A 57671-nucleotide genomic window follows, 5' to 3' on the forward strand; every position below is an offset into this window, starting at 1 on the left:
ACGCCAGGGTTGGGCGCGGCCGCTTTCATGGCGGTCGGTGAGGGCGGTGACGACCTTGAGCAAGCGCTCGGCGTCACTGAACACCTCAGGCGTGCCATAGGCGTGCACAGCGATGTAGTTCCAGGTTGGCACTACTTTGCCGTGCTCGGCCTTGGCGGGGTAAAACGCCGGGCTGATATAGGCGTCGGCACCGGCGAAGATCACCAGCGCCTCACCGCCATCTTGCAGCTCGCGCCATTGTGGGTTGGCCTTGGCCAAGTGACCGTACAGCGTGCCGTTGGGGCCTTCGTCGGGGTTGAGCAGCAGGGGCAAATGGCTGGCTTGCAGGCCGTTTTCACCCAGGGTGATCAATTGCGCCAAACGAGTGTGCTGGATCAGTTGGTGGATTTCGGGCAAGTCATCGAGAGCAAAGGCGCGGGGTGTGTACATGGAGATTTTCCTTGGCGAATGCCTGCATCCTAGGCAGGCTATTGGTTCGTTGTAAGAGCCATCTAGCGCTATTTTCATAGGTCCAATATGCCGCCCCTTTCGCCGCCGTTGTCCTTCAACCCTGCCGGTATCGAGTTGGACCGCCGCCAGGGCCTCACGCGCCAACTCTATGAGGCCCTGCGCCAGCGGGTGCTGGATGGGCGACTGGTCAGTGGCACGCGGTTGCCCGCAACCCGAGATCTGGCGGCGGCCTTATCGATTTCCCGCAACAGCGTGGTGCGCGCCTACGATCAGCTGTATGCGGAAGGGTTTATCGAGAGCCGGGTAGGTGATGGCACCTACGTTGCCCAATTGCCGATGGCCAAAAAACTATCCACAAAAGTATCCACAGGGTTGTCAACAGGCTTATCCCCAGGGTTATCCACAAAATGGGCCAATTTACCCGAAGATTTGGACGATGAAGTTATCCACAGTGCCGGGTTGGCGCGGGTAAAAGACCATCACTTGCCCCAGCCGCCTGTGGGGCCGCCTCGGGCCTTTCGCGTGGGTGTACCGGCCTTTGATCTGTTCCCGTTTGAGGTTTGGGCCAAGCTGAATGGGGCGTTCTGGCGCAAACCCGACCTGGAACAGTTGTGCTATGGCGACCCGGCAGGTGACGGCCGTCTGCGTGGTTTGATCGCCGCGTACCTGCGCAGCTCGCGCGGCATGCAATGCACGGCTGAACAAATTGTGATCACCAGTGGCGCACAGCAGGCCATCAGCCTTTGTGCACAGTTGCTGGTAGAGCCTGGGGACGGCGTGGCGGTGGAAAACCCCGGTTACCGCGCGGCCGGCCATGCATTCGCGTTGGCCGGCGGGCGACTGCATGGCGTGCCGGTCGACGGCGAGGGCATGGATTGCCAGGTGCTCAGTACCCTCAATGATTGCCGCGTGGCGTATGTCACGCCTTCCCATCAGTACCCGTTGGGCGTGGTGATGAGCCTGGCACGGCGTCTGGAATTGCTGGCCTGGGCCGAACGTTCGGGCGGTTGGATCGTGGAGGACGATTACGACGGCGAGTACCGCTATAGCGGCGCGCCGCTGTCACCGTTGGCTGCACTGGACCGCAATGGCCGCGTGCTGTACGTCGGCACCTTCGGCAAGGTGGCGTTCCCGGCGTTACGCCTGGGTTACCTGGTGTTGCCACCGGGCCTGGTGCAAGCCTTCACCCGGCGCCGCGCCGTGGACGTGCGCCATTCCGAAGTCAGCACCCAGGCGGTGATGGCCGAGTTCATGGCGGCGGGGCATTTCCAGCGCCACATTCGCCGCATGCGCCGCGCTGCATTAAGCCGACGCAATGCCTTGCTGGCCGGTTGGCCCGACGGGTTGCCCGGCGTCGGGTCCTTGCCCAGCGTTGCGGCCGGGCTGCACATGACGGTGCGCGTGGACAGCCTGGCACGTGAACAGGTACTGCTCGCCCAGGCCCATGCCGCAGGTGTCGAAATCAACGGCCTGAGCAGCTATTGGTTGGCAGGCGCCAGCCCACCTGCGGACCAGCGTGCCGGCCTGGTGATGGGGTTTGCCGCCGTGCCCGAAGCCGACATCGCACAGGCGCTGGCACGTTTGCGTCAGGCGTGGTTGCCGTAAAGGCGTTCAGGTGTTGAAGAACAGCGACTTGGCCAGTGGCTTGCCGATCTTGCGGCGGTGAATCTCGATGATGTCCCAGTCATTGGGGCCAGTGCGTTGATGGGACCCCCCGAGCCCTTGTTGTTCGCGAGTCTTGAGGTGGTCTGCGGTGAAATCCTCAAGGGCGGCATCCTTCGTCCCATAGTGAAAGTGGGCGTACCACAACACCCTGCCGCTCTCTTTATCGCGAATCTCGTACTCATCCAGATAGCCCTTGTTGGGCCCCTTGAGTGCGCGGCGGCTCACGACCTTGACGATGCGGATCAAGCCTTGGCTATGCAGCCACTCCACGCGCTCGGCAGTGGGTGCTTGATGTTTGACCATCTCCAGGTAGGTTTTTTTGCCGAGCCGATAAAACCGTTGTGCCGCTTCGTTGAGCTTGCGGTTGGTCGAGGCGGCGGAAGCGTGATCGCTCTCGGTAAGGTTGCGGCGAGTCAGGGCCTCTTCAATGTCGTTGGATGCGCTCTCAAGCCTCCTGGCATAGGCATTGAACATGTCTTGAATGTCCTGCGGTGGGTGCCAGGACTTCTTGGAGAACCCCTGGTTTTTGCGGATTTCAGTCTGTTCTCCATCCAATAGCGTTTGCCCGGCGTTGATGCTGGTGTCCAGGTCAACGGAAACAGGCGCAGGTGGCTGTGACGAAGTTTTCTGCCGTTTGACCCACACGCCGGGCGCCTTTTCATGGAACGTGGCGATCACTTTGCCGGTGACGCCGGCCTTGATGTCCACCAGGCTGCTGTCGGTTTCACGCGGTTCGCCCATCACTAGGCCGTGATGGCGTGTCTTGATGACTTTACGCCGTGGCGGGGGCTCCGCCTTTGAGCTGCCGGGCTTGGGTTCCAGCGCTTTTTTCTCGCGCAGAAGGTAAGCCAGGTCGCGCACGGCCCGCTGGCTGAATTCGCCAATCTGCTGGCGAAAGCTTTCCAAGCGAGGCTTGAGCAGGAACCGCGGGTAATCGGCGTGCAGGTCCAGCAGGCGCTGATCGGCGCTGGAAAATTGCTCAACCAGGCTGTCCAGGACGTCAATACGTTCATCCAGCGACGTACCGTTACCGCGCTCTACGATCTCAACGAAACTTTCGACGTTGAGTTCGGCGGTATCGACGACCTGGCCCATTCGCTCGCGCAGTGTGGCTGGGATCTGGCTTTGCGCTTCGTCGATACACAGGTAGCGGCCCAAGCTGATATCCAGCGCCTTGAGTTCGATAAGCGTGAACGAGGGCAATGATTCCATGGTTTTACGAATGACGATTGCGCCCTCATCTCCCAGGGCTTTGAGATCGCCGAAACGCTCGTTGATGAACTCCAGGCGCTCGATGATCCCCCTGTTCAGAGTGGACAGGTTCTGTGCGCTTTGTGCCTGGTCCTGATAGTTAATATCTGCCTCGGCTTCAAGGACGGGCGACGAAGACAGCAGCGCCTCTTTGTAGCTCACCAGTTGCTGTTCCAAGGCAATCTGAGTCAATTGCACTTGTTGCTTCAGGTAGCCGCTCATGTTGCTCTGGTAGGTAGGCACCGTGTCGATGATGCTCAAGGACTTCAACTGGCTGATCGCTTCGTCGTATTCGACCAGCCGGCCATCGACTTTACCGAGGAATGCACTGCGCTGTTGGTCGGTGGAAGGGCCGGCAGCGGCGTCCAGCGCGGGCTTGGATTCAAGCACGTCCAGTTGTTTGCTGGCGGCGACCGCATCGAAAGCGTTGAGCGACGTTTTGAGCGCCGAAATGCGCGCAGGCTGATCGACCTTGACTGCCCGTCGACGGTTTCGAAGGCCACCGCCGCGCAGTCGCAGCCGAACATCCACAAACCACTGGCCCGCCAAGTTGCCGATCAGCGGTGGGCCGGTACGCGATGGGGTGTTCGGGTCGATGATGACGACGCTGTCATTGTCGTCGACCATCACCTCGAACCAACGCTTGCCCACCGGTGCATACCACTTATCTGCAAGCGCATAGAGATTCAGGTGGCGACCGGGGGTTTTGTTCTGTTCGCCCAATGCCTCAGGTTTGATGACGCTGAAGCTGTCGAGTGTGCTGGCCAGGCCCAGGCGGCTATGACTCAGGGCGCCGCTGATGTGCACCGGGCCTTGATGCTTGGCGGGTATTTGGCTGTCGGGAATAGTGGCTTGCTGATCTGCGTTGAATGCTGCCTCGGGCACTGCAGGCTTATCTATCGTTTGGAGGGCGGTTGATTCGGATTCGGTCTCGACCTTGGGAGTCTCGAAATGCTCCAGTGCGCGAGGGTGGCGCAGGGCGATGTGCAGGGTCAGCGCCATGCCCAGGTTGAGGAATACGTCCACCAACGCTGTCCAGGACGCGGGCGAGTCGTCCTTGCTCACCGCTTCCTCGGCGGATTGCAGGTCGTCCATGATTTGCCAGATCCAGGCGGCGACGCCAAGGGTGCGGCCCATGAAAGGCAATGCGGCATTGAATATCTGCCAGCCGGCATGCCGAAAGGTCGCCCAGCGTTTTTGCACGTTGGACACCGATTGGCGGGTTGCCAATTCGACCAGGGCATTGGCATTGGCCTTGAACAGCGTGGCCAGTGTGTCATTGCCCACTTCTTCATCGGTCAGCGTGATCGGGCCGCTCATGTACAGCACGGTCAGGGGCTCGACCAGCGCACGCACCACCGTCCACGGCGACGGCAAGGTGTCGGGGAACACGTATTGGGCGTAATTGAACCGTTGTGCCTCGGGCAGCCAGGCCAAAACCGATTCGCGCAACGATCGTTCATGTTTGATGGCGTACAGCAGGTTTTGCCGCGACGCGAATTGCAGCAGCGCCGGTTCAAGCAGGGGCCGATAGAGCACGCAGGGGCCAGCGCCGGACTGTCGTGGGCCGATCACGAACATATTGGCGACCCCATCTTGTTCATGCCCAGGGCGCAGGGTGGGCACGAACGCCAGGCAGCGGATGACGATAGGCTGCCCGTCCACCTGGCGCTCATGTTCCTCGGTACGCATCACCGCGGCGACATAGCGGTAACCGCGTTCATCGATACCGCCCTGTTGGCGAATCTTCATCTGCAGGGCCAGCAGCGGCAATTGCACCTGCAAGTGGCTGGTGTAGAGCTGCTGTCGTCGGCTGGATTGCTGCGGGTCCTCGAGGAGTTTCTGTTTGACCAGGGCAGGGTAGTACTGGCCAATATCGATGTCTTCGATTACGTCTTTCAGGTAGCCGTAGGTCAGCCAGTCGGGTACGCCGTTGTCCTTGCCGTTGTAGTGCACCGTGGTATTGCCGGTGGGCAGGCCGGTGAGGTTCTCCAGGGCCAGGTCGATCAGGCTGCGACGGGTAATGTCCACGGCACCGGGGATGATAAAGGTGCCCCACAGGACCGGGCTCTCGATGACGATCTCGATCTTGTCCAGGTTCAGGTGCGCGTTCTTTTTCGGGGCGCGGATGCGGCTTTGCAACTGGGTTCGCGCATAGTCACGAATGGCTGGAATGCCGTCCTGGAAGGTCTCGCCATGGTAGTGGGTGTGCAGGTGGGCCAGGTCGATCAGGTAGCGGCTGTAGGCGGCGGTATCGGAGTCTGATGCCGACGCCAGCCAGTCGGGAAGTTGTAGGTGAATGTCGCGGATACTCGACAGTTGATGATCGCTCATCTCTTCAATGCTGGGCACGATGCTCACCACGCCGGGGGCACGGGGCTGTTCCCGCACATCCGTCTCGCCGAAACTGCCAATCACCTGTATTTGCAGCGAAATCAGGATGCAGGCCAGGGCATCGAAGAAGTTGCCGTCGGGTTCATACAGGCGCCATTGCAAGGTGGTGTCTCGTTCTGGAGCACTCAGCCGGGCGGGCAACGAGGCACCGAACGCGGCCAATGATTCGAACGCTTCATACCCACTGACCAATGAGTAGGTGAGGACCATCTGGCGCTTCTGGTATTGGCCCACTAACACGGTGATGTCCAGAAAGCTCACGTGGGTGGATTGGCCATCTGCCAGGATATCCACATCAACCAGGTAGGCATGACTGTTGTAAGGGTCTTTGCGAGAACGCTTGGCCCGGTCGGGTTCCTGAAACACCGTGCGCGCCATGGCGCATTCGTGTTCATCCAAGCCTTGCTCTTCGGTGAGGTTCCATACTTTGCGCAGGGCGTTGGAGAAGGACTGCCAACGAGGGCCGGTGCCGCCGTTGGACGCGTTCCAGAAGTCCAATTGCTGTTCTTGGAACGCAGTGAACAACAGGCCGGACAGCTCGTTGATCAGACGTGCGATGGCGTCGATCTTCACGGCCAGGTGGACAGGTGCCGCAGCATTGGGCTGCAGCGTCAGGAAGTGTTGGCCGTCAATGTAGGTGACGCTGCCGCTGGACAGCGCCTGACGCGCGAGCACCGACGTGAGCGATTCGACAAGCGCTGGGGCGCGTTCGACAGCCTCGCCGATCACCTCCCATTGAGGGCTGACCACCACCGCCAGGTCGGGGTCGATATTCAGCGTGGGATACAGCTCTTTGAGCGCCGAGCGCAGTGTGTTGGCGGCCACTTCACGGGTGGTGGGGCCAGTGGTCAGTTGGGTGAGCAGTTCATAGGTCGTCGGTGGGCGGTGGTTATTGGCGATGTCATTGGGCATGCGCAGCTCCTCTGCATTCGATGGCCCGGACGGGCTTCAGGAATGGGCAAGGTAGCGAGCGCCATGGCGGTGAGGGCGGTAGATACGTCGAGGCGCAACTGCTCAGTGCTGCAAGGGTGGCGAGGGCGCAAGCGGCCCTCGTATTTAAAGAAAAATGACCAACCAGAGAACCGGTGCGTTACTTCCCGGATTTGATCTTGGTCCAGGCCCGCGTCCTGGCGCGTTCGGCTTTGCTGTCCAGGGGTTTAAGGGTGTAGAGCGTGGCCATGGCCGCGTCGGTCGGGTACAGGTTGGGGTTGTTGCGAATGGCCGGGTCGACCAAACCGCTGGCGTCCTTGTTGGGGTTGGGGTAACCGACAAAGTCGCTGATCGGCGCGATCACGTTGGGTTGCAGCAGGTAGTTGATAAAGGTGTAGGCATCGCCCGGGTTTTTAGCGCCTTTGGGAATGGCGAGCATGTCGAACCAGATCGGCGCGCCTTCCTTGGGCAGGCGCATGTCCACGGTCACGCCATTCTTGGCTTCCTTGGCGCGGTTGGCGGCCTGGGAAAAACTGCCGGAGTAGCCCACCGCCACGCAGATATCGCCGTTGGCGATGTCGGCCATGTATTTGGAGGAATGAAAGTAGGTGACGTACGGGCGGATCTTCATCAACAGCGCTTCGGCCTTGTCGTAGTCCTTGGGGTTGCTGCTGTTGGGGTCCAGGCCCAGGTGCTGCAAGGCCAGGGGCAGGATCTCCGAGGGCGAGTCCAGCAGGGCGACGCCGCATTGCTTGAGCTTGCTGATGTTCTCTTCCTTGAAGATCAGGTCCCAGCTGTCCACGGGCGCGTTGTCGCCCAGGGCCGCTTTGACCTTGGCGGGGTTGAAGCCGATCAGGATGGTGCCGTACATGTAGGGCACGGCGTATTGGTTGCCGGGGTCGTTGGCCTCGATCAGCTTCATCAGCTTGGGATCGAGGTGGTTCCAGTTAGGCAGTTGGCTGCGGTCCAGGGGCTGGAACACGCCGGCCTCGATCTGCTTGGCCAGGAACACATTGGACGGCACCACCACGTCATAACCGGAGTTGCCGGTGAGCAATTTGGCTTCCAGCGCTTCGTTAGTGTCGAAGATGTCGTACACCAGCTTGATCGACGAGTGCTGGGCCTTGAAGTCTTCCAGTGCCTTGGGCGTGATGTAGTCGAACCAGTTGTAGACCTTCAGGGTTTTTTCTTCAGCCTGGGCTGCGCCGCTGACAACCACGGCGCACAGGGCGAGCGACTTGAGCATGTTCATTGGGCTGCTTCCTCGAAACCTTCCAGCACGTTGACGGCATTGATGCCGATTTCTTCCACCGCGTAGCCGCCTTCCATCACGAACAGCGTGGGTTTGCCCAGGCGGGCAATGCGTGCGCCCATGGCCAGGTAGTCCGGGCTGTCGAGCTTGAATTGTGAGATAGGGTCGTCCTTGAACGTGTCCACGCCCAGGGACACCACGATGATGTCGGCGGCGTAGCGCTCGATCTCGGCGCAGGCCTGTTCCAGTGCGGCGCTCCAGGCCTGCCAGCCGGAGCCGGCCGGCAACGGATAGTTGAAGTTGAAACCAACGCCTGCGCCCTCGCCATGCTCATCGGCATAGCCGAGAAAGAACGGAAACTCCGCCTCCGGATGGCCGTGGATCGAGGTGAACAGCACGTCGCTGCGCGCGTAAAAAATCGACTGCGTGCCGTTACCGTGGTGGTAATCCACGTCGAGGATCGCAACCTTCTTGCAGCCCTGATCAAGGAACGCCTGGGCCGCGATGGCCGCGTTGTTGAGGTAGCAATAACCGCCCATCAAATCGCTGGCGGCATGATGCCCCGGTGGGCGGCACAGGGCGAAGGCACTGTGAGCGCCTTGCGCGATGGCGGCCTGCGCCGTGAGGGCCACTTGCGCTGCGCTGTAGGCCGCTTGCCAGGTGCCGGCGGTGATCGGCGCGCCACCGTCGAAACTGTAATAGCCCAACTGGCCGTGCAGGCTGGTGGGCAACACGCGGCGCAACGTGCGCGCCGGCCAGGTGTAGGGCAGCAAGTCGCCGTCCTGGCCGTATTCGGTCCAGCGCTGCCAGGCGCCTTTGAAGAAGTCGAGGTAGTCGCGGCTGTGGATACGTTGCAGCGGCGCCAGGCCGAAATCCTGCGGCGCCTGCACCGGCCCCAGCTCCCGCTCTTTGACTCGTTGCAGCACATGGTCGGCGCGCGAGGGCATTTCGAAGCAGGGCATCAGTTGCCCGTCCATCAGCTCACAGCGGCCATGGTGCAAATGATGATCGTCCGAGTAGATCGTCAGCATGTTGTTGTTCTCCAAAGGCTCAGGGGTATGCCATGCAGTGTTGCCAGACGCCGGGGTTTGGAGAACGGCAGGAGCGGCCAAAAGGGGATCGATATGGCCAATGTGTTTGTCCGCTATTCGCCCCCTGCTAGGGCCTGAACTGACTCGGCGCCACACCGCTCCAGCGCACGAACGCATGCCTGAAGCTGGCGGTCTCGCTGAAGCCCAGTTGTTCGGCGATGCGGTAGATCGGCAGTTCATCCTCCCCCAGTAACTGCTTGGCGCGTTCGAAGCGTAGCTCGTCGAGCAGTTCCTGATAGCTGCACCCCAGATCGTGCAAATGCCGGCGCAATGTGCGTGCCGAACAGTTCATTTGCCCTGCCAGTCCATCCAGGCCCGGAGCGGCATTTAATTGGGCGGCCAGTAACAGGCGCACGCGCCCCAGCCAGGCCTGGCGACCGGTGAACTCGGCGTTCTGCCGACGGCAGCGTTCCACCATGGCGCAGTGGGTGACGGCATCGGCCAGCGGCAGGGGCTGGTCGAGCCAGTCACGGTCGAAGGCAAAAGCATTAATCGCGGCGCCAAATTGCAGCGGGCAGTCGAAGCGTTCGGCGTAGCGTGCTCGATAGTCGGGCGCTGGGTATTCAAAGCGTGCACCGAGCAATGGCAGCGGCTGGCCGAGCAGGTCGTCGCAGATGACTTTCAGCGAGAGCAGGCAGAACTCGACATTGAAGGCGCCCAGGGCTGGGTCTTCGCGATAGTCGCTGGCGCGGAACCAGACACGCTGGTCGTCCTCCTCCAGGCTCAGTTCGAAAAGTGTTCCCAACAGCGCCGGGTAGCGCAGGGCCAGGCGCAAAGCGTCACCGAAGGTGGCACCGGTGAGCAGTGCATAACCGAGCATGCCGTAGGACGACACATGCATGCGCCGGCCCAGTTCCAGGCCGATGTCCCGACGCAATTCCACGGCGTTGGCGCATACGCGCATTTCCTGATGGGTGGTAATACGCGTGTCGGCGCGGCTCAGGTCGGCACTGGCGATGCCACTGCCAGCCAGCAGGGTCTGGCTGGGTATGCCGTCGGGCTTGAACGTCTCCAGGATCAGCGAGACCGCATTGAGGGTGGTCAGGTGTGAATGCAGCATGATGGAGTCCAGCCTGGGTTTGTCAGGCTGGAGCAAGTTATGTGCCGTTGCGCGGGAAGGCGGTCAATCGAGCGTGTCGGGAAAAAACAATTGCTGTGCCTGGGTGAGGCTGATGCCGCTGCGATAGAAGGCTATCCGTTGTTCGGTGGTGAGCCCGCTCGCATGGTCTGCCGCGCTGCCCAGTTCGCGTTCTTGTGGGGTTTTCAGACGTGCTGAAAGAAACCGCCCAAATGAAGATTCTGGCGTCGGGTAATGGAAATGGGCATACCAGAGCACCGTTTTAGTGGCCTTGTCGGTAAGGGTGTACTCATCCAGGTAATCCTTGGTGCTGCTTTTGAGCCGGCGCCGTTTTACGGTCCTTTTGATTTTGATCAGGTCATGGTTTTTGAGCCACTCAACCCCCTCGATGGTCGGTGCCTGTTGCTTGATCATTTTTTGCAAATGCTGGTTGGCCTGTTCGTACAGGGCGGTCGCGGCTTCCTCAAGTTGTTTGCGCACGGCGACTGCGGGGTGCTCGGTGCTTTCCGTCGCATTGATGCTGGTCAAGGCCTCGTCGATGTCATCGACGGCCTGCTCCAGTAACTTGGCATGCTGGTGCAGCACATATTCGACGCCGATAGGCGTACGCGAGGTATCGTTCGATTGCTCGGTGATCCGCGTCTTGAATGCCGGTAACGCGTCCAGCAGGGTCTGGGCCTGGCTCAGGCTGGTATCGACAGTAACTGCCGGGCGTGAGGGTTGTGGTGTGTCGGGGTCGATATGCTGAACCCAAATGCCTTTGGGTTTCTCGTGGAAGGTGGCGATGATGCTGCCCGTCAGCGGCGAGCGGATATCCACCAGGTCGGTTTCAAGCCCTGCGGTGGTGAGGCGCGGTTCGCCGATCAGGGTACCGTTGAAGCGCGTATGGATGAACCTCTTCACGGGCCTTCGCGGCATCGGCGGCCCCAATGGACGGGCCCGAAGTTGTTCCAGCTCCAGATGCAGGGGTGCCAATTGAGCGCTGGCCCGGCGCGAGAAATCGCGCAGCGATTCACGCAGTTGGGCGAGGGGGGCGGCGAGTGTCTGCTCGGGAAACTCCTGGGCAACATCCTGCAGGCGCTCGTCGATGAACTTGAACTGCTCGACCAGGCTGCTCATCGTTTGAACACGTTCGTCCAAATTGGACTCGCTGCGTTGCTCCAGCGTGTCGCGCAGGGTCTGTACGGCGATGTCGGCGGAGTCGACCGTCTCGACGATCATCTTCCAGGCACCTGGCGCGGTGGTGAGCGATTGCGGCGTCAGGCACAAGTTGCGCGCCATCGTCACTTGCAGCGCTTTGAGGTCATCGCTGGTGTAGCCAGGCAGCGCCTCCTTGAAGCTGCGGGTCAGTTCGATGCCAGCCCGGCCCAATTGCCTGGATTCGGTAAAGCGTAATTGGGTGTACTCCAGCCGATCAATCATTTGCCGGTTCATCTCGGCCAGTTGTTTGAAGTCCTCAATGTGGCTTGCCTGGGGCGACGAGGCATGGGCTTGGAGTTGATCCAGGACTTTTTTGAGTTGGGGCGCGAAGGTGGTTTGTTCTTCGGCGATGGCGGCCTGGTTGAGCTCCAGTTGAGCTTTCAGGTAGCCGAGCGCTCTTTGCTGGAAGTCAGTGACCGGGCTGAAGATATTCAGAGTCATCAGATGCTGGCGTGCCTCTTCGTAACTTGAACTCTGGTGGCTGAGTTTTTCCAGGTACGCCTGGCGTTTGGCTTGTGCTGAGGTGCTGGGCGCCTCGCTCATTTGCGTGCGGGCTTGTTGCAGCTCGCGCTGGGCGTCTTTTTTCGTCTTTTCGAACGCGACCAGTTTTTCGCGCAGTTGGATCGACTTGGTTTTTGCCAGGTCTTTGGCTTCCTGGGTCAGGGTTTCGGTACTGGTCCCGCCCAAACGCGCTCGCCGTTCGACGAACCACTCGCCTTTGGCGTTGTGAACCAGTGCCAGGTCAGTGCTGGCCGACTGTTCGGGGTCGATGATCACCACGGTCCGCTCACCTTCCACCGCCACCTTGAACCAGCGCTGACCTACCGATGCGTAATAGTCTTGCCCGTGCTGGTAGAGATGCTGGTGAGCGCCCGCTTCCGTAATCGGGCCTTGCAGGTCGGAGGGTTTGTCGATTTTGTAACTGTCCAGCGCCGCTGCCTGGCTGGCTGTTGTCCGCTTGGTCGCGCCGGTAGTGTTCAAAAGGCCCGAGTGGCCGGGAGGTGGTGCGTGGGACTCCAGTTCAGGCAGTTGTTCCACGATGAAGTGCAGGGTGGTCTCGGCAGGGTCGGGGGGAGTGAGAGGCGCTTGGGTCTCAATCCTGGCAGGGTCGGCGTGAGCATGGCTGCGTTGAGCCGCGTGCAAGGCGAGCGCCATGCCCAGGTTGAGCAGTACATCAGTCAGGGCCGACCATTTTGCCGGTTGATCGCCATGTTCCTGGGCTTCGACAAAGGTTTGCAGTTGATCGACGACCTGCCAGATCCAGGCACCGGTGTTTGCCAAACGCCCCATGAACGGCATGGCCGCATTGAAGAGCAACCAGCCGGCCTTCTTGAGCGTGGCCCAGCGGCTTTCAGCGTTCGACACCGATTGGCGATCAGCCAGTTCAGCCAGCGCCTTGGCATTACTGTTGAACAGCGTGGTGAACAGATCGCCATTGAGCATGTCTTCGCCAAGGGCCATGGGGCCGGTATAGGCCCAGATCTTGTCTGGCTCCACCAAAAAATTCGCCACAGCCCACGGCGAAGGTAGTGAGCCGGGGAATACATAGTTGTTGTAATCGCCGCGCACCGCGTCCGGTAGCCAGGCGAGCACCGAATCGCGCAAGGTGGGGGATTGCGTGATGGAGTACAACAGGTTGGCCGGCGAGGGGAATTGCAGCAGTACCGGTTCGAACAAAGGGCGATACAACAGGCAGGGGCCGGCTTCTATACGCTGCGGGCCGATCACATACATGTTGCTAACTACATCGTGACCGTTGCTGGTGCGGCGTTTTGGGTTGAAGCTCAAGCGCCGCATGACAATGGCCTGGCCGTCGACCATACGGTCGGTGCTCTCTGGCTGCATCACGGCCGCGACATAGCGGTAGCCGCGTTCGTCGAGCCCGTGCTCCCGCCGAATCTTGTGCTGCAACGCCAGCATCGGCAGTTGGATGCGCAGGTGTTGGCTGTACAGGGCCTTGCGGCGTGTCGATTCGGTAGCGTTATCCAGCAGTTTGCTGCGGATCAGGGCGGGGTAGGTGGTGCCGATGTCGATGCGGGTAACAAGGGTTTGGATGTAGTCGACGGTCAGCCACGACGGGATGGATTGGCGCGAATCCATGCGCAGTGATTTGTTGCCCAGGGGCACCGCGATCAGGTTTTGCAGCGCCAGTTCGGCGAGGCTGAAGGTGGTGGTTGTGCTCTGGAAGGGGACGGTAAACGTTCCCCACACCACTGGGCTTTCGACCTGTACGCTCAGTTTTTCCAGCGCCAGGTGTTGCGCCTGGGGGTGGTCTTTGTTGATCTCGGCTTTAAACCGGTCCAGCGCGTACTGCTTGATGTCAGGGATATCGTCCTGATAGGTCTTGCCTGCGTTGCGGCTGTGCAACGCGGCCAGATCTTTCAGGTGCCTTGAATAGAGGCTCTGGTCGGTACTGGAAGCGCTGGCCAGCCAGTCTGGTAGCGCCGTCTGGAACCAGTCCAGGCCGGGCCCCTCGGCCTCAGGCTGCAGCGTACTGGCCGGGAGTGTACTTATCGGTATGGCAAGCGTGCCATGGGCCTCGATCACGTCCCGGTTACCTTGAACCTGCAGGGCAATCAGTTTGAAGGCCAGGTGATCAAAGTAATTGTCATCCGGTTCATAGAGGCGCCACTCCAGGCGATCATAGGCCTCGACATCCTTCAATTGGACTGACAAGGACGCTCCCAACTGCTCCATGGAGGTGAATTTTTCGTACCCGCCGTCCATTGAATAGCTGAGGATCAGGGTCTGCTCCCCCGATGTCCCTACGAGCACTGCGTTGAAGACCAGGTCCGTGTGCTCGGTTTTCGTGCCCCTGACCAGGTCGACATCTATCAGATAGGCGTGGCTCTTGAATCGGTCATTGGCCTGGCGAACTGCCCTGTCCGGCGCATGAAACAGGCTGCGTGCCAAGGCGCACTCTTCTTCTGTCCAGCCATCCACCTGTTGGACATTCCAGATATCGCGCAATGTGCTGGAGAGCGTGTGCCAGCGAGGGCCGTCGCCGTTGCTCTCGTTCCAAAAATCAACCAACTGCTCTTCGTAGGCGCGAGGAATGACTGTCGCCAGGATATTGATCGTATTGGCGATTTCCCCCATACGCACAGGCAGGTGAACGGCCGGCTCTATCAGCGGCTCTTGGGCCAGGAAATGTTCGCCCTCTATGCACAGGGTCGGTATTGCGGTGAAGGCCTGCCTGGCAAGGAGGGTACTGAGGGATTGATAGTAAGGCTGCCCGGCAACGATCTGATCATCAATGAGTTCCCAGGTCGGGGTGCCCATCAGCGTGTTGTCCGGGTCGATATGAAGGTCGGGGTACTGCTCTTGCAAGGACTGGCGCAGCAGCGCTCGGGCAGTCTCGGTGAAAGACGGTGCAACGTTGAGCAGGAGGGCGATCAGTTTGTCCTGATGATTGTCGTCCTGCGCGGTGGAGCCTGAAGTGGTCATTATGCAGCCCTGCTTTGTCGATGGATGGGTCACCCCGAGGCGGATGCTCGGGGAGGGTCCATGCTAGGAAGGCGCAGGTCAGGGCTGGGGGTGCTTATGTAGGGGTTACTCGGGCTCAGCTTGGCTCTAAGAGCAAGTCCAACTCGACCAGGCGCCGCACTTCCTCCACGGCAAGACCGGCACCGATCAAGGCGTGCAACTTGCCGAACGCTGCTTCGCGAGTCATCCCACCGCCGGACAACACGCCGGCGCCCCGCAAGCGGCTGCCGGCCTCGTAGACATCCAGCTCCACACCGCCTTCATGGCACTGAGTGATGGCGACCACCACCACCCCTTGATCCTGCGCACGCTGCAAGCTGGCGAGGAACTGCGGGTTATCGCTCGGCCCGGTGCCGCTGCCGAAGCACTCCAGCACCAAGCCCTGGATGCCGCTGCCGATGATTGCGTCCAGCTGTGCAGCGTCGAAACCGGGTATCAGCGGCAATACGCCGACGTTCGCCAAGGCTTTGGGCTGACGGTAATCCAGCGCTGCTGGCAGGGTTTTGGCACGGGCGAAGTCGTCCTGGCGTTGCAAGGCTGCGAACGGGTTGCGCCCAAAGCTGCGAATCTTCGCGCAGCGGGTCGGCGCCATCAGCGCGCCGTGGAAGTACAGGTGCACACCCGGCTTCAACCCTTCGCCCAAGGCCGTCAACGCACCGCTGACGTTTTCCCAGGCATCGCTGTCGGGCACACCGGCTGGCAGCATCGAGCCGGTGAACACCACCGGCACCGGCAGGCCCAGCAGTTGGAAGCTCATGGCCGCCGCGCTGTAGGCCAGGGTGTCGGTGCCGTGCAGGATCAGCACGGCGTCGCAGCCGGCGTCCACTGCCTCGACCACCGCGCTGCGCAGGCGTTGCCAGTAGGCAGGGTTCATGTTGGCGCTGTCGATCAGTGGCGACATTTCCTGGAAGCGCCACGCGGGCAGGTCTGCGCCGGCAAACTCTTCACGCATACGCAGTTCAAAACCAGACGCGGGCGCCAGGCCGTTGGCGCTGGCCTGCATGCCAATGGTGCCGCCGGTATAGAGCACCATCACGTTATTAGCTGATTGCATCGAAAATCTCCTGAACGAAAAACGCCGCCGGGCCCAGAGCATGCCCAAGGCCGGGCGGCGTGTCATCTGGCTGTGATTAACGTTGCGCTTGAGCGCTCAGTTCCGCTGCCGGGGCCGTTTCGGCTTTCACCGGGTTGGCCGGCCAGGCTTTGCGGTCCAGGTCCAGGTCGGGGAACTGGCTGGAATCGAACACCGGGGTCTTGATACCCGCCGCGCGCTGGTTGTCGTAGTCGTTGAGGATGCGCATGGCAATCTTGAACAGGAACGCCAGGGCGAACAGGTTGACGAACGCGAGCATGGTCATGGTGATGTCGGCGAAGGCGAACACCGTGCTCAGGTTCTCGATGGAGCCCCAAAAAATCAGCACCAGCACCAAGGCGCGATAACCCATCAGCACCTTGCGGTTGTTGCCCACCAGAAAGCGCAGGTTGCTCTCGCCCAGGTAGTAGTTGTACATGATCGAGGTGAACACGAACAACGCCAGGGCCACCGAGATGAACATGCGGCCCCAGTCACCCACTACCGCCGCCAGGGAGTTCTGGGTCAGGGCAATGCCGTCGCCTTCAAAGCCTGGGGTGTAGAAACCGGACAGCAAAATCAGCAACGCCGTGCAGGTGCAGATCACGAAAGTATCGAGGAACACACTGAACGCTTGCACCACGCCTTGGGCGATCGGGTGTTCTACCGAGGCCACTGCCGCCACGTTAGGCGCACTGCCCAGGCCTGCTTCGTTGGCGAACACGCCGCGCTTTACACCCATGATGATCGCGCTGCCCACCAGGCCACCGAAGGCTTGGTCGAGGCCGAAGGCGCTCTTGACGATGGTCGCGAGCATGGCCGGTACGTGGTCGAATTGCAGCACGATCACGTACAGGGTCACGGCGATGTAGACCAGGGTCTTGACCGGCACCAGCAGGTCGGCAATCGAGGCGATACGCTTGATCCCGCCGATGAACACCAGGCCCAGCAACACCGCCAGCGCAAGGCCGGTGTAGGTGGTGTGGAGGCCAAAGGCGTTGTTCAGCGAGTGGGTCACAGCGTGGGCTTGTAGGCCGTTGAAGGCAAAGCCGAAGGTCACCAGCAGCAGGAACGCCATGACCATCCCCAGCCAGCGCTTGTGCAGGCCGTGCTGGATGTAATAGGCCGGGCCGCCACGGTAGGTGCCTTCAGCGTCGGTGCGCTTGTACAACTGGCCGAGGGAGCACTCGATAAAGCTCGAAGACATGCCCACCAGTGCGGTGACCCACATCCAGAACACGGCACCCGGGCCACCCAGGGTCACGGCAATGCCGACACCGGCGATGTTACCGGCCCCCACGCGGCCCGCCAGGCTGAGCATCAGCGCCTGGAACGAGCTGAGTTGGCCGGCGCTGCTCTTGAGGCTGTCTTTAAACACCGAGAACATGTGGAAAAAGTGACGCAATTGAACGAAACGCGAGCGGATCGTGAAATAACCGCCGAGCCCGACTATGAGCACGATCAGTACTTTCCCTGAGAGGAAGTCGTTGATGACTTCGAGCATGGAGTGTTCCTCGCTGATTTTTCTGATGGCAAACGCAGGACGGTCCGACGCATCGCTCGGCACCAGGCAGTGCACGACGCTCGATCCCCATCCTTTTGCGGGTGTTGTTATTCATGCGCTTTCGCGGTGTACCCGGGCCTCGTTACCGACGGCCGCAGACGCGAAGAGGGGCGGCACTATACCTAGGCAAGCGTGATCCGTCTGCACGGGGCGATTAAAGGTTTCAGCGCGGTCGCGGAAGGGGAGGAAGGTTTGCGGTGCGATATTAGATTTTTTATGGGCGTCATGGAGCAACCTCAAGGCAAAAAAAAGGGCCTGAAGAACGAGCCTTCAAGCCCTCAAAAGGTGAGAGGTGTCTAGTCCCTCAGCCTGGTGAGCGGTGCAACAAACGCTTAGGCCTTCAGCGGGACCAAGCGTGGGGCAATCATGTTTTCCGGGCGCAGGATGTCGTCGAGCATGGCATCGTCGAGCAAGCCTTCTTCGCGTACCAGTTCCAGCACGCCGCGCCCGCTTTCAAGCGCGATACGCGCGATGCGGGTGGCGTTTTCATAGCCGATGTATGGGTTCAGCGCGGTGACCAGGCCGATGGAGTGTTCTACCAGTTCGCGGCAGCGGGCTTCGTTGGCGGTGATGCCGACGATGCAGTGCTCGCGCAGCATGTCCATGGCGCGTTGCAGCAGGCGGATCGAGTCGAAGATCTTGAAGGCGATCAGCGGTTCCATCACGTTCAACTGCAGTTGGCCGCCTTCGGCTGCCATGGTCAGGGCCAGGTCGTTACCGATGACCTGGAACGCTACTTGGTTGACCGCTTCCGGGATGACCGGGTTGACCTTGCCGGGCATGATCGAGCTGCCTGGCTGGCGAGCCGGCAGGTTGATCTCGTTGATGCCGGTGCGTGGGCCGCTGGACAGCAAGCGCAGGTCGTTGCAGATCTTCGACAGCTTCACGGCAGTACGCTTGAGCATGCCGGAGAACAGTACGAAAGCGCCCATGTCGGAGGTGGCTTCGATCAGGTCGGCCGCCGGTACCAGCGGCTGGCCGCTGATGGTAGCCAGGCGTTGTACGGCCAGGGCCTGGTAGCGCGGGTCGGCGTTGATGCCGGTACCGATCGCGGTGCCGCCCAGGTTCACTTCGGTCAGCAGCTCTGGCGCCAGGGTTTTCAGGCGGGCCAGGTCTTCACCCAGGGTGGTGGCGAACGCGCGGAATTCCTGGCCGAGGGTCATCGGCACGGCGTCTTGCAATTGGGTGCGGCCCATTTTCAGCACATGGCTGAACTCGGCGCCTTTGGCGGCGAACGCCTGGATCAGGCTGTCGAGGCTGGCCAGCAGCGCGTCATGGCCCAGCAGCAGACCCAGGCGGATCGCGGTCGGGTAGGCGTCGTTGGTCGACTGCGCCATGTTCACGTCGTTGTTGGGGTGCAGGTACTGGTATTCGCCCTTCTGGTGACCCATGGCCTCCAGCGCGATGTTGGCGATGACTTCGTTGGCATTCATGTTGGTTGAAGTGCCAGCGCCGCCTTGAATCATGTCCACCACGAACTCTTCGTGGAAGTCGCCGCGGATCAGACGAGCACAGGCTTCGCTGATGGCAGCGTGCTTGGCTTCGCTGAGCTGGCCCAACTCGCGGTTGGCGTCCGCCGCTGCTTGCTTGACCATTGCCAGACCGACCACCAATTTCGGGTAATGCGAAATCGGAACGCCCGAGAGACGGAAGTTATTCACCGCTCGCAGGGTCTGGATGCCGTAATACGCTTGAGCCGGTACTTCGAGTACGCCAAGCAGGTCTTTTTCGGTACGGAAAGATGCAGCAGAGGACATGACGGAAATCATCTCAATATGGACCCGGAACTGGCCGGAACGCTGCGAATGCTAGGCTTGTAGAACTTTTTGGGCCAATGCTGTTAAACACTGGCCTATGCACAAACGGCATAATGTGGATGTGACCCGGTTATCTTGGCGGGCGTGTGTGCCAAAATGGTGCATTCCGTGGGAGGCAGTGATGAACCTTGAGAGCAAGTGGTTGGAAGACTTCAGCGCCTTGGCAGCGACGCGTAGTTTTTCCCAGGCGGCTGAGCGGCGCTTTGTCACCCAGCCGGCGTTCAGTCGGCGTATCCGCAGCCTGGAAGCCGCGTTGGGGCTTACGCTGGTCAACCGTTCCCGTACGCCGGTAGAACTGACGGCGGCCGGGCAGTTGTTTCTGGTGACGGCGCGCACCGTGGTCGAACAGTTGGGCGAAGTGCTGCGCCATTTGCATCACCTGGAAGGCGGGCAGGGCGAAGTCATGCAAGTGGCGGCCGCCCACTCCCTGGCCTTGGGGTTCTTCCCACGCTGGATCGCACAGTTGCGCAACGAAGGGCTGAACATCGCCACGCGGCTGGTCGCCACTAACGTCGGCGACGCGGTACATGCCCTGCGCGAAGGCGGTTGCGACCTGATGCTGGCGTTCTACGACCCGGACGCGGCGATGCAAATGGACGCCGAAATCTTCCCTTCGCTGCACCTGGGTAACACCGAAATGCTCCCGGTGTGCGCCGCCGATGCCGATGGCAAGCCGCTGTTCGACCTGGAAGGCGAGGGCAGTGTGCCGCTGCTGGCCTACAGCGCCGGCGCGTTCCTGGGCCGCTCGGTGAATTTGCTGCTGCGCCAGCGGGCCCTGCGCTTTACGACCATTTACGAAACCGCCATGGCCGACAGCCTCAAGAGCATGGCGCTCGAAGGCTTGGGTATCGCCTGGGTGCCGCAGTTGAGCGTACGTGCAGAGTTGGCGCGCGGCGAACTGGTGGTATGCGGCGGGCCGCAATGGCATGTGCCCCTGGAGATTCGCTTGTATCGCTGCGCGCTGGTGCGCAAGGCGAATGTGCGGTTGTTGTGGCGCAAGCTGGAAGGTGGGGCCGCGCAAGGAGATCGAGGTCTCGCCTGAGTGAAATTGAGTGGTTTACTGCTCAATAGATCGCTTTTTATCATATTTCGATCATTTTTCTGCCCAAAAAGTATTGTTCAATACGTGATCACTTGCCGGATAAATATTGGCTAGAATACTGATCAAAGGTTTGTGTAAATCCATCTTTTGATCAGGAAACTGCACAAAATGCGAATGACGACGATGAGTGAGCAAGCTATCGCACAAGCGATTGGCTCGCGCGTTGAAGCCTTGAGGGTGAAGAAGAACATCAATCAGGAAACGGTTGCCGAGGAGGCGGGTATTTCCCGCACGACGTTACGGCAGTTGATGGCGGGCAAGGGCACCTTGCTCAATCTGATTGCGGTATTGCGGGTGATCGGGGAACTGGATCGGTTGAGTTCTCTGGTCGAGGAGGTGCGTTCAAGCCCCATCCAGATGGCGAAAATGGCTGGGAAAAAACGTCAGCGCGCCTATACCACCCGCAAAGACTCATCCGAAACCACCTCTGTACCGGGCCAGAAAAAACGCCTTGTGCCCGACGCAGTCAAGAAGGACACCCGTTGGTGATTGCACAGATCTATTTATGGGGTTTATACGTCGGAGCGCTCAATTGGGACGAGACAACCCAGGTGGGCGAGTTCGAGTTTTCACCCGAGTTTGTCTCCACGGGGCTTGAGATCTCGCCCATTCACATGCCCGCCCGCGCCGGGTACACCTACGCATTCACTAACCTGAACCGGGAAACCTATAAGGCGCTTCCGGCGATTTTTGCCGACTCGCTTCCGGATGACTTCGGTAATGCCTTGATCAACGCATGGTTGGCGCAGCAGGGTCGCGACAAGCTTTCGTTCACGCCGGTGGATCGACTCCTCTACCAAGGTAATCGCGGCATGGGCGCGCTGGAATATCGGCCGGCCATGAATACTGAGGCCAATGAGGCCCAAACCATCGAGATCGCGGCGTTGGCCCAGTTGGCAGGGGAGGTACTCTCGGGGCGCCAAAGCCTGGAGGACCGGCTGACATCCAATGACCCTAGCGTCGACGACGCCGCGTTGCAGCGCTTGATCCAGGTGGGCACAAGTGCCGGTGGCGCTCGCCCAAAGGCGATCATTGCCATCAATCGCGAAGGGCATATCAGGTCAGGGCAGGTTCCAGCGCCCAAAGGCTATAGCTACTGGTTGCTCAAGTTCGATGTCGCAAAAAACACCGACGTGCTTGCCGATAGCCAGGGGTTTGGTCGCATTGAATATGCCTACCACCTGATGGCCAGGCAAGCCGGTGTGGTAATGACTGAGTGCCGTCTGCTTGAAGAGGGTGGGCGTGCTCATTTCATGACCAAGCGATTCGACCGCACCGATGACGGCGACAAGATTCACACCGCGACCTTGTGCGCACTGGATCATGCCGACTACAAAAAACCAGGTGAATACTCCTACGCCGAGGCCCTGAACGTGTTCAGGGCGCTGAAACTGGGGCGTCGGGAGGCGGAGCAGTTTTTCAGGCGCATGGTGTTCAACGTGATCGCCCGAAACCAGGACGACCACACCAAGAACATCAGCTTTTTGCTGGACACTGACGGTACCTGGTATTTGTCGCCTGCCTATGACGTTACCTGGTCCTACATGCCTGGAAACTTCTGGGTCGACAGCCATCAGATGAGTATCAACGGTAAGCGCGATAATTTTGTGGTGGCTGACCTGCTCAGTGTGGGCAGCCAGATCAAAGGGCTGAAGGCCAAGCAGATCATCCGCGAGGTGCATGAGGCGGTGATGCAATGGCCTGTGATCGCTGCAAAAGTGGGGGTCTCGTCGGTCATGATCGATGCCATTGCCAAGACCCATCGACTGGACCTTTCGCCTGACTCTTAAGTCAATAAAACCGCCACTTTGCGCCGCTAGACAGATGGTCATCCGAGGGGCTGTTTATCTGGATTATTACGGTATACTGCGCGGCCTTCGGCCGGTCCAACCGGCCGCGTTTCGAGGTCAGAACTCGCCGAGCGAAGATCAGGCAAGGCAAAAACAAGCGAGGAAGCGGAGTTGGCTTTAGCCAATGAGCATTCCGAGTTTGTTTTTAACGCAGCCTGATTGAGCGCAGGCAGTTCTGGCCCGAAACTAATTCGTACAACAAGCCACGCCGGTCTCCCGCGTGGCTTGTTGTTTTTTGACGCGCCTGCGGGCGCCCAGAGAGAAGAGGCACGACGATGAGTGCATTGGTTGGCGTGATCATGGGCTCCAAGTCCGATTGGTCCACCCTTAGCCACACCGCCGATATGCTGGAAAAACTCGGCATTCCGTACGAAGTGAAGGTGGTCTCCGCCCACCGCACCCCGGATTTGCTGTTCCAGTATGCCGATGAAGCAGAATCCCGTGGCATCGAGGTGATCATCGCCGGTGCCGGCGGCGCGGCGCACTTGCCTGGCATGTGTGCGGCCAAGACTCACCTGCCCGTGCTTGGCGTGCCGGTGCAGTCGTCGATGCTCTCGGGCGTGGATTCGCTGTTGTCCATCGTGCAGATGCCCGCCGGCATCCCGGTGGCCACCCTGGCGATCGGCAAGGCCGGCGCGATCAACGCAGCCTTGCTGTCGGCCAGCATCCTGGGCGCCAAGCACCCGCAGTTTCATGCGGTGCTGAAAAAATTCCGTGCTGAGCAGACAGACAGCGTGCTGGACAATCCAGACCCACGCATCGCCTGAGGTTGTTATTGATGAAGATCGGTGTAATCGGTGGCGGCCAACTGGGCCGCATGCTGGCTTTGGCGGGTACGCCGCTGGGGATGAACTTCGCTTTCCTGGACCCGGCGCCGGACGCCTGCGCTGCGGCCCTGGGTGAACACCTGCGCGCTGACTACAGCGACCCGGACCACCTGCGCCAACTGGCCGATGAAGTCGACCTGGTGACCTTCGAATTCGAAAGCGTCCCGGCTGAAACCGTGGCCTTCCTGTCGCAGTTCGTGCCGGTGTACCCAAGCGCCGAAGCCTTGCGCATCGCTCGCGACCGCTGGTTCGAAAAGAGCATGTTCAAGGACCTGGGCATTCCGACACCCGCTTTCGCCGATATCCAGTCCCAGGCCGACCTGGACGCCGCAGTCGCCAGCATCGGCCTGCCGGCGGTGTTGAAAACCCGCACCCTGGGTTACGACGGCAAGGGCCAGAAAGTTCTGCGCACCGCCGCCGATGTGGTCGGTACCTTTGCCGAGCTGGGCAGCGTCGCCTGCCTGCTGGAAGGCTTTGTGCCGTTCACCGGTGAAGTCTCGCTGATTGCCGTACGCGCCCGTGATGGCGAAACACGCTTTTACCCGTTGGTGCACAACACCCACGTCAACGGCATCCTGAAAGTGTCGGTAGCCAGCACTGACCACCCGCTGCAGGCCCTGGCCGAAGATTATTCCAGCCGCGTCCTTAAGCAACTGGATTATGTCGGCGTGATGACGTTCGAGTTCTTTGAAGTCGACGGTGGCCTGAAGGCCAACGAAATCGCCCCGCGTGTGCACAACTCCGGGCACTGGACCACCGAGGGCGCCGAGTGCAGCCAGTTCGAAAACCACCTGCGGGCGGTGGCGGGCTTGCCGTTGGGCTCCACGGCCAAGATCGGCGAGAGCGCCATGCTCAACTTCATCGGTTCTGTGCCGCCGGTAGAGCGCGTGATGGCGATCGACGATTGCCACGTGCATCACTACGGCAAGGCCTTCAAGGCCGGGCGCAAGGTCGGCCACGCCAACCTGCGTTGCAAGGACCGTGCGACGTTGCAGGCGCAGATCCTCAAGGTTGAAGCGCTGATCGCCGAACAATAAGCCTGGCCCTGGCGGGAACCATTGGGGTTCTGCGTCTCTCTGATTGCAGGATGCCAAAGCCTGACTAGGCTTTGGCATGACTCATACCAATCAGAGGGAAATGCCATGGGTATCATCGGAACCATCTTTATCGGCTTGATCGTCGGCCTCCTGGCGCGCTTCCTCAAGCCTGGCGACGACAGCATGGGCTGGATCATGACCATCCTGCTGGGTATCGCCGGTTCCCTGGCCGCGACCTACGGCGGTCAGGCCCTGGGGATCTACCAGGCAGGCCAGGGCGCAGGCTTCATCGGCGCGCTGGTAGGTGCCATCGTGTTGCTGGTGATCTACGGCCTGGTCAAAAAGAAGTAATCAGCCGACAAAGTCCTCTGCGCTGCGCAGGCGCAGAGGGCTAGAATGCTCGGCACTTGTATTTGCCGAGCCTCTCCATGCGCCGTCTTCTGTTAACGCTCCTTCTGCTGGGCTCTGGCCTGGCGCACGCTGGCGAACTGCCGGAAACCGACTGGCTCGACCTGATGCCGCTGTCGGATCAGAAAGCCCTCGAGGCTATGCCCGAGATCGACCACAACTCCCCCGAAGCCCAAGGCACCTTCACCGAGAAGGGTGGCTTGAAGCAGAGCAAGGGCCTGCCTGCGGTGATGTATTCCACCAAGACCGTAGCGGCCATGAACGGCAAAAATATCCGCATTGGTGGCTATCCGGTTCCGCTTGAAACGGACGCCAAGGGCCGCAGCACGTTGTTCTTCCTGGTGCCTTACCCGGGCGCCTGCATACACGTGCCACCACCGCCGCCTAATCAACTGGTGCTGGTGCGCTATCCCAAGGGGTTGAAGCTGGATGATATCTACACGCCGCTATGGGTCACGGGCACGTTGAAGGTGGAGAAGGTCAATAACGACTTGGCGGATGCCGCGTATGCGCTGGAGGCGGGGAAGGTGCGGGTAGTAAAGGAATCTGATCTCTAACTGGCGCTACCAATCTCTGTGGGAGCTGGCTTGCCTGCGATGCAGACGACTCGGTGTGTCAGTTGCACTGAGGCGATGCTATCGCAGGCAAGCCAGCTCCCACATTTTGACCGGGTTTACAAAGTGATATTGGTGATACGAACGCCCAAGGTGTGGCTTTCGCCGGGCGCCAGGTTCACCACATCATCCAGCACATTCGCTGTCTCGATGCACAACATACCCTGCCAGCCGTCATCGGCCATATCGTCGAAGGCCTTGGCGCGTTCGGTCCAGGGGTTCCAGACCACGGTGGATTTGGAGCCTTCGCTGGTGAGCTGGATACGGCGCTGCCAGTCGCTATCAACGATATTCAGCTGTGCCGGCGTATTCAGGTAAATGCGGTCTGTCTCGCCGGTAAACTGCAGCAGCCCGGCTTGCTGCTTCTCGGCCCACCCATCGGCGGTATCGATATAATCCACGCCATCCAGGCCCTCGACCTGCACCTTGCGCACATCGCTCACGGCGAAGTAGGTGTGCAGGGCCTGGCTGAGGGTCACGGTGTCGGTGCCACGGTTTTGACTGGTCAGGCGGATATGCAGGTGATCGTCCAGCAGCAGGCTCAGCGTCAGGTCTACCTGATGGGGCCAGCCTGGAAAGCCGCCCGCCGGCACCGGCAATACCAGGTCCACTCGCAGCGTCTGGCCGTCGAGTTCGGTGGTGGTCAGCTCCCAACGCGCGGTGCGCACAAAACCGTGGGCGCCGGCAGGCTGATCGCTCTGGCGCATGGCTTTGACGCTTTGCGGGTTGCGGTCGAACACCCCGAACCACGGCCAACACACCGGTACGCCGGTACGAATGCCTTTGCCCTGCTTGTACACGGCCTCAGGGTTCGGCCAGATCAGCGGCTGTTCGCCCTCGCGCTGGTAACTGAAGATATGCGCACCCTGTTGGGCCACCATCAACTCGGCACCGTTGTGGCGGATGCGCCAGCAGTCCAGCTCGTCGATTTTTACCGTCTCAACGTGGGGCGTAGGCATGACAAAGCTCTCTTAGTGGCAGGCAATGGGGCAATTGACCGTTAAAACCCAGCGAGGTTTAACGCGCCCGTGACGGTACCGAGCGCGTGCGGCCGCTGCCATCGATGGCGACGAACACAAATACGGCTTCGGTCACCTTGCGCCATTCGCTGGACAACGGATCGTCGCTCCACACTTCGACCATCATCTGGATCGAGCTGCGGCCGATTTCCAGGGCCTGGGTATAGAAGGAAAGCTGCGCGCCCACGGCCACCGGCACCAGGAACGCCATGCGATCAATGGCCACGGTGGCCACGCGCCCACCGGCGACCTTGCTGGCCATTGCCGTGCCGGCCAGGTCCATCTGCGCGACCAGCCAGCCGCCGAAGATATCGCCAAAGCCGTTGGTTTCACGCGGAAGCGCGGTGATTTGCAGGGCGAGATCGCCTTGCGGGATAGGATCTTCTTGTTCGAGTTCGATCATGCCGGGGGTGCCTCTGACCCGTGACTCTTGGACTATGTAATCGGTGAATAGCCGTCTTGGAAAAACGATTCAGCCCCGAACATACTACGTTCGTCACGTTTTTCGAAAGGCGCCTTGAGGGAAACTCTGCGAAATCGGCTGGCCGGTGCCAACGACGGTTTCGCGCAACTTCCACGCAATAGACAGGTGCAGGGCTGGGAGTATATCGGTCGATAGCCTGCGCGACGACCATCTGCTCCTGATTTTGTGCATCTATATAGAGGTGTTTCCAGGCGTCAAAAAATTGGCCAAAACAGTCATCCAACTTGAGGGGTTTGACCATTGTTTCTTTTTAGCGCTGGCCGTCAGTATCTGATGGCGTTTTCGGCCCCCATAATAATTCGGAAAGGGAATAAGTCGCTTCGTAAGTGGGGATGCTTGCGAGGTGGCGCTGATGCGGCGCAAGGGTTTGGACTGTGCTTTTCCGGGCAATTTGCTATCGTGCCGGACCTGCCAGGCGCAAACCCACGCTGTTGCGGATTCCTGATCTGACTAATAAGAGAAGCCTTGCCATGACCACAGTGCCTTCAAGCATTGCGCCGCCCGCACGACCGCTTAACCGCAACGACTACAAAACCCTGTCGCTGTCTGCCCTGGGTGGGGCGCTGGAGTTCTACGACTTCATCATTTTCGTGTTTTTCGCCACCGTGGTCGGGAAACTGTTCTTCCCTGTCGACATGCCCGAATGGCTGCGCATGATGCAGACCTTCGGCATCTTCGCGGCCGGCTACCTGGCGCGCCCTCTGGGCGGCATCATCATGGCGCACTTCGGTGACCTGCTGGGCCGCAAGAAGATGTTCACCCTGAGCATCTTCATGATGGCCGTGCCGACCCTGATCATGGGCCTGCTGCCCACCTACGCGCAGATCGGCCTGTGGGCACCGGTCCTGTTGCTGCTGATGCGCATCATCCAGGGCGCGGCGATTGGCGGCGAAGTACCGGGCGCTTGGGTGTTCGTCTCCGAGCACGTCCCGCCGCGCCACATCGGCTACGCCTGCGGCACCCTGACGAGTGGCCTCACCGCCGGTATTCTGCTGGGCTCGCTGGTAGCCACCGCCATTAATACGGCCTATACGCCGGAGCAGGTCTCCGATTACGCCTGGCGGATCCCGTTCCTGCTCGGCGGCGTATTCGGCTTGCTGTCGGTGTACCTGCGTCGCTGGCTGCATGAAACCCCGATCTTCGCCGAGATGCAGCAACGCAAGAGCCTGGCCGCTGAGCTGCCGTTGCGCGCCGTGTTGCGCGATCACCGTGGCGCCATTGTGTTGTCGATGCTGCTGACCTGGCTGCTGTCGGCTGGCGTGGTGGTGGTGATCCTGATGACCCCGACCGTGCTGCAAACCATCTACCACTTCAGCCCTACGGTTGCGCTGCAAGCCAACAGCCTGGCCATCGTAACCCTGAGCCTGGGTTGCATCGCCTCGGGTGCGCTGGCCGACCGTTTTGGCGCCGGCCGCGTGCTGGTTACCGGTTGCGCACTGCTGCTGGCGACTTCCTGGACGCTGTATCACAGCCTGATGGCCCACCCGGACTGGCTGTTCCCGTTGTATGCGTTGACTGGCCTGTTTGTCGGCACCATCGGTGTGGTGCCCTACGTGATGGTCAAAGCCTTCCCGCCGGTGGTGCGCTTCAGCGGTCTGTCGTTCTCCTACAACGTTGCTTATGCCGTGTTCGGCGGGTTGACGCCATTGGCGGTGTCGCTGCTAATGAAGGAGAGCCCGATGGGCCCGGCTTACTACGTGGCTGTCCTGTGTGTGATGGGGATGCTGGTGGGCGGGTATCTGTGGAAACGCGGCCGCTGAAGCCTGCACATTCAGATAGTGGCCTTTCATCTAATTGTCATATTCCAGACATAGAGTGTTCACACGGCCTGCCGATACTTGGCCCCGATCCAATTATCCCTATCTGCTAGGAGCAAGGCATGAAACTGAAACGTTTGATGGCGGCAATGACTTTTGTCGCTGCTGGCGTTGCGACCGCCAACGCGGTGGCCGCTGGTGTTGATCCGGCAATCCCGGCTTACGTCAAGACCACTGGTGTGTCGGGCAACCTGTCCAGCGTCGGTTCCGATACCCTGGCTAACCTGATGACCCTGTGGGCTGAGGGTTACAAAAAGGAATACCCGAACGTCAACATCCAGATTCAAGCTGCCGGCTCTGCCACTGCGCCACCTGCGTTGACTGAAGGCACCTCCAACCTGGGCCCGATGAGCCGCAAGATGAAGGACACCGAACTGGCAGCCTTCGAGCAGAAGTACGGCTACAAGCCAACCGCTATCCCGGTTGCCGTGGATGCCCTGGCAGTATTTGTGCACAAGGACAACCCGATCCAGCACCTGACCATGGAACAGGTCGACGCCATCTTCTCCTCGACGCGTCTGTGCGGCGCCAAAGCCGATGTGAAAACCTGGGGCGACCTGGGCGTGACCGGCGACCTGGCCAACAAGCCAGTGCAACTGTTCGGGCGTAACTCGGTATCCGGCACCTACGGCTACTTCAAGGAAGAAGCCCTGTGCAAAGGCGACTACAAGCCAAACGTGAACGAACAACCGGGCTCGGCTTCGGTCGTGCAGTCGATCAGCTCCTCGCTGAACGGCATCGGTTACTCGGGTATCGGCTACAAGACCGCCAGCGTGAAGACTGTGCCACTGGCCAAGAAAGGCAGCACTGACTACATCGAAGACTCCGAAGAAAACGCCCTGAACGGCAAGTATCCGCTGTCGCGTTTCCTCTACGTGTACGTCAACAAAGCCCCGAACAAGCCACTGGCGCCGCTGGAAGCTGAGTTCGTGAAGCTGGTGCTGTCCAAGCAGGGCCAGGAAGTGGTGGTCAAAGACGGCTACATCCCACTGCCAGCCAAAGTCGCCGCCAAGGCCCTGGCTGACCTGGGTCTGAAAGAAGGCAACTAAGTAGCTGGGCTGGGTAAAACCAGCCTTTCTGTAGGAGCGAGCTTGCTCGCGAAAGACGATAGAACACCGCGTTTATTCAGAAACGGCGCGTTATCGTTAACGATCTTCGCGAGCAAGCTCGCTCCTACAGAAACTCCTAATTTTTTATCCGCTGCCAGCCCTGCTTCGCGGCGGATTTGTTGCGTCACTGCACTGTCATCTTTCTGTCATACAGGATCGCTAGGGTGTGCGCATGAATGATCTGGCCAATTCCACCATGACGACGACTTCCCCTCCCAAGCGCATTGATTTCAATACGCCTGAGCTGCAACGCAAGCGCCGCATCCGCGCGCTCAAGGATCGCTTCACCCGTTGGTATGTGCTGGTCGGCGGCCTCGCCGTGCTGGCTGCCATTACCCTGATCTTCTTCTTCCTCGCCTACGTGGTCGCGCCGCTGTTCCAGGGCGCCTCGTTGACCAAGGAAGACGCGTTGACGCCGGCCTGGATGCAAGACGCCGGCAAGCCGTTGATGATCTCCCTCGAAGAACAGAACCAGGTCGCCATGCGGGTTTCCGACACGGGCCAGGCGCTGTTCTTCGCCGTGGACACCGGTGCCGAGCTCAAGCGTGTCGACCTGCCGCTCCCGGCCGGTACCAGCGTTGCTTCCATTGGTGAAGACCAGCCGGGCAGCCCGCTGGTGATCCTCGGCTTGTCCAATGGCCAGTCTTTGGTGTTCCGCCACACCTATAAGGTGTCGTACCCGGACGGCAAGAAGACCATCACCCCGGCGATCGAATACCCCTACGGCGAAACGCCGATCGTGCTGGATGACGCCGGACGCGCGCTGGAACACGTCGCGCTCAATGCCACCGACACCTCCCTGGTGGTGGCCGGTTCCGCTGGTTCGCATTTGAATGTGCTGACCCTGAGCCGCGAAGAAAACATGATGACCGGCGAAGTCACCAGCGAGCAGAAGCGTGTCGAGCTGCCGCAGATGACCGAGCCGGTGAAGGCGATCTTCATCGACCCACGCCAGCAGTGGCTGTACGTGATCAACGGCCGTGCCCTGGCCGACGTTTTCAGCCTGCGCGACAAAAGCCTCAACGGTCGCTACAAACTGCTGGAAGACGCCGACACCGAAATCACCGCCAGCACCCAGTTGGTTGGCGGCATCTCGCTGATCCTGGGTAACTCCAAAGGCGGCCTGGCCCAGTGGTTCATGGCCCGCGACCCGGATGGCGAACAGCGCCTGAAGCAGATCCGCACCTTCCAGATGGGCACTGCGCCCATCGTCGAAATCAGCGCTGAAGAGCGCCGCAAAGGCTTCACGGCCCTGGATGCTGCTGGCCAGTTCGGCGTGTTCCACAGCACCGCCCACCGCACTTTGCTGGTGGACCCGGTGGTCGACGGCCAGGGCCTGTTCGGCATGTCGCCACGGGCCAACCGTGTGATCGTCGAGGCGGGCGGCAAGCTGCAACCGTTGTTGCTCGATAACCCGCACCCGGAAGTGTCGTGGAGCGCGTTGTGGAGCAAGGTCTGGTACGAAAACTACGACGAACCTAAATACGTCTGGCAGTCCACGGCCGCCAACACTGATTTTGAACCCAAGATGAGCCTGGCCCCGCTGACCTTCGGTACCTTGAAGGCCGCGTTCTACGCCATGCTGCTGGCGGCGCCACTGGCGGTTGCCGCAGCGATCTACACCGCTTACTTCATGGCACCGAGCCTGCGCCGCAAGGTCAAGCCGGTGATCGAGCTGATGGAAGCCATGCCGACGGTGATCCTCGGTTTCTTCGCCGGCCTGTTCCTGGCGCCTTATGTGGAAGGGCACCTGCCGGGCATTTTCAGCCTGTTGATGCTGTTGCCGATTGGCATTCTGGTCGCCGGTTTTGTTTTCAGCCGCTTGCCTGAGTCGATCCGTCTACGCGTTCCCGATGGCTGGGAAAGCGCGATCCTGATCCCGGTGATCCTGTTCGTGGGCTGGCTCTCGCTGTACATGAGCCCGTACCTGGAAACCTGGTTCTTCGGCGGTGACATGCGCATGTGGATCTCCCACGATCTGGGCATTACCTACGACCAGCGCAACGCGTTGGTGGTCGGCCTGGCCATGGGTTTTGCGGTGATCCCGAACATCTACTCCATCGCCGAAGACGCCGTGTTCAGCGTGCCGCGCGGCCTGACCCTGGGCTCCCTGGCCTTGGGCGCCACGCCGTGGCAGACCATGACCCGCGTGGTCATCCTCACTGCCAGCCCGGGCATCTTCTCGGCGCTGATGATCGGCATGGGCCGCGCCGTTGGCGAGACCATGATCGTACTGATGGCAACCGGTAACACCCCGGTGATGGAGATGAACCTGTTCGAGGGCCTGCGCACCCTGGCGGCCAACGTTGCGGTGGAGATGCCCGAGTCGGAAGTGGGCGGCAGTCATTACCGCGTGCTGTTCCTCTCGGCGCTGGTGCTGCTGTTGTTCACCTTCATCATGAACACCCTCGCCGAGCTGATTCGTCAGCGTCTGCGCAAGAAATACTCGTCGCTTTAAGAAAGGTAGAAGTCTGTGAAACAGAACTCCCTGAATGGATGGTTCAAGAGCGGCGCCCCCGGCGTCTGGATCAGCGGTGGCGCGGTGTCCATCGCGGTCATCATGACCATTGGTTTGCTGGCTGTGATTGCGGTGCGGGGCCTGGGCCATTTCTGGCCGGCCGACCTGATCCAGGCCAACTATAACGTGCCAGGCCAGGCCAACCACATCGTGATCGGCGAAGTGGTGCAGAAAGAAGAAGTGCCGCGTGAGCGCCTGAAAAGCGCGGGCCTGCCGGTGCCGGACCAAGGCCCGGAATTCATGACCCGTGAGCTGATCAAGGTCGGCAACCGCGACCTGAACGGCAACGACTTCACCTGGATCGTCGGCGAGTGGCTGAAGGACCAGACCAAGCCTGCGAACCTGATGGCCATCGAGCGTCGTGAGTGGGGCAACTTCTACGGCACCCTGGTCAACGTCAAGCAGGACGGCAAGGTCATCGCTGAAGGCGAAGCTGCGTGGCCAGAACTGCAGGCGCGTGTCGAGCGTGTGAACAAGCTCGCCGCTCAGCTCAAGACCTTGGAAAAATCCGATATTGGCGCGATCAACGCAGGCCTGGAGCGCATCCGCTTGCACGGTCGCAAACTGGAACTGGAAGGCAAGCTCGACGCAGCCGCCCAGGCCGACATGGACGCCGACCGCGCCGAGCTGAACGCCCGCTATCAGGACATCGAAGCGCGTCTGGCCGACCTGCACGCACAGTTCAACCGCGACGCCCTCACTGCGCGTGACGGCAACGGCAAGGAAGTGGAAATCGGCATCGGCAAAGTGGTGCACGCCTACCAGCCGAACGCCATGGGCACCATGACCAAGATCGGCTTCTACTTCAGCAAGGTCTGGGAATTCTTAAGCGATGACCCACGGGAAGCCAACACCGAAGGCGGGATCTTCCCGGCCATCTTCGGCACCGTGATGATGACCCTGATCATGGCAATGATCGTGACCCCGTTTGGCGTACTGGCCGCGGTGTACCTGCGTGAGTACGCCAAGCAGAACACTTTGACCCGCATCATCCGCATCGCTGTGAACAACCTGGCCGGTGTACCGGCCATCGTCTACGGCGTGTTCGGCCTGGGCTTCTTCGTGTATGTATTGGGGGGCTCGGTCGACCGTCTGTTCTTCGCTGAAGCCCTGCCGGCGCCGACCTTCGGCACGCCGGGGCTGCTCTGGGCCTCGCTGACCCTGGCGCTGCTGGCGGTGCCGGTGGTGATCGTGGCCACTGAAGAAGGCTTGGCGCGCATTCCCCGCACCGTGCGTGAAGGCTCCTTGGCACTTGGCGCGACCAAGGCGGAAACGCTGTGGAAGATCGTGCTGCCGATGGCCAGCCCGGCGATGATGACCGGCATGATCCTCGCCGTGGCGCGTGCCGCCGGTGAGGTGGCCCCCCTGATGCTGGTGGGTGTAGTGAAGCTGGCGCCGTCGCTGCCGCTGGACGGTAACTATCCGTACCTGCACCTGGACCAGAAGATCATGCACCTGGGCTTCCATATTTATGACGTCGGCTTCCAGAGCCCCAACGTCGAAGCCGCACGGCCACTGGTGTACGCCACCGCCTTGCTGCTGGTACTGGTGATCGCCACGCTCAACCTGTCGGCGGTGTGGATTCGTAACCACCTGCGCGAAAAATACAAAGCGCTGGACAGCTGATGCGATCCAATGTGGGAGCTGGCTTGCCTGCGATGGCATCGCCGCGGTTTTACTGCAATACCGCGCCGCTCGCATCGCAGGCAAGCCAGCTCCCACAGGGCTCGGCGTCAGGCACAGAATTTGAGTAAGCCGCCCCGGCGGTTCAACGAAATGAATTGGTAGCACAGGGAGCATCCCATGCAACACGAAACCCAATCCCACGGCATCAACATGTCTGCCCTGGGTCGCGACAAGCAGAGCCTGAGCCTGGCCCAGGAAACCGTGGCCATCGAAGTCCCTGGCCTGAGCCTGTACTACGGCGACAAGCAGGCGCTGTTCGATGTCAGCATGAACATCCCCAAGCAACGCGTGACCGCCTTCATCGGCCCGTCGGGCTGCGGCAAGTCCACGTTGTTGCGTACCTTCAACCGCATGAATGACCTGGTGGACGGTTGCCGTGTAGAAGGTGCAATCAACCTCTACGGCACCAATATCTACCGCAAGGGCGAAGACGTGGCCGAGCTGCGTCGCCGCGTGGGCATGGTGTTCCAGAAGCCCAACCCGTTCCCCAAGACCATCTACGAAAACGTGGTCTATGGCCTGCGTATCCAGGGCATCAACAAGAAACGCATCCTCGACGAAGCGGTTGAATGGGCGCTCAAGGGCGCGGCATTGTGGGACGAGGTCAAGGACCGCCTGCACGAATCGGCACTCGGCTTGTCCGGCGGCCAGCAGCAGCGTCTGGTGATCGCCCGTACCATCGCCGTAGAGCCGGAAGTGTTGCTGCTCGACGAACCGTGCTCGGCCCTCGACCCGATCTCTACCCTGAAAGTCGAAGAGCTGATCTACGAGCTCAAGTCCAAGTTCACCATCGTCATCGTGACCCACAACATGCAACAGGCGGCGCGGGTTTCCGACTACACCGCGTTCATGTACATGGGCAAGCTGGTGGAGTTCGGCGATACCGATACCCTGTTCACCAATCCGGCGAAGAAGCAGACCGAAGACTACATCACCGGTCGCTACGGCTAGGAAGCTGTGGTTCTGATTGCACTGACGCTGCGGTTCTCCGCACCTTACCGGACGCTCCAAGGACGCCAACATGATTAGCAAAGAAGGCCTTACCCACCACATCTCCGCGCAGTTCAATGCCGAGCTTGAGGAAGTGCGCAGCCACCTCCTGGCGATGGGCGGGCTGGTGGAGAAGCAAGTCAACGATGCGGTCACCGCGCTGATCGAGGCCGACTCGGGCCTGGCCCAGCAGGTGCGCGAGATTGACGAGCAGATCAACCAGATGGAACGCAATATCGACGAAGAGTGCCTGCGCATTCTTGCCCGCCGCCAGCCGGCGGCCTCGGACCTGCGTTTGATCATCAGCATTTCCAAGTCGGTGATCGACCTGGAGCGCATCGGTGACGAAGCCACCAAGATTGCCCGCCGTGCCATCCAGCTGTGCGAAGAGGGTGAAGCCCCTCGTGGCTACGTGGAAGTGCGCCATATCGGTGATCAGGTGCGCAACATGGTGCGTGATGCCCTCGACGCCTTCGCCCGCTTTGACGCCGAACTGGCGTTGTCGGTGGCCCAGTACGACAAGATCATCGACCGCGAATACAAGACCGCGCTGCGCGAGCTGGCCACTTACATGATGGAAGATCCGCGCTCGATCTCGCGGGTCTTGAACATCATTTGGGTGCTGCGTTCCCTGGAGCGTATCGGCGACCATGCGCGCAATATCTCGGAATTGGTGATTTATCTGGTGCGCGGCACCGACGTGCGGCACATGGGCCTCAAGCGCATGAAGGCCGAAGTTGAAGGCACTGCTGATCTAATCCCTAATGTTTCGGGCGAATCTGACGATAAGTAAGGTTGCCCGAGAAATTAACGCCCGGCCTCTGGCCGGGCGTTTTCGTTTGTGGCATCTGAATTTTTTGCACAGCAGGCGCCATAAAGTCCTTCTGTGACCCGCGAGTTTTGGCAAAATGCCATCAGTCAGGCGTTTTGCAGACGTTTTTATAGGATGAAGGGTCGATGAGTAAAGTCAGTGTGTTGGTGGTGGATGACGCCTCGTTTATTCGCGACCTGGTGAAGAAGTGCCTGCGCAATTACTTCCCCGGAATCAAGATCGAAGATGCGGTGAACGGCAAAAAGGCGCAATCCATCCTGATGCGCGAAACCTTCGACCTGGTGCTGTGTGACTGGGAAATGCCGGAAATGTCCGGCATTGAGCTGTTGACCTGGTGCCGCGAGCAGGCGCACCTGAAGGCCATGCCGTTCGTGATGGTGACTAGCCGTGGCGACAAGGAAAACGTGGTGCAGGCGATTCAGGCGGGCGTTTCCGGCTACGTGAGCAAGCCGTTCACCAACGAGCAGTTGCTGAACAAGGTCAAACAGGCCCTGCACAAGATCGGTCGCCTCGATGCGCTGATTGCCAGCGCGCCGACCAAGATGAACTCAGCCTTCGGCAACGACTCCCTGAGCGCCCTGACCGGCGGCAAACCCGAAGCGGTCAAGCCGGCGCCGGTGGCGGCGCCCAGCAAAGGTCTGCTCAACACCCCGCCAGTCAAGGCCCCCGCAGCAGCGGCGCCGGCTGGCAGTCGCGGTCAGGGCCAGTTGCGCCTCGCAAGCGGCACCCAGCAATGCGTGATCAAGGCCCTGAGCATCAAGGAGGCGTTGCTGGTGGTGAAGCGTGGCGAGGTCCTGCCTCAGGTGCTGGAAAGCGCCGTGCTCGACCTTGAGCAGGGCGACAACGCGGAAGTCGCACGGCTTAACGGCTACCTGCACGCCATCGTCGCCTACGAGCCCAAGCCCGACAGCGACTGGTTGCAACTGACCTTCCGCTTTATCGACCAGGATGCGCAGAAGCTGGACTACATTTCCCGCCTGATCGCCCGTGGCACGGCGCAGAAGCATTTCGTGCCGGGTGCGTAAAGCGCTGCCCCCTGTAGGAGCGAGCTTGCTCGCGAAAAACGTCAACGATAACGCGTGCGTCGTGAATAAACGCGGCGCCTGTGCGTTTTTCGCGAGCAAGCTCGCTCCTACAGGAGGTGCCCGGCTCTACAGTCAGTCGAGCAGCAAGACCTTGGCCAACACGATCTTCGGCCCTTTCATCTTCTTGATGATGATCCGCAAGCCTTCAACTTCCAGCACTTCTTCCTCTTCCGGCACGCGCTTGAGCGTGTCGTAGATCAGGCCGGCCAGGGTTTCGGCTTCGATGTGGTCCAAGTCGACGCCCAGCAGGCGTTCCACCTTGAACAATGGCGTGTCGCCACGTACCAGCAATTTGCCGGGCTGGTAGGCGAGGATGCCGCGCTCGGCCTTGCGGTGTTCGTCCTGGATATCGCCCACCAGTACTTCCAGCACGTCTTCCATGGTCAGGTAGCCGATGATCTTGCCGTCGGCTTCTTCCACCAGGGCGAAGTGCGCGCCGCCTTTGCGGAACTGCTCCAGCAGTTGCGACAAAGGCATATGCCGCGATACGCGTTCCAGCGGGCGGGTCAATTCGGCCAGGTTGAACGATTCGGGGATATGGTCCAGGGCCGCCAGCTCCAGCAGCAAATCCTTGATGTGCAGCAAGCCGACAAACTCGTTGCGCACCGCGTCATACACCGGGTAACGGCTGAATTTGTGACGACGGAACAGCGCGAGGATTTCCTTGAGCGGGGCGTTGAAGTCCAGGGTCACCAGGTCTTCCCGGGAGTTGGCCCAATCCACCACTTCCAGCTCGCCCATTTCCACGGCGGAGGCCAGTACGCGCATGCCTTGGTCGCTGGGGTCCTGGCCACGGCTGGAGTGCAGGATCAGCTTGAGTTCTTCGCGGCTGTAATGGTGCTCATGGTGCGGGCCAGGCTCGCCTTGGCCAGCGATGCGCAGAATGGCGTTGGCACTGGCGTTGAGCAGGTAGATGGCCGGGTACATTGCCCAGTAGAACAGGTACAGCGGCACGGCCGTCCACAGCGACAGCAGTTCGGGTTTGCGAATCGCCCAGGATTTGGGGGCCAACTCACCGACCACGATGTGCAGGTAGGAAATTACGAAGAAGGCGGCAAAGAACGACACGCCCTTGATCACTTCTGGCGACTGCACGCCGACCGCGCCCAGCATCGGCTCGAGGATGTGCGCAAAGGCCGGTTCACCGACCCAGCCCAAGCCCAGGGACGCCAGGGTGATACCCAACTGGCAAGCCGACAGGTAGGCGTCGAGCTGGCTGTGCACGGTACGCAGGATCTGCCCGCGCCAGCCGTTTTTGTGGGCAATGGCCTCGACGCGGGTGGCGCGCAATTTGACCATGGCAAATTCCGCCGCAACGAAGAAACCGTTGAGCAGTACCAGGATCAGTGCAAAAAGAATCATGCCGAAATCGGCGAAGAGTGTAGCGAGGGTAATGCCAGGGGAAGGGTCCATGATGGGGTTTTGCAGGTTCCGTGTGTTCAATAAGGGGTGACAGGTGGGCCTGAAAGGCAGGCACAAGTCGGCCAATGTAGCGGCTGACGGGGCGCTTGCCTAGTGCCCGCTGCCGGGCGGGGCTGCAAAGTCGTGTCGCAGAACCCATGTGGGAGCTGGCTTGCCTGCGATGGCGGTCTGCCTGCTACCGATGATTTGGCTGACCCGCCGCCATCGCAGGCAAGCCAGCTCCCACAGTGGGCCGTGCTCACTTCAACTTAATCATCGGCCTCGACCGCTCGCGAACGGCTTACCTGCGCCGGCGGAAAATGGCAGGTAAACGTACTGCCATGCCCCAGCACGCTGCTGATTTCCAGACGGGCCCGGTGGCGCAGAAGCACATGCTTGACGATGGCCAGGCCCAGCCCGGTGCCGCCGGTGTTGGAATTGCGGCTGGAGTCGACCCGGTAGAAGCGTTCGGTCAGGCGCGGCAGGTGCTTGGCGTCGATACCGATCCCCGAGTCCTGCACACTCAGGTGCGCGCCGTGCTCGTCGGCCCACCAGCGAATGCGGATATTGCCCTTGTCCTGGGTGTACTTCACCGCGTTGAACACCAGGTTGGAGAAGGCGCTGCGTAGTTCGCCCTCGCTGCCCTTGAGCAATACGGTGGGGTCGGCCTCCAGCGTGATCTGCTGCCCGCGTTCGCCCGAGAGGGCCTGAGCATCGTTCTTGATCGTCTGCAACAGGCTCTGCACGGCCACGGGGTGGTTGTCTGAGGGGTAGTCCGTGGCTTCAAGCTTGGCCAGCAACAGCAGGTCGTTGAGCAGGGTCTGCATGCGTGAGCCTTGCTGCTGCATCTGTTGCAGGGCGCGGCTCCAGCGCGGGTTGATCTCGTCGACGTTGTCGAGCAACGTCTCCAGGTAGCCGCAGATCACCGTCAACGGCGTGCGCAGCTCGTGGGAGACGTTGGCCACGAAGTCTTTGCGCATCTGTTCCAGCTGGTGGATACGGGTCACGTCGCGCACCAGCATCAAGTGCTCGTTGTTGCCATAGCGGGTCAGGTACAGCTGGATGCGCACGCGGTCGTTGGTGGGCGAGGGGATTTCCAGGGCTTCTTCGTAGTTGTCCTGCTCGAAGTATTCCTTGAAGCGCGGGTGACGCACCAGGTTGGTCACCGGCTGGCCGCTGTCCTGGGGCGTCTTGAGGCCCAGCAGGGTCTCGGCGGCACGGTTCCACCATTCCAGGTTGCCGTCGCTGTCGAGCATGATCACCGCGTCCTTGAGCGCGGCGGTGGACTCCTGCACCCGGTCGATCACCGCTTGCAGGCGGCCGCGTACCCGTTGGTCGCGGCGTTGCAGGTGATAGATGCTGTCGAACACCTCGCCCCACAGGCCGTAGCCATCGGGCGGTGCTTCATCGGGTTTGTGCTGGCGCAGCCATTCATGCAGGCGCAGCAGCTGCTTGAGGGTCCAGCCCAGGTACAAGGCAATGCCCGCGGCCAGGCTCCAGCCGTAGTAGCCGCTGACCAGCCCCACCAGCAGGCAGCCGGTAACCAGCAAGAGCATGTGGCGGATCAGGGTGCCATGCCAGTTTTGATTCACTTGAACATGCGTCCTTGTCAGCTGTTTAAGTCAGGCGATTAAGTCACGAAACGGCTGGCTCAGCCTTTGGTAGAAAACCGATAGCCGGTGCCGCGCACGGTTTGTACCAGATTCTCGTACGCATCGCCCAAGGCTTTGCGAAGGCGGCGGATATGCACATCCACCGTGCGCTCTTCCACATAGACGTTGCCGCCCCACACCTGGTCGAGCAGTTGGCCACGGGTGTAGGCGCGCTCCTGGTGGGTCATGAAGAATTGCAGCAGGCGGTATTCGGTCGGTCCCATCTCCGCAGGCTTGCCGTCGATGGTCACGCGGTGGCTGATCGGGTCCAGAATCAGGCCATCGACTTCGATAGGCGCTTCGCCATCGGTCGGGCCGGCGCGGCGCAGCACGGCTTTGAGACGCGCCACCAGCTCCCTGGGGGAAAACGGCTTGGTGATGTAGTCATCGGCGCCGACTTCCAGGCCCTGGATCTTGTTGTCCTCTTCGCCCTTGGCAGTGAGCATGATGATCGGGATATCCCCGGTCAGCTCGTCACGCTTGAGACGGCGGGCCAATTCGATGCCCGAGGTGCCGGGCAGCATCCAGTCGAGCAGGATCAGGTCCGGCTTGCGGTCGACGATAATGGCGTGGGCCTGTTGGGAGTTTTCCGCCTCCAGGCAGTCATAGCCGGCCATTTCCAACGCAACGGCGATCATCTCGCGAATGGGCGCTTCGTCGTCAACAATCAGAATGCTCCTGCCAACCATGCTCAAAATCCTCTTGTCATTTAACTGTCTTGCGCCGCATTAGATAACGGAATTATTGCAGTCGTGTGACAGTAATTTAGTCGCTTGGGCAATTAACGGCACTCTGGACTACCCTTTGGGTCCGAATCCTGACAACCACAAAAGGAAGGTTCCGATGACTTACAGCACTGTTTCCTGGAAAGCCCTGCTGGTATCTGCGGTGTTGGCGCTGCCAGGCCTGGCGTTTGCGGCAGAGCCGGCGATGACTAAAGACGGGATGTTGGTGGATCACAAAGGGATGACGCTCTACACCTTTGACAAGGACGCCGATGGCAAATCGGCGTGCAAGGACCAGTGCGCGACCAACTGGCCCCCGCTGAAGGCAGAATCCACCGACACCAAGACCGGCGATTGGACGGTGATCACCCGCGACGATCAGACCAGCCAGTGGGCCTACAAAGGCGACCCTGTCTACACCTACAAGGACGACAAGAAAGCCGGTGATAAGACCGGTGATGGCAAGGGTGGCGTTTGGCACATCATCAAGCCTTAAGTCTGCGGCGCTGCTGACTCCATCGGGGCAAGCCCCCTCCCACATTTTTTTTGATGTGCGAATACAATCAAAATGTGGGAGCTGGCTTGCCTGCGATGGCGTCCTAATAGTCACCACAGAATCCTCAGCGAACCGCGTAATCCACCACAATCCCGACAAAAATCGCCAACCCCGCCCAGTGGTTATGCAAGAACGCCTTGAAGCACTTCATGCGGTCCCTGTCCTGCGTGTACCAGAACTCCCAGACAAAACAGCCCGCTGCCGCCAGCAACCCCAGGTGGAACCACCCGCCCAGCTCGAACCGCGCGCCGGCCAGCAACAGGCACGCCAGCGCCAGGCCTTGCAGGGTGAGAATGATCACGCGGTCGGCATCGCCAAATAGAATCGCGGTGGATTTCACCCCGATCTTCAAGTCGTCATCGCGGTCGGTCATGGCGTAATAGGTGTCGTAGCCCACCGTCCACAACAGGTTGGCGATGTACAGCAGCCACGCGGTGGCAGGCAAATGGCCGGTCTCGGCGGTAAACGCCATCGGCATGCCCCAGGAAAACGCCGCGCCCAGCACCACTTGGGGGTAATAGGTGTAGCGCTTCATGAACGGGTAGCTCGCCGCCAGTGCCAGGCCGCCCAGGGACAGCAAGATAGTGCTGGCGTTGGTCAGCAGCACCAGCAGGAAACTGATGCCCATCAGCACGGCAAAAAACACCAGCGCTTCTTTCGAGCTGATCTTGCCGCTCACCAGCGGGCGTTGCTCGGTGCGTTTCACATGGCCATCGACCTTGCGGTCGGCCCAGTCATTGATCACGCAGCCGCCGGCCCGGGTGAGTATCACGCCCAGCACGAAAATCACGATATTGATCAGCGACGGCGAACCCTTGCCGGCGATCCACAGAGCCCACAGTGTCGGCCACAGCAGCAGGTAGATGCCGATGGGTTTGTCCATGCGCGTCAACTGAATGAAATCCCAGGCCCTGGGGTTCAGGCGGTTCAAGGACTTGAGCAGACGTTGGTACATCAGCAGTTCTCCGGATGATCATGCAGCGCGTGCCAGAAACTCGGCAGGAAGACTTCCGCCACCAACACGCTCAGCGCCCCGCGGTCGAAGCGCGAGCGGCGCGCCCACAGATTATCGGCCTGGTCCGCTGTCGGCAGCCAGGCACGAGGGTAGTGACACACTTCAATGGCCTGGCGGGTAAAGGCGCGGTCGCAGAACAGCAACTCGCCGAGCGAACGGCTGCCCAACTCGTCCATGTGCAGCCCATCGCCCTGCAAGGCACTACGGGCCGCCACGCTGCGGGCGAACACCCAAGGCTGGCCGTGCCCGCGCAAATACACCTCGCGTACCCAACCGATACTGGCCGGCGGCAGGTCCAGGGCGGCACATTCGTCGTCGCGCAACGGTTGCCAGCCTTCGAACAGCGGCGTCACGCTGAAACCCTCGTTGGACAGCCACGTCAGCCGTCGCGTCAGCGAGCCTTCGTCAAACAGCCAATTGAGGGTCAAGGGCGTGGGCAAGGGGCTCAGAAGGCTCTGGGTCAGCCATTGGCAAGCATCGGGAAGGGCGATTGAGTGCGGCACGGTGAGTCAGTATTGGCAGCAAAAGAGGCGGCGAGCTTACCATGGCACCCTGGGCTTTTGCCGTGCCAAACCCGTCGTTTGCGTCGAACGTGCTTGCATCTGCCGGCCCCGATCAGTACAAAACGCCCTGAGCCGCGCGGCAACGCTGGATCCATCGACCGTCGGCCAACACGCCTGAACCTGAGGAAGCACGTAATGAAGAAGTGGCAATGTATCGTCTGTGGCCTTATTTACAACGAAGCGGACGGCTGGCCGGATGACGGTATTGCACCAGGCACTCTGTGGCAGGACGTCCCGGAAGACTGGCTGTGCCCGGACTGCGGCGTGGGTAAGTCGGACTTCGAAATGATCGAAATCGCGTAATCCCGAATTTAAGAAACGTACTACAAGGAGAAAGGAATGAACGCACCTGTCGTGATCATCGGCACAGGATTGGCCGGTTACAACGTCGCCCGGGAGTTTCGCAAGCTCGACAGCGAGACCCCGTTGCTGCTGATCACTGCTGATGACGGGCGCTCCTACTCCAAGCCCATGCTCTCCACCGGCTTTGGCAAGAACAAGGAAGCCGATGGCCTGAGCATGGCCGAACCCGGCGCCATGGCCGAGCAACTCAAGGCCCAGGTACGCACCCATACCCGTATCAGCGGCATCGACCCAGGCCACAAGCGCCTGTGGATCGGCGAGGAAGCGGTGAGCTATCGCGATCTGGTGCTGGCCTGGGGCGCAGAAACCGTGCGCGTACCGGTCGAAGGCGATGCGGCTGATTTGATTTTCCCGATCAACGACCTGGAAGACTACGCGCGCTTTCGTGCTGCCGCAGCCGGCAAACGGCGCGTGCTGCTGCTCGGCGCCGGCCTGATCGGTTGTGAGTTTGCCAATGATCTGATTCTGGGCGGCTATGAAATAGACCTGGTTGCGCCGTGTGAGCAAGTCATGCCGACCCTGCTGCACCCGGCGGCAGCCGCAGCGGTGCAAGCCGGGCTGGAAGGCATCGGCGCGCGCTTCCGCCTGGGCCCGGTGCTCAATCGCCTGCAACGCACGGCTGATGGCCTTGAAGCGCACCTGTCGGACGGCGAAGTGATCCACTGTGACCTGGTGGTGTCTGCCATTGGCCTACGCCCGCGTGTAGACCTGGCCGCAGCGGCCGGCCTGCAAATCAACCGCGGGATCATGGTGGACCGCCACCTCAAGACCTCCCACGCCAATATCTATGCCCTGGGCGACTGCGCCGAGGTCGATGGCCTGAACCTGTTGTACGTGATGCCGCTGATGAGCTGCGCCCGCGCCCTGGCGCAAACCCTGGCCGGCAATGCCACGGCGGTGAGCTATGGGCCGATGCCCATCACCGTGAAAACCCCGGTGTGCCCGCTGGTGGTATCACCTGCGCCACGGGGCACGGAAGGCGTGTGGAGCGTCGAAGGGCAGGGTGCCGACATCAAGGCCCTGTGCCGCGATGCCAGCGGCCGCCTGCTGGGTTATGCGTTGACCGGCAGCGCCGTCATGGAAAAACTGGCGCTGAACAAAGAACTTCCGCCGCTGCTGGCGTAAATACCGCCCGTTCTGTCGCAAACATCACGTTCATGCCCCCAGAAAGGCCGCCGCGAGACTGGCGCGGCGCCCGAGGGCATGCCATCCTCACTCCCGTCTGCCGCAGAGTAGAGCCTGCGGCGCCTTGGCGCTGCTCCACCAGAGAGCAGCACGGACATAACAACAAAAAACCGTCAAAGAGGCTTCACATATGCGTAAACCAGAACTCGCAGCCGCCATCGCTGAAAAAGCCGATCTCACCAAAGAACAGGCCAACCGCGTCCTCAACGCCGTCCTCGAAGAAATCACCGGCGCCCTGCACCGCAAAGACAGCGTCACCCTGGTCGGCTTCGGCACTTTCCTGCAACGCCACCGCGGCGCCCGCACCGGCAAAAACCCGCAAACCGGTGAGCCAGTGAAAATCAAGGCGAGCAACACCGTAGCGTTCAAGCCGGGCAAGTCGCTCAAAGACAGCGTCAACCCGTAAGTTAAGCGGTACCGTCTCGAAGGGAGGCGGGGCGGTAAAGAAAATGGGCACGCCGACGGGGTCGGGTGCCCATTTTTGTTGGGCGCCGGAAAGTGTGAGGGTGAAATATAAGAAATGGCCTCTATCGCCCTTATAAAAAATCACGGCAGAGGTTGTATTTGGTCAAAGTTGTAGGTTTATCCGCTGAGGTTGGAACCATATTTGCGCTATGGACACATAGACTTTTGGAAGGCAGGGATCGCTCTCTAAACTAACTTTTAGAGGTGTATATATGCAAAGCGTCGGCCAAACTCATGTTCCGTTCCGCATCCCGGCACCTGACGATAAGAAGGTGGAAACCATGACGCCCTCGACGTCAGGTAATACCCGAGCGGTTGCGGAAGACCCGAATGTTGAACTGAACTCCAGCATCGGCAAGGGGCGCTCCCAGTATCCTGAAGCAAGCCCTGAAGAGATTCTCACTAGAACCAGGCGCGCGAGTGGAAGGTTTAACCCCAGAAGGGGCGGCGGCTCTAAAACTGATAAAAATAAAAAGACAGAATACAAGAGTAATACAGGGCAAGAGAACAAGACAGAAAACAAGAGCACTACAGGGCAAGAGAACAAGACAGAAAACAAGAGCGCTACAGGGCAAAAGAACCAGAAAGAACACAGGAGCAATACAGAGCAAAAGAACCAGACAGAAAACAGGAATAATCCAGGGTCAACGCTCAAGCAGAAGCCAAAGCTTACAGGCGGATCGAACGGCCCAAGCGCGGCAGTCGGTACCGGTAACGACATTGCAGCTTTGCCAAATGCCTTCCCACCGGCTTCTCCTCCAATCGTGAAGACGATGCGTGATACTTTTTTAAGTTCAGTGGTCAGTAACTTTGTCAGTAGCTCCTTTACTGTGGGGCAGCAATTAGTTTCGAAAGGCCTGGCGGAAAAGATTGACGCCCAGTCTAAAATGCCTGGGGCGCAAGTAAAGAACCCAGATGGCACGAAGGGAACCGTAGATCCTGCTGCGACGCAAGAGCAAAAAATGCAGGCGAGTCTCACAGGCGCTGAAATAAAGACTGAAACGTTGACCAACAGCATTATTTTTATCAACGAAGGCCCAGACGCGAACGCTGTCGAAGCTAGCCCTGACGCGCCAAAGGACACACAGGGGCGTTTGACCAATCTTGAGAAGCGGATGGACGCGATAGAAAGCCAAATGCAGGAGCTCGCCAAGCGCTACGGACTTATCTACACGCCTTATGTGGCGCCTGATTCATCGGAGGCGCCGACTGATGAGTCGCGTATGCAGACCATCGAAAAACGCTATGCTTTTATGAACATAATGATCAACACATTAGTGACACTTAAGCAGAAGCAAGCAGAAGCTGACTAGGTTTTTTACGTGAAGGGTTAAAGCGTTGAAGGGGGAGAATGTATTTGATTTGTTTGATTTAAATAATTTGTCCCCTTTAGTGCACCCTGTAATGAAAAAGCTTTGGGGGGCGCCTGTCAGTTTTTATCTGGGGTTGCCCTACCGTTTCGTACGTACCCTGCTAAGACTGTTCATTTCGTCGTTGTTTATACCCGGTGCCCTCAGGTGAATTGAACTAGGAAATAGCCGCCCACATCCCCTTCCTTCAGCTTTTTCGCTCGATTATCGGCGAACACATAGCCGATACCTCCACCGAATATTCCTTCGTGACTAGGGCTGATTTTTGCAATGTCGGCGTCGGTGAGTTGAGCCAAGAAATAGTAGCGAGGGCTTTCATACAAAGGGTCTTGCAACCAAGCGGGGCGCCCAAGGGCCTTGCTGATACCCGCGCCACTGTCCACGTCTTCCAATTCTTCCTCCATTTGTTCGGGAGTGAACGGTTGCTGGGCGATATACGTTCGCGCAATTGGATCAACCAACGCAGCGGGTGTGAGTTCGGAAGTCGCCAGTGCGTGAAGCAGAACCTGGCTATGGCCAAGTTGAAGATTTTCCATCTCGCTTTGTTGATGGACAGTCAACTTTCTTACAGATGATCGTGTGCATGTTTCGTCAGTTCGCTCAACGGAGACGAACACCGTAAGCGCCATCCCGGAGGGTATGAATGGGACGTCCAAGAACGTTGAGGTCATCGTAATCACCGGCAGCATAAGCTGACCGGTTTGCGGATCTTTAGGCCACAGCTCAAGGTCTGTAAGCCACGCACCTGCGCCTATTTGTACAAGGTTATAGCCTCCCGCCAACCCAATCGGATCCGGCGTCGTAAACCTCCCCACATCCGGATCATAAAACCGAAACGTGTTGTAGTGCAGCCCAATCTCCCGATCCAGATACTGCCCCTGGAACCGCAAATTCTGCTCTTCGATAAAGTACGCTTCACGCACTTCTTCGTCAGCATTCCCCCACACCTGATACCGCGCCTGCCACACCGTTTTTCCATCAGCTTCGGTCAGTTGCTCAGGCAATCCATTCAGGTCGTTGTGTTAGTAGCGCACGCTTTGATGCTCACCCGTGCCGTCCACTCGAGCCAGCGGTACATAGCCGTCTTCTTCATAGATATAGAGGCTGGTCTGGCTATGCCGATGCTCTTGCAGCAGGCGGCGCCCGGCAGTTGCGTGGGCTGGCCATTGGGACAGCGTATCCGTGAGCGCAGCCGGCCGCTGCCGTAGTACAGGCAGTTGAACCAACGGCCGCCGGGCAATTGTGTCTGATTAATTAGCTACAGAGCTCTGTTAGCAAAGCGAATATTTAGCAAGGGCTGGTGCAGTAACATAGCTCAGCAAGCTTGGGTGACGGTATAAAAGCTCTGTTTTCCTTCATCAAAAAACAGATAAGCCTGAGCGTTGTCGTGGCTAAGCTCGCTTATGTCGAGCTGGCCCAGGAAAACCATAGGCTTCCCATCCACCATTGGCCATGCGGGGCTTTGAAGCCATTTCGGTGGGACTTTCAAGTACCGAAAATCAATTTTTATTTTTTCCTTCAGCCAAGCCTGCAACTCTTTAGAACTGAGATTTTTTCGCTCTTCGACCAGCTTGGACAGATAGTCCGATGGTAGCGACAGCCATTTTGGCTGAACTTTTAGCGTTAGGTTGAATAGGTTTTCGTACTTTTTTTCCACCGTGTGGGTGATGTTTTTCTTGGAAAGAACAGTAGATAGAAGTGTCTGAACGTTGTAGATAGACTCTAAGTTCTGATAGTTCTGACTGATTGTGTAGGTGTAGAGATCAGGTTCCGTAACATAAGCAGGGAGGTTGTTCTCACTCCTGAGCAATGCTTCGACTGCCGGGTCTGCGTATATTTTTTCTTCAAATGCTTTAGGCGAAATTGCCCCTTCGACGAATTGCTTGATGATTTCTATAGCTGTCATTATTTGGTTCCTAAATGTCTAAATTCATCAAGCGCGGGGTGCTGTTCCCGAGTGACTTCGCGTAGGTTTCGAGGGTTGTTCACATCTACACCACCATTACGTTGAGGGTTGTGATGATGCAACTCCATCGAATTTCCGTTTGCGTCCAGCGGCGCAGAGCCGCGCTTCATACGGCTCATGTTGGCGGGGCTGAACTCACCTGAGGCTTTTGAAGCCTCATAGCGATTTTTCCAGTATCGATTTCTTACCACATCCCATGCGGGAGCTTTACCGCTGGGCAGGGGCTTGTCTATGGCTTGGCCTCTTTTCCAGCGTTTGAACTGGCCACAACTCCAACCCCACGGGTCAATCCAACCGATGGGATTCGGCGCGTACTGGTAAAGATTGAATCCACCTATCAGCCCAATCGGATCCGGCGTCGTAAACCGCCCCACATCCGGATCATAAAACCGAAACGTGTTGTAGTGCAGCCCGATCTCCCGATCCAGATACTGCCCCTGGAACCGCAAATTCTGCTCTTCGATAAAGTACGCTTCACGCACTTCTTCGTCTGCATTCCCCCACACCTGATACCGCGCCTGCCACACCGTTTTCCCATCAGCTTCGGTCAGTTGCTCAGGCAATCCATTCAGGTCGTTGTGGTAGTAGCGTACGCTTTGATGCTCGCCCGTGCCGTCCACGCGAGCCAGCGGTACATAGCCGTCTTCTTCATAGAGATAGAGGCTGGTCTGGCTATGCCGATGTTCCTGCAGCAGGCGCAACCCCTCCCAATCAAAGCGGGTTTCACCCAACGGATAGCCGTTGCTGTCATGTTCGGTTTTAGCGATGCGCCGGCCGAGGGGGTCGTAGGTCATTTTCACGACCGTTTCGCGTCCATCCTTCTGGCTACGGACTTCGATCAGGCGATGCTCTGCGTCGTAGGCAAAGAGCTGTACGCCGCGTAGGGCACTGCGCTTTTCGATCATTCGGCCAAAACCGTCGTAACGGTAGCGTTTGTCCTGATAGGTCAACAGCTTGTTATGCACCACCAGCCCAGCACTGGCTGACGGACCGTCCAGCAGGTTTGCTGCGGCATCGTAGGCAAACGTTTCTCGCTGGCCCTGAGCGTTGTCCTGGCTGGCAATAATGCGCCCGGTGGCGTCGTAGTGGAGCAGTTGGCGCTGATCCCGACGGTTATCGCGGTCACGCTCCAGGCGGCCGATCAGGTTATCGGCCGGGTCATAGTCAAAGTGTTTTTGCTGGGCGGCCGGCAGTTGCGTGGGCTGGCCGTTGGAACGGCGTATCCGTGAGCGCAGGCGGCCGCTGCGGTCATATTCGCTGCGCGTGGTGATCTGGCCCTGGGTACGCAGGACTTCACGGTGCAGGCGGTCGCGTTCGAAGTCACAGATGACGCGGCCGTCGAGGTTGATCTGGTGCAGGTGGCCGCTGCCGTAGTACAGGCGGTTGAGCCAACGGTCGTCGGGTCATATAGTCTGGTCTCACTATCAAGTGTGGCCCGGTATCCAGAATAAATTTTTACCTCCGGATTTAATGATCTTCTCAATCAGCTCAGTAAATGATTTTGCGATCAGTGTGCTCTCATCGGCGGTCGGGTAACTGTCCCAGAACGAGTCGTAGCAGTAGCCAAATTGCGGGCCAGGTTTCAGGTTAATTGAAATTATTTGATCCGCACATTTAACGAGCGCGTACCAGTTAGCTGAGTCTGGGTCCTCCAAGTCTTCGTCCATAACGACAAAGTCGGAGCGTTCAAGTTCTGGCGCCTGAATCATGAAGCTGTACTGTGCCTTTGGATAGAAAACAGCGCTGCTGTAATGGTTATAAAAATCGGTCAAGTCATCGGGGACGGGATTACTCGGCAACCCAGTAGAAGGTGCTGTCGTGCAGTCGGCGTTTTCTATTAGATTAAGAATGTTCATCTTCCGCATCCATTGTAGATAAAGAGAATAACTTTAATTAAAACGAAATGCATCCATCCCTTTTTGCCTCAGCCATTTGATCCGTTACCAATCGCCTCGCCACTCATCAGCATACTCTGATGTTGGGTCAAGGCCGACAATTTTTCCTAAGGTATAAATGTGTTCAAATATAGATTCGCGTTCGATAGTTTCTATTTCATTCTCGAAATAATTAATGTTAAGTATGCACTTTTTGAAGTGTTCCAAGATGGTTGATTGATTTGTTTTTTCAGGAAGTTGTTGCAATTCACTGATAAGTGCTTCGAGCAGCCTCGTTATCTTGGCGATAAGTTTTTTTTCACCCTCTAGATTAAGGTGATGCTTTTGAAAGTCCTGTAACTCTTTGTTTTTCATTTGGTTGTACTCAATTTTTTGGCGTGTGGCGCTGAGATGCCTTTGAATAAGAATTCTTTGGATTTGTCCCAATTCACTCCGTTTTCAAAATAGTTTATTAAACGATTTTGTAGCTTTTCTGGATCGCCGATCATGCCTGATAATTCATATTTATAAATGGTGTCGAGGTCGTCGGTTAATGTTAAGTTGCTTTTCAATGTAATTGCATCAAGAGTTTCAAAAGAATCAGTCAGTTCTATAAGATCCGCGCCGTAATTGCCGCCAATAATAGCTCTCAGCATTTTTTTTTCGGGAGGGCGCATGTCTATGCGGACTTTATCCGATGACGGCTCACTTATGGCGAGGCCCTTCAAAGCCTTCGTGGACGCGAAGATAAAAAATAGCGGGTCGACTTTTTGGAGGTTTACACCTGTCCAGGTATCCTGAGTATTTGTCAAGTCGAAAAACTGCAGGTAGTAGTTTTCACGCATCTGGACAAGCGTGTAGAGGTCATCTTTTAGTTTTAAACTTAGAATCTTGCCTTCTTGCCATGTGATCTTCTTCAGCATCTTCCGGGACCTTTGAATTTCTTAGTTGATTTTTGAGGTTTGACGCCTCTATGTTTATCTGCGGCCGCGAGATAAATATCCCGTCTTTTGTTATTCGGGCCGACAGGTCTTTGTTTGTTCGCGACAGGGCCTTCTTTCAATTTGTCTTCATATATTCTTTGTTCCAGGCCCCTTGCAATGTCTTTTCCTTTTTGCCCATCTCCTTTGAATACTGCCTCTGGTGCAACGTCAAAAATTTGCTTATTAGGATAGCGGTAGTCCAACACAGCTTGCGCGGAATGCCCCAACCCAGGCTTGCTGGCGTAACCCACATAAGGTTTACCGTCTTTCACGCCGACGTAAGTGATGTGTGTCGCTTTCGCAGGGTCACCTGCCCATCCCCACGGGTCAATCCAACCAATGGGATTCGGCGCGTACTGGTAAAGATTGAATCCACCCATCAACCCAATCGGATCCGGCGTCGTAAACCTCCCCACATCCGGATCATAAAACCGAAACGTGTTGTAGTGCAGCCCAATCTCCCGATCCAGATACTGCCCCTGGAACCGCAAATTCTGCTCTTCGATAAAGTACGCTTCACGCACTTCTTCGTCTGCATTCCCCCACACCTGATAGCGCGCCTGCCACACCGTTTTCCCATCAGCTTCGGTCAGTTGCTCAGGCAATCCATTCAGGTCGTTGTGGTAGTAGCGCACGCTTTGATGCTCGCCCGTGCCGTCCACGCGAGCCAGCGGTATATAGCCGTCTTCTTCATAGAGATAGAGGCTGGTCTGGCTATGCCGATGCTCCTGCAGCAGGCGCAACCCCTCCCAATCAAAGCGGGTTTCACCCAACGGATAGCCGTTGCTGTCATGTTCGGTTTTAGCGATGCGCCGGCCGAGGGGGTCGTAGGTCATTTTCACGACCGTTTCGCGTCCATCCTTCTGGCTACGGACTTCGATCAGGCGATGCTCTGCGTCGTAGGCAAAAAGCTGTACGCCGCGTAGGGCACTGCGTTTTTCGATCATTCGGCCAAAGCCGTCGTAACGATAGCGTTTGTCCTGATAGGTCAACAGCTTGTTATGCACCACCAGCCCCGCACTGGCTGACGGACCGTCCAGCAGGTTGGCGGCGGCATCATAGGCAAACGTTTCTCGCTGGCCCTGAGCGTTGTCCTGGCTGGCGATAATGCGCCCGGTCGCGTCGTAGTGGAGCAGTTGGCGCTGATCCCGATGGTTATCGCGGTCACGCTCCAGGCGGCCGATCAGGTTATCGGCCGGGTCATAGTCAAAGTGTTTTTGCTGGGCGGCCGGCAGTTGCGTGGGCTGGCCGTTGGAACGGCGTATCCGTGAGCGCAGGCGGCCGCTGCGGTCATATTCGCTGCGCGTGGTGATCTGGCCCTGGGTACGCAGGACTTCACGGTGCAGGCGGTCGCGTTCGAAGTCACAGATGACGCGGCCGTCGAGGTTGATCTGGTGCAGGTGGCCGCTGCCGTAGTACAGGCGGTTGAGCCAACGGCCGTCGGGCAACTGCGTCTGGATCAGGTTGCCGAGCTCATCGTAGTGGTAGTTCAGGCTGCCGGCGGCGCTTTGTTCGATGAGCAGTTGGCCGCGCGCGTCGTAGGCGAAGGCCAGTGCCTGGGTGGTTTCGTCATTGCTGATGAAGGTGACAGCGGTGAGCTGGTCCAACGGGTCATAGGCGTATTCGGTGCGACCATCATCGGTTTGTTTCAACAGCAAGCGACCCACTGCATCGCGTTCGAGTCGATGCACAATTGAAGGCTCAGGTGTCTGCCCCGTGGGCACGTACTCAACGGCGGCTACGTTATCCAGAAGGTCATAGGCATAACGTCGTGCGCTGCCGTCGAGGTCTTGTTGCTCTACCAGACGGTCGCACGGGTCCCAGGTAAAGCGGTAACTCTCACCATTTTCATTGGTCAGGGTTTGGAGGTGTCCGTAGGCGTCGTAGCGGAACTCAATCTGCCGGCCATGGGCATCTATTCGTTGGCGCACTTGCCCGCGGCGTCCGTACTGGTAGCGGGTGGTGTGACCTGCGGCATCGGTATAGCCGATCAACAACCCGCTGGTGTCACGCAGGTACTGCTCGATGCGGCCGTCCGGCATTTCGCTCTGTAGCAACCGGCCTTGGCTGTCGTGTTGATAGCGCTGGCGCTCACCCAAAGCGTCGATGACTACCTGCAAATGACCCTGGCGGTCGTACTCGAAGGCTGTGGGGTACCCCGAACAGTCGATATGCTGGATTAACTGTCCGGTTTCATTCCAGCGCAGGGTTTTGCTTTTGCCCGTGGCATCGATGATCTCCACCACCTGTCCAAACGTATCGTAGCGATACCGTGTGACATGCCCCAACGGGTCGATTTCACTGACGCAATTGCCTCGCTGGTCGTACTGATATTGCCACGCGTGGCCTGCGGCATCGGTCTCCACCAGCGGCAGCGACCAATGCTCCAGCCACAACGTCGATTCGATACGCCCCACCGGATCCTGGGTGCTGCACAGGTTGCCGGACTCGTCGTAGCCGAACTGCCATTTGCCGCCTTGTGGGTCGGTGGCGCTAAGCAGCTGACGCTCGTCATTCCATTCAAACTGCCAGGTTTTTCCCAGGTTGTCGGTGTACTCGGTTATCTGGTACTGCGGGTTCCAGCGGCGTGTGCTGACCCGTTGCAAGCCATCAGTAATGCGCGTCACGCCACCCGGCAAGTCATAGTCGAACCGGTACTCGTCACCTTCATCGGTCCAGTGCCGCACCACGCGCCATTCGCTGCCGTCCACACAGTCCCATTGGTAGTAACAACCCAGCCCGGTGGGCAACTGATGCTCGACCATGCGCTGGCCGCTGTCGTAGGTGAAGCGGCGTTGCACATTTGCGTCGGGATCGCGAACTTCGGCCAGGTCGCCGCGAGCATCGTAGCCGTAACTGACAAGGGTTTCTTGGCTGTGATCGGGGTATAGCCGTTTGACTTGCTCCACTCGCGCAGGCCATTGCTGGCTGTAAAAAAATTCGACACGCACATGGTCGAACGTATCTCGTAAGTGGCTCAGCCGACCCTGAATGTCATAGTCAAGGAAGATTCGGTTGTCGTTGCGATCCCCCAATTGGCTAAGGCGCAGGTGTGAGGCGTTGCCTGGCGTTGGTTCGAATAGCCGATAGAGCCCGTCAACGCTTTCAATCAGTAGTTGGCCATTGGTGTTGCGCCGTACGCTCAAGCCTTCTCCTGCGCTGAATACGGCACCGCCCAGCGGGATCACGCCCATGTCGATCTGTCGCGCTTGCTCATCGGTATAGACCAGCCGTTCCCCACCTTCGGGGTGTACGCCGATCTCGACGCAGACCTCGTAGATCACGCTCCAGCTGGCACCGAACAGACCGTCGCGACGCTCGTCCCGGCTGCTGTAGTAGCGCTGCCACTCGATAGGGAGCAGGCCGGGCAGGGCGAAGTCCAGATCGTCTTCCCCATCAAGAATTTTCGCGCCCGTGGAACTGTGTACCGGGTTAGGCGAGCCTGCTACCGCGGACGTAATGGCATTGGTCACTTGGCTGGTGCCCCACGACACCAGTCCACCAACGACCATGCACGGCAGCTTGCTGAAAAACTTGGAGCCACCACCGCGCAGCATCAACAGCGCGGTCACCGCCAGCCCGACACCGGGTGTCTTGCCGCTGCGGATCTCGCGTACCACCACTGGGCTGCCGCCAATACGCACGTTGCTGGAGATCATCCCCGACTCGACAATCGATGCGTCGCAGGTACTTCGGTCACCGCTACGGGCGGCCGGCTGACCATTAATCGTGACCTTGCTGGAGCCTTCGGCAATAAACTGCGGTGGCATGGGTGGATGCTTGGTGCAGATCACAATATCCAGCGGTTTGGGGACTGCGCCTGGAGCAGGAACTGCCACTGTGGGTCGCCACATCTGCGAGAAGAAACCCTTGGCCATGTCAAGGTAGCTGGCTTCTTCGGGACTACCACCTTCGGCGGGCTGCGAACTGACCGGGCCGATTGCGCCTGCGGCGCGTGCAGAGGGAATGCCGTTGGTAAAGGTGTTGTGGGAGCCGGTGGCGATTGTTGCCATCACCACCGGCGGGAATAACGCATTGCCTATCCAGTCACAAACTTTTGTCAGTCCCTTGTCTGCCCCCGTCTTGCTCATGCCGATGCCGACGATGATGCCCACCACGGCACCCAGTACAAAGCAGCCTAGGCCGCCGGTTACGACCGTAATACCGGTGGCGGCCACAATCGCAGCCGTGGCGACGGCCGTAATAGCGATGTTGGCCGCAATTTCCAGCACGCCGCCCAGGATGTCGGCCATCGCCGAGGTGTGCAGCAGGCCGTCGCCGAGACGTGCCGCCCAGAGAGCGTCAGACATGGATTAGAGACTTCAAGGTGTGGGATTGAGCTGCAAGGTGCTTTTGATGGTTGCCCAATGGGCGCTTTCAGCATCGCCCAGGGGTTGGGCTTTGACATAACTCAGGGCAAGCATCTGCCGAGTGCCGGGTATCACAAGCGCCAACTGGTATTGATGGATACGCTCGATGCCCTTGCTGAACTGGTTATGCACTTCGATGGCGTCTATATCCTGCGCCGCGCCTACACGAAGAGCCTTGGCCGGTTGGTAGCGCAAGTCCTGTACCTGTTTTTCCAGCTTGCCCAGTTGCTCTTCGAAGTTGCTTTGCAGCGTCTCGCCATCTCCCAGCAGGCTGCGGCTGACGATCAACGAGGTACCCAGCGCGGCGAACTTCAGGATATTGATGGAAGCATCCTGAACCTCATCGCTGGGCAGGGTGAATTCAAATTCATTGAGTCGATAGGTCATTGAAACGGAATCTCGTTATTGGCCGGAAGACGGCTTGGGAAACATGGCGTTGACGGCGGCGTCAATGTCGCCCTTGACCCCTTGGCCCATGGGTGTGGTGCCGCCTTTGCCGCCAATATTCAAATGCAGATTGCCTCCGGTGTTGATCTCGGAGCTGCCTTCGGAATACACATTGATCTGAACACCGGTGAGATTGATCTGCCCGCTGGCATTGAGCTCCAGCACGCTTTTGCCACAGACCAGGCGCAGGTTTTCGCCCACTTCAATCAGGTAACTTTTACTGATGGCGTCTGTCTTGCTGAACCCCACCATGAGCATGTCGTCGTGCTTGACTGCGCGTACCCGGTCGTTACCGACGGTCACGACTTCGTCATGCCCGATGCTTTTATTGCGGTCATGCCCCACCGAATGGCTCTCATCCACTTCCACCACGATGTCCTGGTTACGCTCGGCATGGATATACAACTGCTCCAACCCCTTCTTGTCTTCCATGCGGATTTCATTGAAGTTGGCCGGCGAGCCGCCTTTGCTGGAGCGGCTTTTCATGCCGCTCTGGGTGGCGTTCTCTGGCAAATCGTAGGGCACGGTCTGCTCAGCGTTGTAGACGCGACCGGTGATGATCGGCCGGTCGGGGTCGCCTTCGAGGAAGCTGACGATCACCTCTTGGCCGATGCGTGGAATCTGCATCGAACCCCAGTTTTTGCCGGCCCAGGATTGCGACACACGAATCCAGCACGAGCTGTTCTCGTTGGATTGGTCGTGGCGGTCCCAGTAGAAGTGCACCTTCACGCGGCCGTACTGGTCGGTCCAGATTTCCTCGCCCTTGGGGCCCACCACCAGCGCGGTTTGCGGGCCTTTGACGATGGGGCGGTGGGTGTTGGCCAGCGGGCGGAAACTTTGTTGGGCGTCGATGCAGGTCAGGCTGCTTTCGAACTGCGCCGAGCCTGAACCGCCACCGCTTTCCAGGCTTTCCTGCACGATGAAGTAGCGGCAACCGACGATCAGGTATTCGCGGTTCTGGTCCTGGCGGCTGAAACCGGTAAGGCTGAACAGATGGCCCGAGCCCAGGCCGCGCGCGTTGCCGCTGAACTCGATCTGTTCATGCAGGGTTTGCAGGGCTTCGATGCGGGTGCGCGCATAGTGTTCGCCGTCGGCGCTTTGCACGTAGGTGCCGGGGTAGTCGTACAGCGGATAGTCGCCGGCAGCGTGCGGGCGCGGCATGGCCGAGCGCACATCGATGCTCGCGCTGGGGCGCTGGAAGTCGTAGTCGTTAAGCTCCAGCGAGCCCGGCTGCACCTCCTGCGCCAGGTGCCAGTTGTGCATATGGTCGCGTTCGCGCTGTTGCTCGTCCTTGGGGTAGTAAGGGATCGACGCATAGCCAGGCACGCTGGTGTGAGCGCCATAGGCGTCGGCCAGCACCAGCACATGGCGGTCCTGTTCATGGCGGAAGAAGTAGTAGATGCCTTCCTGCTCCATCAGCCGGCTGACGAAATCGAAGCTGGTCTCGCGGTACTGCACGCAGTACTCCCACTCGCGATATGGCCGGCTGAGGGCGTCTTCGAAGTCGGAAAAACCCAGGTCACGGAACACCTGCTTGATGATCTGCGGGATGCTCAGGTTCTGGAAAATCCGGCAATCGGAGGTACGGCTGAGCAACCACAGCCAAGGGCGCAGGGTGGCCTGATAACTGGCGAACTGGCCCTGGTCGATGTTCTGGCTGCAACGCGCGACGATGCCATGAAAGTACCGCTCGCCACCGTCGGCCAGTTGCAGGCCTACGCTCATTGGTTTGCCCAGCAACTGGTTGAGGTCGATGTTGGCGTCCAGGGACGTCAGTTGCAGCTCATAGTTGAACAGCCGGCCCAGCTCTTCACCGCCGCCCATTTCATTGAGCAGCAGCACATCCGGCCCGAGGGGGCTGGTGATCTTGGCCAGGCGTGAGGCTTGGTTGAATAGCATCGGTAGTCCCGTAAATACCGTCATCACTGACGGAACCGGATCAACTGTGGGAGCTGGCTTGCCTGCGATAGGGGTGGATCAGTCAACATCAATGCTGAATGTCAGACCGCTATCGCAGGCAAGCCAGCTCCCACACTGACCGTATTCCAACAATAGTTATTCGGTGTCGCTGAAGTCGTAGTGCAATTCTTTATCCCGACTGCTGATCC

The 57671-nt window shown here is 59.3% G+C and carries 44 protein-coding genes and 2 pseudogenes (2 of these 46 cut by a window edge); 20 read left to right on the plus strand and 26 right to left on the minus strand.

Annotation, left to right across the window (positions count from 1 at the left end; genetic code table 11):
- On the minus strand, positions 1-429 hold the 5' portion of the coding sequence (locus tag V8689_RS00270; protein WP_056785155.1) for an FMN-binding negative transcriptional regulator. Its footprint begins 210 nt before the window's first position; the window shows 429 of its 639 coding nt (coding positions 1-429); its start codon is at positions 427-429; its stop codon lies beyond the left edge, outside the window.
- Between the two features lie 87 nt (positions 430-516).
- Here V8689_RS00270 and V8689_RS00275 point away from each other — a divergent pair, with 87 nt between their 5' ends.
- Entirely contained in the window at positions 517-2055 is a 1539-nt protein-coding gene (locus V8689_RS00275) for a PLP-dependent aminotransferase family protein (protein WP_056785151.1), read from the plus strand.
- 6 nt (positions 2056-2061) lie between these two features.
- On the opposite strand, the gene V8689_RS00280 is transcribed toward V8689_RS00275, so the two are convergent.
- The 8 genes from V8689_RS00280 to aspA all read right to left on the minus strand — a co-directional run bounded on the left by V8689_RS00280 (position 2062) and on the right by aspA (position 19190).
- Positions 2062-6672: a dermonecrotic toxin domain-containing protein gene (locus tag V8689_RS00280; protein WP_060766314.1), complete on the minus strand. Its 4611-nt coding sequence runs from the start codon at positions 6670-6672 to the stop codon at positions 2062-2064.
- Positions 6673-6850: 178 nt separating this feature from the next.
- Complete coding sequence (locus V8689_RS00285) at positions 6851-7942, minus strand: polyamine ABC transporter substrate-binding protein (protein WP_056785146.1); 1092 nt, start codon at positions 7940-7942, stop codon at positions 6851-6853.
- On the minus strand, positions 7939-8973 hold the full coding sequence (locus tag V8689_RS00290; RefSeq protein WP_056785142.1) for a histone deacetylase family protein: 1035 nt from the start codon (positions 8971-8973) through the stop codon (positions 7939-7941). Before V8689_RS00290 ends, V8689_RS00285 begins: the two co-directional genes overlap by 4 nt.
- A 127-nt stretch (positions 8974-9100) precedes the next feature.
- Positions 9101-10093, minus strand: coding sequence for an AraC family transcriptional regulator (locus V8689_RS00295; protein WP_056785139.1), 993 nt, complete (start codon positions 10091-10093; stop codon positions 9101-9103).
- Between the two features lie 63 nt (positions 10094-10156).
- A complete protein-coding gene (locus V8689_RS00300) occupies positions 10157-14758 on the minus strand; it encodes a hypothetical protein (protein ID WP_056785137.1) in 4602 nt (1533 codons plus the stop codon).
- Between the two features lie 115 nt (positions 14759-14873).
- Positions 14874-15851, minus strand: a complete 978-nt coding sequence (locus V8689_RS00305) for an asparaginase (protein ID WP_056785133.1) — start codon at positions 15849-15851, stop codon at positions 14874-14876.
- Between the two features lie 76 nt (positions 15852-15927).
- On the minus strand, positions 15928-17373 hold the full coding sequence (locus V8689_RS00310; protein WP_434520672.1) for an alanine/glycine:cation symporter family protein: 1446 nt from the start codon (positions 17371-17373) through the stop codon (positions 15928-15930).
- Between the two features lie 392 nt (positions 17374-17765).
- On the minus strand, positions 17766-19190 hold the full coding sequence (aspA, locus tag V8689_RS00315) for an aspartate ammonia-lyase (protein WP_003195657.1): 1425 nt from the start codon (positions 19188-19190) through the stop codon (positions 17766-17768).
- 181 nt (positions 19191-19371) lie between these two features.
- Between aspA and V8689_RS00320 the strand changes: the two genes are divergently transcribed.
- The 7 genes from V8689_RS00320 (at position 19372) to V8689_RS00350 (ending at position 25031) form a co-directional block, all read left to right on the plus strand.
- Complete coding sequence (locus V8689_RS00320) at positions 19372-20292, plus strand: LysR substrate-binding domain-containing protein (RefSeq protein WP_003195655.1); 921 nt, start codon at positions 19372-19374, stop codon at positions 20290-20292.
- Between the two features lie 168 nt (positions 20293-20460).
- Positions 20461-20841 (plus strand): helix-turn-helix domain-containing protein, encoded by a 381-nt coding sequence (locus V8689_RS00325; protein WP_056785131.1) that lies wholly within the window; start codon positions 20461-20463, stop codon positions 20839-20841.
- Positions 20838-22142, plus strand: a complete 1305-nt coding sequence (locus V8689_RS00330) for a type II toxin-antitoxin system HipA family toxin (protein WP_081089496.1) — start codon at positions 20838-20840, stop codon at positions 22140-22142. Before V8689_RS00325 ends, V8689_RS00330 begins: the two co-directional genes overlap by 4 nt.
- Before the next feature lie 335 nt (positions 22143-22477).
- Complete coding sequence (purE, locus tag V8689_RS00335; RefSeq protein WP_003195648.1) at positions 22478-22969, plus strand: 5-(carboxyamino)imidazole ribonucleotide mutase; 492 nt, start codon at positions 22478-22480, stop codon at positions 22967-22969.
- Positions 22970-22980: 11 nt separating this feature from the next.
- Positions 22981-24066: a 5-(carboxyamino)imidazole ribonucleotide synthase gene (locus V8689_RS00340; protein ID WP_056785125.1), complete on the plus strand. Its 1086-nt coding sequence runs from the start codon at positions 22981-22983 to the stop codon at positions 24064-24066.
- Positions 24067-24171: 105 nt separating this feature from the next.
- Complete coding sequence (locus tag V8689_RS00345) at positions 24172-24417, plus strand: GlsB/YeaQ/YmgE family stress response membrane protein (protein WP_003195642.1); 246 nt, start codon at positions 24172-24174, stop codon at positions 24415-24417.
- A 77-nt stretch (positions 24418-24494) separates the two neighbouring features.
- A complete protein-coding gene (locus tag V8689_RS00350; protein WP_003195640.1) occupies positions 24495-25031 on the plus strand; it encodes a DUF3299 domain-containing protein in 537 nt (178 codons plus the stop codon).
- A gap of 116 nt (positions 25032-25147) precedes the next feature.
- On the opposite strand, the gene V8689_RS00355 is transcribed toward V8689_RS00350, so the two are convergent.
- Together V8689_RS00355 and V8689_RS00360 are read right to left on the minus strand one after the other, a co-directional pair.
- Entirely contained in the window at positions 25148-26047 is a 900-nt protein-coding gene (locus V8689_RS00355) for a D-hexose-6-phosphate mutarotase (RefSeq protein WP_056785121.1), read from the minus strand.
- 58 nt (positions 26048-26105) lie between these two features.
- Positions 26106-26510 carry an acyl-CoA thioesterase gene (locus V8689_RS00360; protein WP_003176975.1) on the minus strand — a complete coding sequence of 135 codons (405 nt, stop codon included), beginning with the start codon at positions 26508-26510 and terminating at the stop codon, positions 26106-26108.
- 560 nt (positions 26511-27070) lie between these two features.
- Here V8689_RS00360 and V8689_RS00365 point away from each other — a divergent pair.
- The 7 genes from V8689_RS00365 (at position 27071) to V8689_RS00395 (ending at position 36568) form a co-directional block, all read left to right on the plus strand.
- Positions 27071-28351 (plus strand): MFS transporter, encoded by a 1281-nt coding sequence (locus V8689_RS00365; protein WP_177343002.1) that lies wholly within the window; start codon positions 27071-27073, stop codon positions 28349-28351.
- Positions 28352-28470: 119 nt separating this feature from the next.
- Positions 28471-29457 carry a phosphate ABC transporter substrate-binding protein PstS gene (locus V8689_RS00370; protein WP_003195633.1) on the plus strand — a complete coding sequence of 329 codons (987 nt, stop codon included), beginning with the start codon at positions 28471-28473 and terminating at the stop codon, positions 29455-29457.
- Positions 29458-29941: 484 nt separating this feature from the next.
- On the plus strand, positions 29942-31975 hold the full coding sequence (locus V8689_RS00375; RefSeq protein WP_177343001.1) for an ABC transporter permease subunit: 2034 nt from the start codon (positions 29942-29944) through the stop codon (positions 31973-31975).
- Between the two features lie 15 nt (positions 31976-31990).
- Positions 31991-33661: a phosphate ABC transporter permease PstA gene (gene pstA, locus V8689_RS00380; protein ID WP_003195629.1), complete on the plus strand. Its 1671-nt coding sequence runs from the start codon at positions 31991-31993 to the stop codon at positions 33659-33661.
- 177 nt (positions 33662-33838) lie between these two features.
- Positions 33839-34672 carry a phosphate ABC transporter ATP-binding protein PstB gene (pstB, locus tag V8689_RS00385; protein ID WP_003195626.1) on the plus strand — a complete coding sequence of 278 codons (834 nt, stop codon included), beginning with the start codon at positions 33839-33841 and terminating at the stop codon, positions 34670-34672.
- Positions 34673-34742: 70 nt separating this feature from the next.
- Positions 34743-35504: a phosphate signaling complex protein PhoU gene (gene phoU, locus V8689_RS00390; protein ID WP_003195624.1), complete on the plus strand. Its 762-nt coding sequence runs from the start codon at positions 34743-34745 to the stop codon at positions 35502-35504.
- A 164-nt stretch (positions 35505-35668) separates the two neighbouring features.
- Entirely contained in the window at positions 35669-36568 is a 900-nt protein-coding gene (locus V8689_RS00395; RefSeq protein ID WP_014720514.1) for a response regulator, read from the plus strand.
- A 132-nt stretch (positions 36569-36700) separates the two neighbouring features.
- Here V8689_RS00395 and V8689_RS00400 read toward each other — a convergent pair whose 3' ends face one another.
- The 3 genes from V8689_RS00400 to phoB all read right to left on the minus strand — a co-directional run bounded on the left by V8689_RS00400 (position 36701) and on the right by phoB (position 40370).
- Positions 36701-38041, minus strand: a complete 1341-nt coding sequence (locus V8689_RS00400; protein ID WP_003195620.1) for a hemolysin family protein — start codon at positions 38039-38041, stop codon at positions 36701-36703.
- Between the two features lie 257 nt (positions 38042-38298).
- Positions 38299-39585, minus strand: coding sequence for a phosphate regulon sensor histidine kinase PhoR (phoR, locus tag V8689_RS00405; protein WP_230962087.1), 1287 nt, complete (start codon positions 39583-39585; stop codon positions 38299-38301).
- A gap of 95 nt (positions 39586-39680) precedes the next feature.
- A complete protein-coding gene (gene phoB / locus V8689_RS00410; RefSeq protein WP_003195617.1) occupies positions 39681-40370 on the minus strand; it encodes a phosphate regulon transcriptional regulator PhoB in 690 nt (229 codons plus the stop codon).
- Between the two features lie 154 nt (positions 40371-40524).
- Between phoB and V8689_RS00415 the strand changes: the two genes are divergently transcribed.
- Entirely contained in the window at positions 40525-40902 is a 378-nt protein-coding gene (locus tag V8689_RS00415) for a COG4315 family predicted lipoprotein (protein WP_056785109.1), read from the plus strand.
- A gap of 124 nt (positions 40903-41026) precedes the next feature.
- Here the strand turns inward: V8689_RS00415 and ubiA are convergent, their stop codons facing one another.
- Together ubiA and V8689_RS00425 are read right to left on the minus strand one after the other, a co-directional pair.
- Positions 41027-41917 carry a 4-hydroxybenzoate octaprenyltransferase gene (gene ubiA / locus V8689_RS00420; RefSeq protein WP_056785104.1) on the minus strand — a complete coding sequence of 297 codons (891 nt, stop codon included), beginning with the start codon at positions 41915-41917 and terminating at the stop codon, positions 41027-41029.
- Positions 41917-42480 carry a chorismate--pyruvate lyase family protein gene (locus V8689_RS00425; protein WP_003195610.1) on the minus strand — a complete coding sequence of 188 codons (564 nt, stop codon included), beginning with the start codon at positions 42478-42480 and terminating at the stop codon, positions 41917-41919. Before V8689_RS00425 ends, ubiA begins: the two co-directional genes overlap by 1 nt.
- A 195-nt stretch (positions 42481-42675) precedes the next feature.
- Between V8689_RS00425 and V8689_RS00430 the strand changes: the two genes are divergently transcribed.
- The 4 genes from V8689_RS00430 to V8689_RS00445 all read left to right on the plus strand — a co-directional run bounded on the left by V8689_RS00430 (position 42676) and on the right by V8689_RS00445 (position 45866).
- A complete protein-coding gene (locus tag V8689_RS00430) occupies positions 42676-42843 on the plus strand; it encodes a rubredoxin (protein WP_014720509.1) in 168 nt (55 codons plus the stop codon).
- Between the two features lie 36 nt (positions 42844-42879).
- Positions 42880-44028, plus strand: a complete 1149-nt coding sequence (locus V8689_RS00435) for an NAD(P)/FAD-dependent oxidoreductase (RefSeq protein ID WP_056785102.1) — start codon at positions 42880-42882, stop codon at positions 44026-44028.
- Between the two features lie 190 nt (positions 44029-44218).
- Positions 44219-44494: an HU family DNA-binding protein gene (locus V8689_RS00440; RefSeq protein WP_003213368.1), complete on the plus strand. Its 276-nt coding sequence runs from the start codon at positions 44219-44221 to the stop codon at positions 44492-44494.
- 271 nt (positions 44495-44765) lie between these two features.
- Complete coding sequence (locus V8689_RS00445) at positions 44766-45866, plus strand: type III secretion effector protein (RefSeq protein ID WP_230962078.1); 1101 nt, start codon at positions 44766-44768, stop codon at positions 45864-45866.
- A gap of 812 nt (positions 45867-46678) precedes the next feature.
- On the opposite strand, the pseudogene V8689_RS00450 reads toward V8689_RS00445, so the two are convergent.
- The 10 genes and pseudogenes from V8689_RS00450 to tssH form a co-directional block, all read right to left on the minus strand.
- Positions 46679-47068: pseudogene (locus tag V8689_RS00450) on the minus strand (RHS repeat-associated core domain-containing protein); the annotation flags it as partial.
- Positions 47069-47238: 170 nt separating this feature from the next.
- Positions 47239-47829 (minus strand): hypothetical protein, encoded by a 591-nt coding sequence (locus V8689_RS00455; RefSeq protein ID WP_060766385.1) that lies wholly within the window; start codon positions 47827-47829, stop codon positions 47239-47241.
- Positions 47829-49292 (minus strand): annotated as a pseudogene (locus V8689_RS00460) (RHS repeat-associated core domain-containing protein); the annotation flags it as partial. The pseudogene V8689_RS00460 and the gene V8689_RS00455, both read right to left, overlap by 1 nt.
- Positions 49293-49313: 21 nt before the next feature.
- Positions 49314-49745, minus strand: a complete 432-nt coding sequence (locus V8689_RS00465; RefSeq protein ID WP_034129265.1) for a hypothetical protein — start codon at positions 49743-49745, stop codon at positions 49314-49316.
- Between the two features lie 84 nt (positions 49746-49829).
- The gene (locus V8689_RS00470) at positions 49830-50138 is read right to left on the minus strand and encodes a hypothetical protein (RefSeq protein ID WP_034129264.1); all 309 of its coding nucleotides are present in this window, start codon (positions 50136-50138) and stop codon (positions 49830-49832) included.
- Positions 50135-50686 (minus strand): hypothetical protein, encoded by a 552-nt coding sequence (locus tag V8689_RS00475; RefSeq protein ID WP_034129263.1) that lies wholly within the window; start codon positions 50684-50686, stop codon positions 50135-50137. The genes V8689_RS00470 and V8689_RS00475 overlap by 4 nt, the downstream gene beginning before the upstream one ends.
- The gene (locus V8689_RS00480; protein WP_434520673.1) at positions 50680-55056 is read right to left on the minus strand and encodes an RHS repeat-associated core domain-containing protein; all 4377 of its coding nucleotides are present in this window, start codon (positions 55054-55056) and stop codon (positions 50680-50682) included. Before V8689_RS00480 ends, V8689_RS00475 begins: the two co-directional genes overlap by 7 nt.
- A gap of 12 nt (positions 55057-55068) precedes the next feature.
- Positions 55069-55503: a DcrB-related protein gene (locus tag V8689_RS00485; RefSeq protein ID WP_056790869.1), complete on the minus strand. Its 435-nt coding sequence runs from the start codon at positions 55501-55503 to the stop codon at positions 55069-55071.
- Between the two features lie 15 nt (positions 55504-55518).
- Positions 55519-57462, minus strand: a complete 1944-nt coding sequence (locus V8689_RS00490) for a type VI secretion system Vgr family protein (RefSeq protein ID WP_056790871.1) — start codon at positions 57460-57462, stop codon at positions 55519-55521.
- A 156-nt stretch (positions 57463-57618) separates the two neighbouring features.
- A protein-coding gene (gene tssH, locus V8689_RS00495; RefSeq protein ID WP_056790874.1) for a type VI secretion system ATPase TssH crosses the window boundary here: on the minus strand, positions 57619-57671 show its end. 2608 nt of this gene lie beyond the right edge of the window; the window shows 53 of its 2661 coding nt (coding positions 2609-2661); the start codon falls outside the window, past its right edge; it ends in the stop codon at positions 57619-57621.

The organism is Pseudomonas sp. AK181 (genome assembly GCF_051122975.1).
GTDB lineage: Bacteria > Pseudomonadota > Gammaproteobacteria > Pseudomonadales > Pseudomonadaceae > Aquipseudomonas > Aquipseudomonas lactis.

Bases quoted from the DNA above. Each gene is read 5' to 3' on its own strand.
- V8689_RS00355 (WP_056785121.1), bottom strand. From the start codon at position 26,047: ATGCCTACGCCCCACGTTGAGACGGTAAAAATCGACGAGCTGGACTGC.
- V8689_RS00455 (WP_060766385.1), bottom strand. From the start codon at position 47,829: ATGACAGCTATAGAAATCATCAAGCAATTCGTCGAAGGGGCAATTTCG.
- V8689_RS00445 (WP_230962078.1), top strand. From the start codon at position 44,766: ATGCAAAGCGTCGGCCAAACTCATGTTCCGTTCCGCATCCCGGCACCT.
- V8689_RS00430 (WP_014720509.1), top strand. From the start codon at position 42,676: ATGAAGAAGTGGCAATGTATCGTCTGTGGCCTTATTTACAACGAAGCG.
- V8689_RS00325 (WP_056785131.1), top strand. From the start codon at position 20,461: ATGCGAATGACGACGATGAGTGAGCAAGCTATCGCACAAGCGATTGGC.
- V8689_RS00490 (WP_056790871.1), bottom strand. From the start codon at position 57,462: ATGCTATTCAACCAAGCCTCACGCCTGGCCAAGATCACCAGCCCCCTC.
- V8689_RS00345 (WP_003195642.1), top strand. From the start codon at position 24,172: ATGGGTATCATCGGAACCATCTTTATCGGCTTGATCGTCGGCCTCCTG.
- V8689_RS00440 (WP_003213368.1), top strand. From the start codon at position 44,219: ATGCGTAAACCAGAACTCGCAGCCGCCATCGCTGAAAAAGCCGATCTC.
- V8689_RS00470 (WP_034129264.1), bottom strand. From the start codon at position 50,138: ATGAAAAACAAAGAGTTACAGGACTTTCAAAAGCATCACCTTAATCTA.
- V8689_RS00300 (WP_056785137.1), bottom strand. From the start codon at position 14,758: ATGACCACTTCAGGCTCCACCGCGCAGGACGACAATCATCAGGACAAA.
- phoR (WP_230962087.1), bottom strand. From the start codon at position 39,585: ATGCTCTTGCTGGTTACCGGCTGCCTGCTGGTGGGGCTGGTCAGCGGC.
- phoU (WP_003195624.1), top strand. From the start codon at position 34,743: ATGATTAGCAAAGAAGGCCTTACCCACCACATCTCCGCGCAGTTCAAT.
- V8689_RS00435 (WP_056785102.1), top strand. From the start codon at position 42,880: ATGAACGCACCTGTCGTGATCATCGGCACAGGATTGGCCGGTTACAAC.
- pstB (WP_003195626.1), top strand. From the start codon at position 33,839: ATGCAACACGAAACCCAATCCCACGGCATCAACATGTCTGCCCTGGGT.
- V8689_RS00360 (WP_003176975.1), bottom strand. From the start codon at position 26,510: ATGATCGAACTCGAACAAGAAGATCCTATCCCGCAAGGCGATCTCGCC.
- V8689_RS00375 (WP_177343001.1), top strand. From the start codon at position 29,942: ATGCAAGACGCCGGCAAGCCGTTGATGATCTCCCTCGAAGAACAGAAC.
- V8689_RS00415 (WP_056785109.1), top strand. From the start codon at position 40,525: ATGACTTACAGCACTGTTTCCTGGAAAGCCCTGCTGGTATCTGCGGTG.
- ubiA (WP_056785104.1), bottom strand. From the start codon at position 41,917: ATGTACCAACGTCTGCTCAAGTCCTTGAACCGCCTGAACCCCAGGGCC.
- V8689_RS00305 (WP_056785133.1), bottom strand. From the start codon at position 15,851: ATGCAATCAGCTAATAACGTGATGGTGCTCTATACCGGCGGCACCATT.
- V8689_RS00475 (WP_034129263.1), bottom strand. From the start codon at position 50,686: ATGCTGAAGAAGATCACATGGCAAGAAGGCAAGATTCTAAGTTTAAAA.
- V8689_RS00290 (WP_056785142.1), bottom strand. From the start codon at position 8,973: ATGCTGACGATCTACTCGGACGATCATCATTTGCACCATGGCCGCTGT.
- V8689_RS00350 (WP_003195640.1), top strand. From the start codon at position 24,495: ATGCGCCGTCTTCTGTTAACGCTCCTTCTGCTGGGCTCTGGCCTGGCG.
- V8689_RS00465 (WP_034129265.1), bottom strand. From the start codon at position 49,745: ATGAACATTCTTAATCTAATAGAAAACGCCGACTGCACGACAGCACCT.
- aspA (WP_003195657.1), bottom strand. From the start codon at position 19,190: ATGTCCTCTGCTGCATCTTTCCGTACCGAAAAAGACCTGCTTGGCGTA.
- V8689_RS00485 (WP_056790869.1), bottom strand. From the start codon at position 55,503: ATGACCTATCGACTCAATGAATTTGAATTCACCCTGCCCAGCGATGAG.
- purE (WP_003195648.1), top strand. From the start codon at position 22,478: ATGAGTGCATTGGTTGGCGTGATCATGGGCTCCAAGTCCGATTGGTCC.
- V8689_RS00480 (WP_434520673.1), bottom strand. From the start codon at position 55,056: ATGTCTGACGCTCTCTGGGCGGCACGTCTCGGCGACGGCCTGCTGCAC.
- V8689_RS00275 (WP_056785151.1), top strand. From the start codon at position 517: ATGCCGCCCCTTTCGCCGCCGTTGTCCTTCAACCCTGCCGGTATCGAG.
- V8689_RS00320 (WP_003195655.1), top strand. From the start codon at position 19,372: ATGAACCTTGAGAGCAAGTGGTTGGAAGACTTCAGCGCCTTGGCAGCG.
- V8689_RS00295 (WP_056785139.1), bottom strand. From the start codon at position 10,093: ATGCTGCATTCACACCTGACCACCCTCAATGCGGTCTCGCTGATCCTG.
- V8689_RS00395 (WP_014720514.1), top strand. From the start codon at position 35,669: ATGAGTAAAGTCAGTGTGTTGGTGGTGGATGACGCCTCGTTTATTCGC.
- V8689_RS00340 (WP_056785125.1), top strand. From the start codon at position 22,981: ATGAAGATCGGTGTAATCGGTGGCGGCCAACTGGGCCGCATGCTGGCT.
- phoB (WP_003195617.1), bottom strand. From the start codon at position 40,370: ATGGTTGGCAGGAGCATTCTGATTGTTGACGACGAAGCGCCCATTCGC.
- V8689_RS00310 (WP_434520672.1), bottom strand. From the start codon at position 17,373: ATGCTCGAAGTCATCAACGACTTCCTCTCAGGGAAAGTACTGATCGTG.
- V8689_RS00400 (WP_003195620.1), bottom strand. From the start codon at position 38,041: ATGGACCCTTCCCCTGGCATTACCCTCGCTACACTCTTCGCCGATTTC.
- V8689_RS00280 (WP_060766314.1), bottom strand. From the start codon at position 6,672: ATGCCCAATGACATCGCCAATAACCACCGCCCACCGACGACCTATGAA.
- V8689_RS00285 (WP_056785146.1), bottom strand. From the start codon at position 7,942: ATGAACATGCTCAAGTCGCTCGCCCTGTGCGCCGTGGTTGTCAGCGGC.
- V8689_RS00370 (WP_003195633.1), top strand. From the start codon at position 28,471: ATGAAACTGAAACGTTTGATGGCGGCAATGACTTTTGTCGCTGCTGGC.